At 35.6% G+C, this 57671-nt stretch carries 51 protein-coding genes and 1 pseudogene (1 of these 52 running past the window's edge); 28 read left to right on the top strand and 24 right to left on the bottom strand.

The genetic code is table 11. From position 1 onward, the window contains the following. Nucleotides 1-422, top strand: the 3' portion of a protein-coding gene (locus SCA31_RS15475; protein WP_410697859.1) for a hypothetical protein. 190 nt of this gene lie to the left of the window's left edge; the window shows 422 of its 612 coding nt (coding positions 191-612); its start codon lies beyond the left edge, outside the window; its stop codon occupies nt 420-422. Nucleotides 423-455: 33 nt separating this feature from the next. Here SCA31_RS15475 and SCA31_RS15470 read toward each other — a convergent pair whose 3' ends face one another. After that, nucleotides 456-1712 (bottom strand): NAD(P)/FAD-dependent oxidoreductase, encoded by a 1257-nt coding sequence (locus SCA31_RS15470; RefSeq protein WP_410697858.1) that lies wholly within the window; start codon nt 1710-1712, stop codon nt 456-458. Nucleotides 1713-1810: 98 nt separating this feature from the next. Here SCA31_RS15470 and hutH point away from each other — a divergent pair, with 98 nt between their 5' ends. The 8 genes from hutH (at nt 1811) to SCA31_RS15430 (ending at nt 12885) form a co-directional block, all read left to right on the top strand. Continuing rightward, a complete protein-coding gene (gene hutH, locus SCA31_RS15465) occupies nt 1811-3331 on the top strand; it encodes an HAL/PAL/TAL family ammonia-lyase (protein ID WP_410697857.1) in 1521 nt (506 codons plus the stop codon). 84 nt (nt 3332-3415) lie between these two features. Then, complete coding sequence (fabG, locus tag SCA31_RS15460) at nt 3416-4147, top strand: 3-oxoacyl-ACP reductase FabG (RefSeq protein ID WP_410697856.1); 732 nt, start codon at nt 3416-3418, stop codon at nt 4145-4147. Between the two features lie 107 nt (nt 4148-4254). Continuing rightward, nucleotides 4255-5475: a beta-ketoacyl-[acyl-carrier-protein] synthase family protein gene (locus SCA31_RS15455; RefSeq protein WP_410697855.1), complete on the top strand. Its 1221-nt coding sequence runs from the start codon at nt 4255-4257 to the stop codon at nt 5473-5475. Nucleotides 5476-5479: 4 nt separating this feature from the next. Continuing rightward, nucleotides 5480-5734, top strand: a complete 255-nt coding sequence (locus SCA31_RS15450) for an acyl carrier protein (protein ID WP_410697854.1) — start codon at nt 5480-5482, stop codon at nt 5732-5734. 104 nt (nt 5735-5838) lie between these two features. Further along, a complete protein-coding gene (locus SCA31_RS15445) occupies nt 5839-6723 on the top strand; it encodes a lipid A biosynthesis acyltransferase (RefSeq protein ID WP_410697853.1) in 885 nt (294 codons plus the stop codon). A gap of 166 nt (nt 6724-6889) precedes the next feature. Further along, nucleotides 6890-8407: a phytoene desaturase family protein gene (locus tag SCA31_RS15440; protein WP_410697852.1), complete on the top strand. Its 1518-nt coding sequence runs from the start codon at nt 6890-6892 to the stop codon at nt 8405-8407. Nucleotides 8408-8418: 11 nt separating this feature from the next. Beyond that, nucleotides 8419-10107, top strand: a complete 1689-nt coding sequence (locus SCA31_RS15435) for a C45 family autoproteolytic acyltransferase/hydolase (protein ID WP_410697851.1) — start codon at nt 8419-8421, stop codon at nt 10105-10107. A 132-nt stretch (nt 10108-10239) separates the two neighbouring features. Continuing rightward, nucleotides 10240-12885: a T9SS-dependent M36 family metallopeptidase gene (locus SCA31_RS15430; RefSeq protein ID WP_410697850.1), complete on the top strand. Its 2646-nt coding sequence runs from the start codon at nt 10240-10242 to the stop codon at nt 12883-12885. Between the two features lie 59 nt (nt 12886-12944). On the opposite strand, the gene SCA31_RS15425 is transcribed toward SCA31_RS15430, so the two are convergent. The 17 genes from SCA31_RS15425 to SCA31_RS15345 form a co-directional block, all read right to left on the bottom strand. Continuing rightward, the gene (locus SCA31_RS15425) at nt 12945-14117 is read right to left on the bottom strand and encodes a DUF2062 domain-containing protein (protein ID WP_410697849.1); all 1173 of its coding nucleotides are present in this window, start codon (nt 14115-14117) and stop codon (nt 12945-12947) included. A 4-nt stretch (nt 14118-14121) separates the two neighbouring features. Beyond that, entirely contained in the window at nt 14122-14598 is a 477-nt protein-coding gene (locus tag SCA31_RS15420) for a hypothetical protein (protein WP_410697848.1), read from the bottom strand. After that, entirely contained in the window at nt 14595-14975 is a 381-nt protein-coding gene (locus SCA31_RS15415; RefSeq protein ID WP_410697847.1) for a 3-hydroxyacyl-ACP dehydratase, read from the bottom strand. Before SCA31_RS15415 ends, SCA31_RS15420 begins: the two co-directional genes overlap by 4 nt. Nucleotides 14976-14977: 2 nt before the next feature. Further along, entirely contained in the window at nt 14978-15583 is a 606-nt protein-coding gene (locus SCA31_RS15410; protein ID WP_410697846.1) for a porin family protein, read from the bottom strand. A 7-nt stretch (nt 15584-15590) separates the two neighbouring features. Further along, nucleotides 15591-16226, bottom strand: a complete 636-nt coding sequence (locus SCA31_RS15405) for a hypothetical protein (RefSeq protein ID WP_410697845.1) — start codon at nt 16224-16226, stop codon at nt 15591-15593. Beyond that, the gene (locus tag SCA31_RS15400) at nt 16192-16818 is read right to left on the bottom strand and encodes a LolA family protein (RefSeq protein ID WP_410697844.1); all 627 of its coding nucleotides are present in this window, start codon (nt 16816-16818) and stop codon (nt 16192-16194) included. Before SCA31_RS15400 ends, SCA31_RS15405 begins: the two co-directional genes overlap by 35 nt. Further along, complete coding sequence (locus SCA31_RS15395) at nt 16815-17567, bottom strand: polysaccharide deacetylase family protein (RefSeq protein ID WP_410697843.1); 753 nt, start codon at nt 17565-17567, stop codon at nt 16815-16817. Before SCA31_RS15395 ends, SCA31_RS15400 begins: the two co-directional genes overlap by 4 nt. 78 nt (nt 17568-17645) lie before the next feature. After that, nucleotides 17646-18707: a beta-ketoacyl synthase N-terminal-like domain-containing protein gene (locus tag SCA31_RS15390; RefSeq protein ID WP_410697842.1), complete on the bottom strand. Its 1062-nt coding sequence runs from the start codon at nt 18705-18707 to the stop codon at nt 17646-17648. After that, on the bottom strand, nt 18704-19903 hold the full coding sequence (locus tag SCA31_RS15385) for a beta-ketoacyl-[acyl-carrier-protein] synthase family protein (protein ID WP_410697841.1): 1200 nt from the start codon (nt 19901-19903) through the stop codon (nt 18704-18706). Before SCA31_RS15385 ends, SCA31_RS15390 begins: the two co-directional genes overlap by 4 nt. Nucleotides 19904-19980: 77 nt before the next feature. Beyond that, nucleotides 19981-20238 carry a phosphopantetheine-binding protein gene (locus SCA31_RS15380; RefSeq protein WP_034692439.1) on the bottom strand — a complete coding sequence of 86 codons (258 nt, stop codon included), beginning with the start codon at nt 20236-20238 and terminating at the stop codon, nt 19981-19983. Nucleotides 20239-20332: 94 nt separating this feature from the next. After that, the gene (locus SCA31_RS15375; protein WP_410697840.1) at nt 20333-20872 is read right to left on the bottom strand and encodes a 3-oxoacyl-ACP synthase; all 540 of its coding nucleotides are present in this window, start codon (nt 20870-20872) and stop codon (nt 20333-20335) included. Between the two features lie 10 nt (nt 20873-20882). Next, nucleotides 20883-22016: a beta-ketoacyl synthase N-terminal-like domain-containing protein gene (locus SCA31_RS15370; RefSeq protein WP_410697839.1), complete on the bottom strand. Its 1134-nt coding sequence runs from the start codon at nt 22014-22016 to the stop codon at nt 20883-20885. Further along, complete coding sequence (locus SCA31_RS15365) at nt 22013-22456, bottom strand: acyl-CoA thioesterase (protein ID WP_410697838.1); 444 nt, start codon at nt 22454-22456, stop codon at nt 22013-22015. Before SCA31_RS15365 ends, SCA31_RS15370 begins: the two co-directional genes overlap by 4 nt. Then, nucleotides 22431-23699, bottom strand: a complete 1269-nt coding sequence (locus SCA31_RS15360) for an ABC transporter permease (RefSeq protein WP_410697837.1) — start codon at nt 23697-23699, stop codon at nt 22431-22433. Before SCA31_RS15360 ends, SCA31_RS15365 begins: the two co-directional genes overlap by 26 nt. Next, nucleotides 23686-24444, bottom strand: coding sequence for an ABC transporter ATP-binding protein (locus SCA31_RS15355; protein ID WP_410697836.1), 759 nt, complete (start codon nt 24442-24444; stop codon nt 23686-23688). The genes SCA31_RS15360 and SCA31_RS15355 overlap by 14 nt, the downstream gene beginning before the upstream one ends. 1 nt (nt 24445) lies before the next feature. After that, nucleotides 24446-25441 carry a BtrH N-terminal domain-containing protein gene (locus tag SCA31_RS15350; protein ID WP_410697835.1) on the bottom strand — a complete coding sequence of 332 codons (996 nt, stop codon included), beginning with the start codon at nt 25439-25441 and terminating at the stop codon, nt 24446-24448. A 50-nt stretch (nt 25442-25491) separates the two neighbouring features. Then, complete coding sequence (locus SCA31_RS15345) at nt 25492-25896, bottom strand: hypothetical protein (protein WP_410697834.1); 405 nt, start codon at nt 25894-25896, stop codon at nt 25492-25494. Nucleotides 25897-26325: 429 nt separating this feature from the next. Between SCA31_RS15345 and SCA31_RS15340 the strand changes: the two are divergent. Further along, a pseudogene (locus SCA31_RS15340) lies at nt 26326-26616 on the top strand (insulinase family protein); the annotation flags it as partial. A 65-nt stretch (nt 26617-26681) separates the two neighbouring features. Here SCA31_RS15340 and SCA31_RS15335 read toward each other — a convergent pair. Beyond that, a complete protein-coding gene (locus SCA31_RS15335; RefSeq protein WP_394343644.1) occupies nt 26682-26735 on the bottom strand; it encodes a hypothetical protein in 54 nt (17 codons plus the stop codon). Between the two features lie 286 nt (nt 26736-27021). On the opposite strand from SCA31_RS15335, the gene SCA31_RS15330 reads away from it, so the two are divergent. Then, nucleotides 27022-29238, top strand: a complete 2217-nt coding sequence (locus SCA31_RS15330; RefSeq protein ID WP_410698007.1) for a M16 family metallopeptidase — start codon at nt 27022-27024, stop codon at nt 29236-29238. Between the two features lie 391 nt (nt 29239-29629). Here SCA31_RS15330 and SCA31_RS15325 read toward each other — a convergent pair whose 3' ends face one another. From SCA31_RS15325 to SCA31_RS15305, 5 genes are read right to left on the bottom strand one after another with little or no spacing between them, the layout of a single operon-like run. Next, nucleotides 29630-30073, bottom strand: a complete 444-nt coding sequence (locus SCA31_RS15325) for an ABC transporter permease (RefSeq protein ID WP_410697833.1) — start codon at nt 30071-30073, stop codon at nt 29630-29632. Nucleotides 30074-30079: 6 nt separating this feature from the next. Further along, nucleotides 30080-30511 carry a hypothetical protein gene (locus SCA31_RS15320; protein WP_410697832.1) on the bottom strand — a complete coding sequence of 144 codons (432 nt, stop codon included), beginning with the start codon at nt 30509-30511 and terminating at the stop codon, nt 30080-30082. Then, nucleotides 30511-31650, bottom strand: coding sequence for a beta-ketoacyl-ACP synthase III (locus tag SCA31_RS15315; RefSeq protein WP_410697831.1), 1140 nt, complete (start codon nt 31648-31650; stop codon nt 30511-30513). Before SCA31_RS15315 ends, SCA31_RS15320 begins: the two co-directional genes overlap by 1 nt. Nucleotide 31651: 1 nt before the next feature. Beyond that, on the bottom strand, nt 31652-32566 hold the full coding sequence (locus SCA31_RS15310) for a dialkylrecorsinol condensing enzyme DarA (RefSeq protein ID WP_410697830.1): 915 nt from the start codon (nt 32564-32566) through the stop codon (nt 31652-31654). A 42-nt stretch (nt 32567-32608) separates the two neighbouring features. Next, nucleotides 32609-36265 (bottom strand): MMPL family transporter, encoded by a 3657-nt coding sequence (locus SCA31_RS15305; protein ID WP_410697829.1) that lies wholly within the window; start codon nt 36263-36265, stop codon nt 32609-32611. A gap of 193 nt (nt 36266-36458) precedes the next feature. Here SCA31_RS15305 and SCA31_RS15300 point away from each other — a divergent pair, with 193 nt between their 5' ends. The 17 genes from SCA31_RS15300 (at nt 36459) to SCA31_RS15220 (ending at nt 57305) form a co-directional block, all read left to right on the top strand. Next, a complete protein-coding gene (locus SCA31_RS15300) occupies nt 36459-37463 on the top strand; it encodes a hypothetical protein (RefSeq protein WP_410697828.1) in 1005 nt (334 codons plus the stop codon). Next, nucleotides 37460-38599 (top strand): EpsG family protein, encoded by a 1140-nt coding sequence (locus tag SCA31_RS15295; RefSeq protein WP_410697827.1) that lies wholly within the window; start codon nt 37460-37462, stop codon nt 38597-38599. Before SCA31_RS15300 ends, SCA31_RS15295 begins: the two co-directional genes overlap by 4 nt. Nucleotides 38600-38989: 390 nt before the next feature. Beyond that, nucleotides 38990-40138 (top strand): hypothetical protein, encoded by a 1149-nt coding sequence (locus SCA31_RS15290; protein ID WP_410697826.1) that lies wholly within the window; start codon nt 38990-38992, stop codon nt 40136-40138. Nucleotides 40139-40192: 54 nt separating this feature from the next. Then, on the top strand, nt 40193-42754 hold the full coding sequence (gene topA, locus SCA31_RS15285) for a type I DNA topoisomerase (RefSeq protein WP_410697825.1): 2562 nt from the start codon (nt 40193-40195) through the stop codon (nt 42752-42754). Nucleotides 42755-42903: 149 nt separating this feature from the next. Beyond that, nucleotides 42904-43974, top strand: a complete 1071-nt coding sequence (locus SCA31_RS15280; protein WP_410697824.1) for a formimidoylglutamase — start codon at nt 42904-42906, stop codon at nt 43972-43974. 3 nt (nt 43975-43977) lie between these two features. After that, complete coding sequence (locus tag SCA31_RS15275) at nt 43978-44979, top strand: glycosyltransferase family 2 protein (protein WP_410697823.1); 1002 nt, start codon at nt 43978-43980, stop codon at nt 44977-44979. A 107-nt stretch (nt 44980-45086) separates the two neighbouring features. Next, nucleotides 45087-46205 (top strand): glycosyltransferase family 4 protein, encoded by a 1119-nt coding sequence (locus tag SCA31_RS15270; RefSeq protein ID WP_410697822.1) that lies wholly within the window; start codon nt 45087-45089, stop codon nt 46203-46205. 35 nt (nt 46206-46240) lie between these two features. Then, complete coding sequence (locus tag SCA31_RS15265) at nt 46241-47107, top strand: polysaccharide biosynthesis/export family protein (protein WP_410697821.1); 867 nt, start codon at nt 46241-46243, stop codon at nt 47105-47107. A 5-nt stretch (nt 47108-47112) separates the two neighbouring features. Further along, on the top strand, nt 47113-49605 hold the full coding sequence (locus SCA31_RS15260; protein ID WP_410697820.1) for a polysaccharide biosynthesis tyrosine autokinase: 2493 nt from the start codon (nt 47113-47115) through the stop codon (nt 49603-49605). 213 nt (nt 49606-49818) lie between these two features. Continuing rightward, nucleotides 49819-50709, top strand: a complete 891-nt coding sequence (locus SCA31_RS15255) for a DUF6089 family protein (RefSeq protein WP_410697819.1) — start codon at nt 49819-49821, stop codon at nt 50707-50709. 1 nt (nt 50710) lies between these two features. Next, complete coding sequence (locus SCA31_RS15250) at nt 50711-51460, top strand: isoprenyl transferase (protein ID WP_410697818.1); 750 nt, start codon at nt 50711-50713, stop codon at nt 51458-51460. Nucleotides 51461-51488: 28 nt separating this feature from the next. Next, entirely contained in the window at nt 51489-54023 is a 2535-nt protein-coding gene (locus SCA31_RS15245; protein WP_410697817.1) for an outer membrane protein assembly factor, read from the top strand. Between the two features lie 8 nt (nt 54024-54031). Further along, complete coding sequence (locus SCA31_RS15240) at nt 54032-54586, top strand: OmpH family outer membrane protein (RefSeq protein WP_410697816.1); 555 nt, start codon at nt 54032-54034, stop codon at nt 54584-54586. Between the two features lie 66 nt (nt 54587-54652). Further along, nucleotides 54653-55156, top strand: coding sequence for an OmpH family outer membrane protein (locus SCA31_RS15235; RefSeq protein ID WP_410697815.1), 504 nt, complete (start codon nt 54653-54655; stop codon nt 55154-55156). Nucleotides 55157-55226: 70 nt separating this feature from the next. After that, nucleotides 55227-55712 carry an acyl-CoA thioesterase gene (locus tag SCA31_RS15230; RefSeq protein WP_106917913.1) on the top strand — a complete coding sequence of 162 codons (486 nt, stop codon included), beginning with the start codon at nt 55227-55229 and terminating at the stop codon, nt 55710-55712. 47 nt (nt 55713-55759) lie between these two features. Then, nucleotides 55760-56623, top strand: a complete 864-nt coding sequence (rfbD, locus tag SCA31_RS15225) for a dTDP-4-dehydrorhamnose reductase (protein ID WP_410697814.1) — start codon at nt 55760-55762, stop codon at nt 56621-56623. A 4-nt stretch (nt 56624-56627) separates the two neighbouring features. Continuing rightward, a complete protein-coding gene (locus tag SCA31_RS15220; RefSeq protein ID WP_410697813.1) occupies nt 56628-57305 on the top strand; it encodes a hypothetical protein in 678 nt (225 codons plus the stop codon). Nucleotides 57306-57671: the final 366 nt, after the last annotated feature.

Below are 57671 nucleotides of genomic sequence, written 5' to 3'. Positions count from 1 at the left end.
GAAAAAAACAAGTCCTGGATAATCCTAAAAGAGGAGAAGAAACATGGAAAATATGGATTGCAGAATGGGAAAAGTATAAAAATGAAGAGTATATCAGATATTTTTCAAAAGGATTAAATAAAACCTATAAAGAGAGTTTTTTTAAAAAGGATATTTCATCAAAATATACTTTGCTATTGGAGACAAAATGGATATTCCCGGGCTGGCATGCAGGATTAACAATGATGACAGCAGAAATAAGCGGTACAATAAAATTGGTTGAAACAAGCAATCATTCAGTAGTTTTAGCGGAAATAGAACTTAATAAGTTTGATAGATTTGTTAATAATGACGAGGCCGTAATGGAATATGGAAGGATTGCTGCGGCTTATGAATCTGCCGGTAGATATCTTGGAAAAAAAATAAAAAAATCTTTAAAATAAAATAAAAACGGTCTGAATTTTCAGACCGTTTTTTTATTGTTGATTTTGCTGTTCCTGTTTTTCCTGTTTGATGAGGTTTGCCAGATTTTTGATAACTGTATCATGTTTTCTCACAAAAGGATTGTCTTTATTCCAGACATATCCTGCTAAAACAGCACATATTTTTTTCTTTACATCAGGGTTTTCCGGTTGGTGAAAGAAAAGTTCCTGAAGGTTTCCGGTGTACCATTCCTTTACATACGTTGTAAAAACATCTACACCATACAGGATATAATCCGTGTACTCAGCCTGCCAGTTTATTTTTTCTCCGTTTAATTGTCTTAATGCCAGTTTTGCTGCAAGCATTCCTGATTCTGTGGCAAAGGCCATTCCCGATGAGAAAACTGGATCAAGGAACTCAGAGGCATTCCCTGTTAAAGCAAATCCATCTCCGAACAGGCTTTTTACAGAGCAGGAATAGTCTTTCAAATGTTTTGGTTCAAAAAGAAATTCTACATCACCAAAACGTTTTACATAATAGTCTGAAAGAGAAATTGCCTTTCTTAAAGCTTCAGCAGTGTCTCCGCTTTCAGATAATTTTTCAATATAATCAGTAGGTCCTACAATTCCTAAGCTGGTATTTCCGTTGGAAAAAGGAATTACCCAAAGCCAAACTTCAGTTTCAATAATATCAAAGGAAATCAAAGTGCCCTCTTCACCAGGTTCTCTGTTGGCGTCCTGTACATGAGAGAAAATAGCAGAGTGGGGAGATAGTTTTGATGGTTTTTCAAGATCTAATAAACGAGGTAATACTCTTCCGTAGCCACTTGAATCAATCACAAATTTGGCATGGATCTCTTTAGTTTTTCCATCCTTATCCCTTACCGTTGTGATAGAATCTGTTCCTTCAAACTTGATATCTATGACCTCAGATTCGAATTCAAGATCAACACCTTTATTGATCACTTCCTGAGCAAGTGTATTATCAAAATCAGCTCTTGGAACCTGCCAGGTCCAGTCCCAGCCTTCCCCGAATTTGTTGCTAAAATCAAAAATGCAAACTTCATCACCACGAAGAAAACGTGCTCCCAGCTTTTTTTCAAAGCCCATTTTGTCTAGTGCAGGGAAAAGTCCGGCCTCATCAAAGTGATCCATAACCCTTGGAATTAAGCTTTCTCCAACTACCAGTCTTGGGAATTTTGTCTTTTCAACAACTTTTACGCTGACGTTGTTCTTCTTTAAATATGAAGAAGACACGCATCCGGAAGGTCCAGCCCCGATTACAAGAACGTCAACAAATTCTTTGCTCATCTTTGATTTTTTATTTTAATAATAACTTTTATCTTTGCCGCAAAATTAGTGACAAATAATTAATATTTTACAAAATTATCAACTATTACTTTTAATTGATGAAAATAAATAACTTTTTAGAACTGAAAGACTTTCAAAAAATTATCATTGAAAATGAAAAAATAGAACTGGATGAATCACTTTTGTCAAGAGTGAATAAAAGTTTTCAGTTTTTAAGGGAGTTTTCAAAAAATAAAGTAATATACGGTGTGAATACCGGTTTTGGGCCAATGGCTCAATTCAAGATCAGTGATGAAGATACTCATCAGCTTCAGTATAACCTGATTAGAAGCCATTCTTCAGGGATTGGAAACCCTCTGCCTGCTCAGGAAGTGAAAGCTTGTATGCTGGCAAGATTGAATACTTTATCACTAGGAAACTCAGGGGTACATGAATCTGTGATTTATCTTCTTCAGGAGCTGATCAACAGAGATATTACTCCATTGATTTTTGAACATGGAGGAGTAGGAGCAAGTGGTGACCTTGTTCAGCTGGCTCACCTTGCTTTAGTATTAATTGGAGAAGGAGAAGTATTTTACAAAGGAGAAAGAAAATCTACAAAAGAGGTTTTTGAAATCGAAGGATTGGAGCCAATTCAAGTTGAAATCCGTGAAGGGCTTGCCTTGATGAACGGAACTTCCGTGATGTCAGGAATCGGAATTGTAAATGCATATAAAGCAAACCAGTTAACCGATATTTCTCTTAGACTTTCTTGTGCAATCAATGAGATTGTACAGGCTTATGATGATCATTTATCAGAAGCATTGAACGGAACAAAAAAACATTACGGTCAGCAAAAAGTGGCAGAAAGAATGCGTGCGCACTTGGCAGACAGTAAACTGATCAGAAAGAGAGAAGATCACTTATATACCCATTTTGAAGAACAGGAAAAAGTATTTAAGGAAAAAGTACAGGAATATTATTCCCTAAGATGCGTTCCACAGATTCTTGGTCCTGTGCTAGATACATTGGAGTACACCGAAAAAGTTCTTGAAAATGAGATCAATTCTGCAAACGATAATCCAATTATCAATGTAGAAGATCAACATGTTTACCATGGAGGGAATTTCCATGGTGATTATATTTCCTTGGAAATGGATAAACTAAAAATTGTAGTTACTAAACTTACCATGCTTGCAGAAAGACAGCTAAACTATCTTTTGAATGCTAAAATCAACGAAATCTTGCCACCTTTTGTAAATTTAGGTAAATTAGGGTTCAATTTTGGGATGCAGGGGGTACAGTTTACAGCAACTTCCACTACGGCAGAAAGCCAGATGCTGTCTAACCCTATGTATGTTCATAGTATTCCGAATAATAATGATAATCAGGATATCGTTAGCATGGGAACCAATGCTGCGGTAATCTGCAGAAAAGTAATTGAAAATGCTTTTGAAGTATTGGCTATTGAAGCGATTACAATCATTCAGGCTGTTGAATATCTTGGTTTTCAGGATAAAGTATCATCCTCTACCAAAGAATTATATGATGAGATCAGAAAGATTATTCCTGCATTCTCTAATGATATGGTGATGTATCCATATCTGGAGGAAGTAAAGAAATATTTAAAGACAATGTAATTGTTGACAAGGATGAATTGTCTAATAGAAAAGTAAGGAATAAGCAAACTTAAAAAAAACTAAAAACGAAATAAACACTAACGCATGAAATGTGCAATTGTAACAGGAGGCTCCAGAGGAATCGGGAGGGCAATCTGTATAAAACTGGCTGAAGAGAAAAACTATCATATCCTTATCAACTACACTTCAAATGAAGCTGCAGCAAAAGAAACTTTGGCTAAAGTAGAAGAACTTGGTGCTACAGGAGAAATCCTTAAGTTTGATGTAGGAAATGCTGAAGAAGTACAAAATACTTTAACGGCCTGGCAGGAGAAAAACTCTGATGCTTTGGTAGAAGTTATCGTTAATAATGCCGGAATTACAAGAGACGGACTGTTTATGTGGATGCAAAAGGAAGACTGGAATAGTGTAATCAATACCAGTTTAGACGGATTCTTCAATGTAACCAACTTCTTTATTCAGAAATTACTTCGTAACAAATACGGACGAATCATCAATATGGTTTCCGTTTCTGGAGTAAAAGGAACAGCCGGACAGACCAATTATTCTGCTGCTAAAGGAGCTTTGGTAGGAGCAACAAAAGCTCTTGCTCAGGAAGTAGCGAAAAGAAATGTTACAGTAAATGCTGTGGCTCCGGGATTTATCAGAACAGATATGACTCAGGAGTTCAATGAAGAAGAACTGAAAGCAATGATTCCTGCCAACAGATTTGGAGAAGCAGAAGAAGTCGCTGATCTAGTGGCATTTTTAGCCTCTAGAAAATCTTCATACATTACAGGAGAAGTGATTAATATTAATGGCGGAATTTACTCATAAATAATCTAACAATATACCAATGTACCAGTGTACAAATGTGGAGTGAACCTTAATGAAAATATTGTTACTTGGCTAGACTGATACATTGTTAAATTCAATATAAACAAATGGAAAATAGGGTTGTGATTACCGGAATGGGGATTTATTCCTGCATTGGGACGTCTTTAGAAGAGGTCAGGGAATCCCTATACCAAGGAAAATCCGGTATTATTTTAGATCAGGAAAGAAAAGAATTCGGATTCAGATCAGGCCTTACGGGCGTTGTTCCAAAGCCGGATTTAAAGAATCTTCTGAACAGACGTCAGCGTGTAAGCATGGGAGAAGAAAGCGAATATGCTTATCTTGCTACCATTGATGCCTTGAAGCAGGCGGGTCTTGATGAATCCTTTTTAGATACCCATGAAGTGGGGATTTTATACGGAAATGACAGTGTTTCTCAGGCAGTGGTAGAATCTATCGACATTGCAAGGGAAAAGAAGGATACTACATTGATGGGATCAGGAGCGATCTTCAAATCAATGAATTCAACAGTGACCATGAACCTTTCTACGATCTTTAAGCTGAAAGGAATCAACCTTACCATCAGTGCAGCCTGCGCAAGTGGATCACATTCCTTGGGGCTTGCCTATATGATGATCAAGAACGGTTTTCAGGATATGATTATCTGTGGCGGAGCGCAGGAGACCAATAAATATTCTATGGCAAGTTTTGATGGGCTGGGCGTTTTTTCGGCCAGAGAAGATGAGCCTACAAAAGCATCAAGACCTTTCGATGCGGAAAGAGATGGTTTAATCCCGAGTGGAGGAGCGGCTAGCTTAATTGTTGAAAGCCTGGAGTCTGCACAAAGAAGAGGAGCTTCTATTCTTGCTGAAATTATAGGCTATGGCTTTTCATCAAACGGAGGACATATTTCAACCCCAAATGTTGATGGCCCGGCTTTGGCAATGGACAGAGCCCTCGAGCAGTCCGGATTAAAAGCTTCAGATATCGATTACATTAATGCTCACGCGACTTCCACACCCATTGGTGATGCCAACGAGGCAAAAGCAATATATGAGATTTTTGGAAGTGAAGTTCCGGTAAGTTCTACCAAATCCATGACCGGGCATGAATGCTGGATGGCAGGTGCAAGTGAAGTTATCTACTCAATTCTGATGATGCAGAATGATTTTGTTGCTCCTAATATAAATCTGGAAAATCCTGATAATGAGGCGGCAAAGATAAATTTAGTCTCCAAAACAAAAAATCAAAAAATTGATGTATTTTTGTCGAATTCTTTTGGGTTTGGGGGAACCAATTCTGCACTAATAGTAAAAAAATTTGATTAAAAACATGGAAAGGGAAAAAATTGTTGCCATTGTTAATGATTTTCTTGTAAACGAATTCGAAGTTGATGGAGAAGAAATCAGTAATGATGCCAACCTTAAAAATACACTAGGCTTAGACAGCCTGGACTATATCGATATGGTAGTCGTAATTGAATCTAATTTCGGAGTGAAATTAGGAGAAGCCGACTTCAAGAAGATGGTGACATTTGATGATTTCTATACAACCATTGAAAATAAGATTGCTGAAAAAAACGCATAGTTATTAAGTAAATCTATTCTTTAAAATGTACCAATGTAATGATATAAGAGCCTACCCACAGATATTGTTACATTGGTATACTGTTATATTGGTAAACTCTATTTATGAACAAGTGGAAAGGTAAATCTAAAGGAACGGTACTGGGATACAGAATATTCGTTTGGTGTATTAGAAATATCGGGATCAGAAGTTCATATTTTATACTGTACTTTGTAGCTTCCTATTACGTTCTGTTTCAGAAGAATAGCAACAGATACATTCGTTATTATTTTCAGAAAAGACTAAACTACGGTTATTGGAAAGCCAAGCGCTCCATTTTTAACAGCTATTTTACATTCGGAAAAGTTCTGATTGACAAAACAGCCATCTCCGCGGGATTGAGAGGAAAATATACCTATGAGTTCGATGGTATTGAAAATCTCAGAAATCTTTTGGCGGCTAAAAAAGGAGGCGTTCTTATCAGTGCCCATATCGGGAACTTTGAAATTGCAGAACATTTCTTTGCAGACATCGATTTTGACTGTCAAATTAACCTAGTGACTACTGATCAGGAAATTACAGTGATTAAGGAATACCTGGAAAGTGTCGCCGTAAAAGAAAGCAATATCAAATTCATCTATGTAAAAGAAGATATGTCGCATATCTTTGAGATCAATCAAGCCTTGTCAAATAATGAGCTGATCTGCTTTACCGGAGATCGCTATTTCGAGGGATCTAAATACCTTGAGGCAGACCTGCTGGGGAAAAGTGCAAAATTTCCGGCAGGGCCGTTTCTTATTGCTTCTCGATTGGGGGTTCCCGTGGTTTACGTTTATGTGATGAAAGAGAATAATCTTCACTATCACTTATATGCAAGAGTAGCACAGAATATCAAAAACCGTGATTCGCAGGGGCTTTTACAATCCTATGTTCAAAATCTTGAAACCATGATCAAGAAATATCCCCTTCAATGGTTCAATTATTTTGATTTTTGGGATGATGTTGATTAATTTTTCTATTTTTACCCTCTAAAAACTAATAAAAAACTCAAAATCATTAAGATTATTAAGAATTAAAATAATACAGTGTCAATAGTTTTCTTCGTATATTGATCACAAAGTAATCTATGATTCCTTAATTCTGAACACTCTTAATTTTTTAAAAACACATTCTCCTTTGAAGAAAGACTATGACATACTTGTAATCGGCAGTGGATTGGGAGGTCTTGTTTCGGCTCTTATTTTAGCAAAAGAGGGTCTGAAAGTTTGTGTGCTGGAGAAAAACAACCAGTATGGAGGAAATCTACAAACCTTTTCAAGGGATAAACTTATTTTTGATACTGGTGTTCACTACCTGGGAGGTCTTTCAAAGGGTCAGAATTTAAACTGTTTTTTCTCCTATCTGGAAATCATGGATGAACTGGAACTTCAAAAGATGGATGAAGACGGATATGACAGAATTTCTTTTGGAAATAACACAATCGAATATCCTCACGCTCAAGGGTATCAGAACTTTGTAGAACAGTTATCTGTACATTTTCCGGAAGAAAAGGAAAATCTGGAGAACTATTGTGAGGAAATTCAATATGTCTGTAGCCAGTTTCCAAGGTATAATGTGGTGGGAAAAGATAACTATAATGAAGAAATCCTGCATCTCAATACCAAAAGATTTATAGAATCCGTTACACAGAATAAAACACTTCAGTCAGTTCTGCTAGGCTCTAATTTCCTGTATGCCGGAGATTCTGAAAATGTTCCTTTCTATGTTCATGCTTTAACGGTAAATTCTTACATTCAGAGTGCCTATAAATGTGTGAAAGGCGGAAGCCAGATTTCGAAGCTGCTTATTAGAAAACTACGTCAATATGGAGCTGATGTCCACAAGCATTCCGAGGTTTCTGAATGTGTTTTTAATGAAAATAATATCGTAACGTCGGTAAAAACAGTTTCAGGAAAAGAATATACTGCCAAGCGCTTTATTTCAAATATTGAGATTCGTTCCACGATTAAGCTCATTGGAGGAGAAAGGCTGAAGAAGTCTTTTCTGAACAGGGTTTTGAGCTGGAAGCCGGTTTCATCATGCTTTAGCGTTTATATTATCTTAAAGCCTCAATGCTTTCCGAACTTTAATTATAATATTTATCATTATTCATCAGAAGAACAGGTTTGGAACGCATCCCGTTACCAAAAGAATACATGGCCGGAAACCTATATGCTTTCATCTACACCCTCAAAACATCATCCGGAATTTGCTGAAAGTCTGACTGCAATTTCCTATATGGACTTTGATGAGGTGAAAAAGTGGGAAAGTACATTCAATACAGTGGCTGAGGAGCATGAAAGAGGAGAGCAGTATGAAAGATTTAAGCTTGAAAAGACTGAAAAAATGATTGAGGCTCTGGAAAAGAAAATCCCTAACCTTAGGCATGCCATTAAAAGAATATATACCTCTTCACCTTTGTCTTATAGGGACTATATCGGCAGCTTTGATGGAAATATGTACGGATACATGAAAAATTCAGATAACCCGCTTAAAACAATGGTTTCTCCCCGTACAAAAATTGATAACCTGTTTCTGACTGGTCAATCCGTGAATATGCATGGGATTTTGGGTGTTACCATAGGGGCATTCAATACCTGCGCTGAAATCCTGGGGAAAGAAATTATTGACAACCGTCTGCAGCAAATGATTTAATAAAAACCACTGTGAAAAAAACGATTACGAATTACTTTTCTTATAAAAGGTTCATCATCTATTCCTTTTTTTTATTGATCCTGATTTCATGCGGGGTTTCAAAGTCTGTTCATCATCTTCCGGAGGTAAAGCAATATTCATTGGAAATTCCGAAAGTGACTAAAATCAATGATACAACATTCAGCTATAAACAAAATTTTCTGACCAAGAATAAGCAACAGCTTTGGGAACTTTATATTAAAGGGAACCCTTTACAGCTAGGATATAATAACGGGGCATTAACTCAGGATTTAATGCAGAAACAGGAAGAAATCTTCTTTTCTAAAGTAGAAGGATTTGTTCCGTCAAAATTTAAACAGAAACTTTTGAATGTTTTCTTAAAATGGTACAACCGAAAAATGTATCTCAATGTAAGAGAAGACTATCAGGCAGAATTATATGGTTTGTCGCAATATTCATCCGTCCAATATGACTTTATTGCTTCCAAGTATCTGAGGAATCTCTATTTGCACGGTGCCCATGATATTGGACACGCCATGCAGGATCTGGCAATGGTGGGGTGTACTTCTCTGGCGGTATGGAATGAAAATACAGAAGATGGAGATTTATTGATTGGAAGAAACTTCGATTTTTATGTAGGAGATGACTTTTCCAAAAATAAACTGGTCGAATTTGTAGAGCCGGAAGATGGAATACCCTACATGTCTGTAAGCTGGCCGGGGATGATTGGCGTAGTTTCAGGGATGAATAAAGAAGGAATTACGGTAACCATTAATGCCGGAAAATCAAAGATTCCTTTAACTGCGAAAACTCCTATTTCTCTGGTAACAAGAGAAATTCTACAATATGCAAAAAATATTGAGGATGCCATTGCTATTGCAAAAAAAAGAAACGTTTTCGTCTCAGAATCAATTCTGGTAGGAAGCGCTCATGATAAAAATGCCGTCATTATTGAAGTTTCACCGAAAAGTTTCGGAGTGTACAAAGTAGAGAATACAAGCAGGGTATTTTGCACCAATCATTTTCAGTCTGATGTCTATAAAAATGATGTAAGAAATCAGAAACAGATTAAGGAAAGCCATTCTGCTTACCGCTATGAAAAATTACAGGAGCTTTTACAGGAAGAAAAAAAACTGAATCCGGAGAAAATGGCTTCTATTCTAAGGAACAGGTCTGGTTTAAAGAATGAGAGCATAGGAAACGGAAATGAAAAGGCCCTGAACCAGCTTTTGGCCCATCATGCGGTGATATTCTCGCCTCAGAAAAAGTTAGTATGGGTATCTTCCAATCCTTATCAACTGGGAGAATTTGTATGCTATGACCTTAATGATATATTTTCAGAGCGGGGATTGAAGCCTAATAATTTTTCAAAATCACAACTTAATATTATAAAAGATCCTTTTGCAGATTCTCAGGAATTCAAAAACTATGAGGAATACAGGCAAATAAGCTTTGAAATTAATGATGCCATCCATAATAAGGAAATACTTTCGGATAACTTTATTGCTCATTATCAATCCTTAAATCCAGATTTCTGGAAAGGATATTTTATGGCAGGTAAATATTATTTTCATAAAAAAGAGTATTCAAAGGCAAAAACTGAATTTGAGAAAGCGCTCACCAAGGAAGTAACAACAGTTCCGGATCAGAAAACAGTGGAAAAGTATTTGAATAAGGCTATTAAAAGGATACACAATTAATTGTTAGATCCCTTCATTGTTGTTTTATTGCGAATTTCTTTGTTTTTAAAATACATCATTATTAATAATGTAACATTTGGTGTTTTTTGACACTAACTGGATAATTACATTTATTAATTTTAAGTATTACACATGAAAAAAATTCGATTTAGTGTTAAATTCCTGCTTCTTTCTTCTCTTTTAAGTACAGGAATTATTTTTGCTCAAAATCAGGAGCAGGTCATAAAAGACTATATGAGCTCTTCCAAAGGGCCGTTTCAAAGAATGGATTCTGACCTGAAAACTTTTAAAATTGTTAATATTGACCATTCGGAAAGTTTAAAAGGAGATGTTGTAGGAATTCAGCAGACGATTAATGGTATCCCGATATTCGGTAGTTCTGCAAATGTTCTGATAAGGGAAGACAAAGTATTAAGCTTTGCAGATACTTTCATAAAAATTTTGCCAACTTCTATTAAAGGAAAAGAAGGAGGCAATAAGGAGGCTCTTGTGACTGCCGCTGCTAAAAAATTAAATGGAAATACTACTGCGAAAAACAAGGAGGGTAAAGACGAATTCCTTAAGACTACCACAGTTTATTTTGTGAAAAATGGGAACCTGATCCTAGGATATGAATTTGATATTGAAGAAAAAGGAACTGATAATAGCTGGATGGTTATTATCAGCGCTGAAGACGGTTCATTACTATACAAAGAAAATCTGACATTGTCCTGTAGTTTCCATTCAGGCGCTTATGGACATTCTCATGCAGAACATGCTATGCCAAGTTTGTTTCCACAATTTCAACATACAATACCTCAGGGTTCAAGCTTTGTTTTAGCTCCTGATAATGCTTCCTATAATGTATTTCCTTTGCCTGTTGAAGCACCTACCTTTGGAAACAGAGCATTAATTACCAACCCATGGGACCTTATAGCATCGCCTGAAGGATGGCACTCTGATGGAACAAATCATTATACGAATACAAGAGGAAATAATGTTTATACCTATACTGATGAAAATGCAACCAATACTCCCCAGTTTTCCCCGGATGGAGGAGCGGGCAGAGTTTTTGATTTTCCATTGGATATAACATTGCCACCACAAAATTATACCTCTGCATCTGTGACCAATTTATTTTATCTGAATAATAAAATTCATGATATATTTTATAAGTTCGGATTTACTGAATCTTCCAAGAATTTTCAAACCAATAATTTTGGAAACGGAGGTTCTGGTAATGATGCTGTTCTTGCAGAAGCCAGAGATGGAAAAGGTTATAATAATGCTAATTTTAGTACACGAAATGATGGCTTTGCCCCTAGAATGCAGATGTATTTATATGAACCTAAAAATATGCAAAACCTATTTTATAATTCACCTGCTCCATTTACATCACGCACTCCTAATTCTAAAACAGCAGTTTTTGGTCCAAAGCTTACAGCAACAGGTATTACAGGAGACATAGCAGTCACTACACCCATTGATGGCTGTACTGCTATTTCCGAAAATCTTACGGGGAAGCTGGCTCTAATACAACGAGGTGGCGCCAATTGTGGTTTTGCACTCAAAGTTAAAAATGCTCAGTTAAAAGGTGCTGTAGGAGTTATTGTTTATAACGCTCCAACTTCTGTACCACTTGCAGGCCAGATGGGAGGATCCGATGCTACCATTACGATCCCTTCTGTACTTGTAGATAATGCTGAAGGAGTTGCTATTATAAATCAATTAGCCTCTACCGCTGTAAATGGAACATTAAAATATGATACACCGAACTATATTTATAAAGATGGCAGCTTAGATAATGGGATCGTGACTCATGAGTATGGGCATGGGATTTCTACCCGTCTTACAGGAACCAGTGTGAGTTGCTTAAATTATACAGTCGATAATGAACAGATGGGAGAAGGTTGGTCTGATTTTTTTGCATTAATGCTGACCAATAAAGCGGGAGATAACGCGTCTGTGCCGAGAGGGATAGGAACTTTTGCTGAAGGAGATCCTATAGACGCTCTTGGAATAAGACCGGCTAAATATTCTCCTAATTTTACCATTAATGATTATACATATGGTAAAACGAACGGGATGAAATATAATGCTGTAGAAGATGACGGAACGGCAATTACCCGTGTAAATTCTCATAGTGTAGGATTTGTATGGGCAACAATGCTTTGGGATCTTCATTGGAATTATGTAGAGAAATATGGTTATAGCAGTAATGTTTTGGATAATCCTGACAGTGGAAGTGCCAGAGTATTACAGCTTGTGGTAGACGCTCTTAAATTGCAACCTTGTTCTCCTACTTTCGTAACAGGAAGAAATGCTATTCTGGCTGCCGATCAGGCAAAAACAAACGGAGCTGATAAATGCATGATCTGGAAAACATTTGCAAAACGAGGATTGGGAGTAAATGCTGCATCGGGAGGATTGACTGGGCGATGGGTAGGTTCTGATCAGCCAGCACCGGATCTGAACGATCAGGTGGAAGATTTTACCATTCCTACTGAATGTGGATCACTGGCCGTAAACGAAGTTTCTAAAAATTCAAAAGGAATTTCCATTTATCCAAACCCTGTAAAAAATGAATTCACCATCAAAACTCCTTCAGGAATGAATGTGTCAGGAATTACAACAGTTTCCATCTATGACTTTACAGGAAAGCTTGTTTCTCAGGAAAATATCAATCTTAACCGACAAACAACTGTTAATGCTGGTAATCTGATCAATGGAGCTTATATTGTAAAAATTAAAAACAATTCTTCAATTGACTATAGTCAGAAGATTATCGTTTCAAAATAGTAAAATAAATAATTAGAATGTAAAGCCTCGGAATATTCTTTCGGGGCTTTGCTTTTAGTTTAATTATTTTCCGGATTCAGTTTATTCAGAAAAAGAAAAGTACTTATTCCTGCCAAAGCAGACAATGTAGTACTTAAGATGAAACTTCCAATAACATACTGAAGCAGGTTATTCTTGATTAGCTCGAAATTAACATCCTGACTTAGAATATTACTGTCTCCATGAACAAATGGAGAACCAAGAAACAATGAAGCCGCAATGATAAACGGAATAAAAGGAGGAAGACTCACATTGGAGGCTACAAATGCAAGAACTTTATTCAGTTTGAAAAGAACAGATAAACTGATGACCAATAGCGTTTGAAATCCCCAAAATGGTGATAAGCCTATGAACACTCCAAGGGCAATGGAAAAAGCTTTTATACGATTGCTTCCGTCACTTTCCAGCACATCTTCTTTTATAAATTTTTTAAAGCTTTTTTTTTTGAAGTTATTCACGAAGTTTCTCGGAATAATGTAAAAAAGAGTGATCGTTACTAAAATCGTATTCAAGATACTGATCCTAGTAAAATCTTTGAATGGTCTGAAATGCGAAACACGCTCTTTAGGATCGTACAATACCTTAATGGGAACGTTCTTTACGGGAATATGTCTCCATGCAGTCCTTACAATGATCTCAATTTCAAACTCAAATTTCGGTGTAAAATATTTCTTGGGAATTTTATGTAAAGGATAAAGCCTGTAACCGGATTGGGTGTCTTCAAGCTTAATTCCTGTTTCGAACCAAAACCAAAAATTAGAAAATCTGTTTCCGAAGCTGCTTTTCTTTGGAATACCATCTTGGGACATATTTCTGTTCCCAATTAATAGTACCTCTTCATTTTCCTGAAGCAGAGCATCCACAAACACAGGAATATCATTGGGATAATGTTGTCCGTCAGAATCAATGGTTATGGCATAATCGTAGTTCAGTTCCTTAGCTTTTCTAAAACCTATTTTCAATCCGTTTCCTTTCCCTTTGTTCTCAGGTAGGGTGATGGTTGTAATATGGGGGTATTGAGCCAGAATTTGAAGAGTAGAATCGGTAGAACCGTCATTAACCACAATAATACTTTCGGTATAGTTCAAAACACCGTCTATTACCCTTTTCAGGGTTTTTTCATTATTGTAGGTAGGTATTAAAACGCAGATCTTCTTTTCAGAAATTGCATTTTGTACTTCAGCAAGGGACATTATATTATTTTAAAGTGGCTTTTTCGGCCTCGGTAATGGTTTTAGACTGCAATGCAAACCTTTTGATATAGTTTTTCAAGGCAGCATTTTGTTTGCTGTAATTGTTCAGTAGGAAAGCTTTGTCATCCTTTAAACTGCCTCTGTAACCCACAATTTTAGGAATGTTTTCCTGAACACTTAATCTGATCAAGCGTAATTCTGCGTTATTAGGATTACTTTTGATGATCGCTTCAAGACTTGTAGCTCCTGTTTTCACCAGGGTCTTTCTATTTCCCTTGGAGACTTTTGCCTCCATAATCTTTGCCGCTGCTTTATAGCCTAAGGTTACTGCATCAGAACCCGATTGCTTTTCTGCAATTCCTATAAAGTTTTCAGTATTGGCTGCAGAGTCATTGGCCTTGGCATAGCTGTTTCTCAAGGATTCTAAATCAGACTGAAAGAAAAAAATAAATGCTGCTACGAATGATAAGATAAGTTTCATGCCGTTAATTTTTTATAGCTTACAGACAACTTTAATGCAATAGTCTCGCCAAAGGAAGTTATATTTTTTACTTTAACATCTTCCTCATTTTCAGTAATATCCAATTGAAGTTTCAGATCAGGAGTCTCAAAAGGATTGATAATGGCCATGAATTTTACATTCGATGCCGTTTTTAAGAATAATTTTGAACCTGTAAATTCTTCTGTCAGTTCTTTAATAATCTGCATCATACACACACCAGGTGTCACCGGATTTCCCGGAAAATGGCCCTTGAAAATATCATGACCTTTATTTAAGTTGATATGCGCAATAAAACTTCCGTTTTCTGCTTTTTCGTATGATGTTAACGTATAAAAGTCTGTAAGAATGGTCTGCATAATTATTTTTTCATGTTAAATGTATAGTAAATACCTGCCTGAAAAGTAACATTAGAATGATCTTCATAGAAGCTGTAAACAGGAATGAATCCTTTTTTCACCCTTGCTTCTATACCAAAATTCTTAGTGATATCATATCCTACTCCGGCAGTAATTCCTAGATCAATTTCGTTATCAGGATTAATATTTTTCTTTTCTACAACAAAATCAAGAGTAGGTCCTGCATGAACATTGAATTTGTTGAAATAAAACTTGTTAACCAATTGAATTCCAAGATAAGAAACTGTAATGTTTTGTTCCCCCATATTATTAACATTGGATTCTACTTTGGTTCCCTGTCTTGAATAATTAATTTCCGGTTGCAGGGCATAAAATTTTGCAAAACGGATATTTCCCAAAAATCCAAGGTAAAAATCAGTTCTTGTTTTGAAATTAAGATTCATTTGGGATTGCGGATAATATACATCTCCAGGATAGAAGAACGTTTGATTTTCATCATTGGTGAAATGAGAAAAATTGGCTCCGGCTCTGATTCCTGGCGTAAATGTTACTTGGGCAAAAGAGAGTCCTGATATCAGTACAAATAAGAATGGAAATATTTTTTTCATGGTAAAGTTATTCAGTTTCGGTTATTTGAAATAGTTTTATATTGATCTTAAAATCCTTGTGTTGCAAATTTAAGCTGTCCGCGAAGATATGCTTTTTTGCATCAAATGTAAAATCGATTTTTTCCTTGTTATTTTTGGTGTAAATGATTTGTTTCAGTAAGTTATTGTCCTTATTAAAGAATAAATAATAGCTCTTGTTGTCCATCTTGGAAAGATAGATTTTAGAGTTTTCATTTTCAAAGCTCTCACTTACCGGATATTGCTTTTTCAATAGCTGCTGAAAATCATTTTTCAGAAAATTAATAACAATTTTTTTATCCAGATCCGTCAATACGTAATTCAGTTTAAAATGATTGTCCGAAATTTCAAAATCTATCAGCTTATTGCCAAAGTCAGAAGTTAAAGCGACACGGTGTGTTGTTTCATTCAATTTTTTGATGATAAGGATTCCGCTTACATGATTTTTATAAATATCCATCTGACATTTATAAACATAATCTTCAGTAGATGAAAAATAAAGATTTTCAACTGTTTTTTCAGTCGTGGAAACGGTCTTTACATCAGTTAGCTGATACGTTTTGCAGGAAACTACCAGTAATAGAATCAGGCTATAACGTAAATTCTGACGCAGGAATTGAAGCATTGATCTTTGTGTTTTTGAAAACAATATTCGTTGTATCGCCTGAAGCTTCTGTCATATTAACCTGAGAAACCGTAGACTGGCTCTTTGGAAAATAAAGTTCAATCTGTTTGATGTATTTCAGCAGTTGTGAAGTCTTCGGAATAAACTTAGCAACATTATAATTTCCATTCTTGAAGTACGTTACTGTAAATTCAGGATCATTAAACATGGTTCCGTTTGAACTACCAACAATTAGTTTATTGATCTTTTCAAAGGTTTTGCTTTTAGCATCCACAGAAGATTTCTTCCCTTGATCATTGATGAAGATTTTATTGCTTTTAAAAACAATACTGTACTGATATGGTTTGGTGTATTTCCAGCTTAGCATATTAGGAGTCTGTAATGACATTTTTCCGTAGGTGACAATGCTTTTATCCAGAAAATCCATTTTTTTGGTCTGGGTAAAGTCACTCTGCAATGTTTTAATTTCCTTGGTATCTGTGGAGACCTTGGATATAAATGCTTTGGCCTCGGCACCCGACATTGCGGTATTTTGCGCAAAAAAGAAACCTGATACCAGTAAAAATGCTCCTAGGGCAATATTTTTAATCATTTTTTCCTTGAATTTGTAATTGAATCAACGGTAAATGTTGAGTACTTTTTATCTTTCAAAAATACTAATAAATCTACCAGTACATGATATGTTTTTTCTGAGGTATCATGGAGGAGAATAATACTTCCTTTTCTTAGATCTTTAGTAATTCTCTTATAGATTTTCCTTTCATCGTCAATGATGGTGTCCAGAGAACGGACATTCCAGCCGATGTTTATTTTATGAGTTTGCTTAATGGCTTTTGCAATATTCGGATTGGTAACCCCGAAAGGAGGTCTGTATAAGTTTGTTTGTATATTTCCAACATTCTTCATCACCTTATCACAGTTTTTAATCTCTGCAATCATTTTGGAGGTAGATAGGAAACCTGTTGAATGAGAGTGGGTTAATGTGTGGTTTCCGATGGTGTGACCTTCAGCAATGATTCTCTGAAATGTTTCCGGATATTTTTCAATCTGCTTTCCGATACAGAAAAAAGTAGCTTTTATCTGATGTTCATTGAGTAAATCTAAAAACTTCGGTGTAAATTCTGTAGGCCCGTCGTCAAAAGTCAAAGCAATTTCTTTGATTTTCGTTCGCTTATGGGTAATACTGTTGACAAAATATCCCAGTTCAATAGCGAATGATCCCCAAACAACTACAGCAGAAAAAGCAAGAAAACAAGCTATATACACCCATAAACTTCCCTGAAACGCATAGATGAAAACGTTACAGAAGAGATAAAATAAGATGAATGAATAGTGCTTCATCGCCCGTTGTTTTTGAATAACAAAAGTAATCTATTATCTGATAGTCTTTTTAGAAATTTTCTTTAGGTTTTTGCCTTATCAAACTTTCTCCAATAATACCAAGCTGTGATCGGAACCCGCCAGATGGTTATAAAGAAGCACATTTTTCACTTCCTCTTTTTTTGTTTCATTAATCATCATTACTTCAGGAATCTGCTGCTCCTTAAGAATATGACAAGCCATGAAAGTAGAGAAGCCGCTTGCGGTATTAAATTCCCCACTCAAATGCTTATAATATAATAAAGCTGAATCTGAAAATAGATCCATTGCTTTTGTATAGTAAACATCCGAGCCTGTGTCACTGCTAAATCCTAAAATTACTGCATCAATATCATGGGTAGAAAGATTGTTTTTCGTTAAAAACTCTTGAATAAAGCTTCGTGTTTCATTCAATTCTAATCTGTTACTGATTTTAATGTCTGTCAGTTTTGCGTAGGAATTTTCTGTCTTATCTTTTCCAACAACAAAAAAGCTTGCTCCTTCTCCCCAAATAACTCCTTTTGTACCGGAATTCAGATGGTCTGCAGGAAGTTCGGCTTCCTGTTTAATGGTATTATTTAGGCAGTAAAGCTCCATGGTTCTGTCGGCCTGCTCATCGGTAGACCCAACAAGGATATTTTCTGCTTCACCATCAGAAATCTGAAGTTTTGCATCCAAAAATGAAAACTCCAGTGAAGAGGAGGTGTTTACATACGTAAAGTTGTACGCATGACATTGTAAACCAAGTGCAATTTGGCCTGCAACCGTGTTATGAGTAGATTGAATAAAAAATGTAGGCGTTAAAAACTCTTCATGATTATCAATCACGTTTTTTAAAAACTTTTCAGAATCCTGAGAACATCCCATTCCGGTCCCTACAATAATAGCGTCCGGCTGCTCAATTCCTGCTTCCTTTAAAGCGTAATGTGAGGCTACAGAACTCATTTTTACAGTCTTAGACATTCTCCTGATCATTGCAGGAGGAATGAATTCCTTGTAATTAGGTTCTATGGCCTTTATCATCCTTACCGAATTTTCCGGTTTAAGATGTTGAATGAAATTTTCATTTAAAGTGTCCTGAACAGAGATACAGGATGTACTGTTGATGTATACTGCACTCATGATTTTGAGAAAATTAAGGTTGAACAGTTTCCGCCAAACCCAAAGGAATTGGACAAAACATGATTTATGGTCTTTTCCTTTAATTGAGTAACCGGAGTTAAATCAAACTCTTCCATTTTGGTCTTAAAATTCAGGTTAGGAAAAATAAGGCTGTGCTGCATGGCCAAAATTGAAAATACAGATTCAATTCCCGCTGCTGCGGCTAATGTATGTCCTGTAAATGCTTTTGTGGAGCTGAATTCAGGAACCTGATTCTCCCCGAAAATTCTGATCATGGCAATTCCTTCTGACAAATCGTTGTTGGGTGTTGCGGTACCATGAACGTTGATATAATCTATGTCCTGCTTTTTCAATCCTGAAATTTTCAAAGCCTGTTGCATGGCCAGAAATGCGCCTTGTCCATTTTCGGAAGAAGCTGTTTGGTGGTGAGCATCATTAGCGTTTCCATAACCGGAAAGATAGGCTAATACCTGTTTATTTTCTTTTTTTACAACCTCTTCAGATTCAAGAACCAGAAAGGCTGCTGCTTCTCCAAGATTCAACCCTTTTCTGTCGTTGTCAAAAGGTGTATTGTAAGAGTCCGTAAGAATCATCAGGGTGTTGAATCCGTTCAGTGTAAATTTTGAAAGCGAATCTGTTCCCCCTACAATCACACGGTCTAATACTCCGTTTTTAATTAGCTTGGCTCCCATCATAATGGCGTTTGCTGCAGATGAGCAAGCCGTACTGATGGTAGAAACCATGCCTTTTAATCCCAAATGATCAGCAATAACCAATGAGGAATTTCCGGCATCATGAGCGTCAATGTATTTTTGCTTTTCAGGAAAGTCTTCGTAGGAGTAGAAATATTTTTCAGTAATATCCATTCCTCCCACACTGGTAGAAGAGATAAGCCCCGTTCTGTATTCATTAATGTCTGAAATTCCGGCACTTTCTACAGCTTCCTTTGCAGCAACCATCCCTAATAAGGAAGTTCTTGTTACATTATTATCTTCATCAAGGTGAAGCTTTTGCACAAGTTCCTCATTGGATAATTTTATTTCACCCGTTTTAATTGTTCCTGCATGGCGGGTTTCAAACATCTGAATATCTGAAATACCATGTTTCCCGGATTGTAATGAAATAAAATTTTCCTCCACATTGTTTCCAATGGAAGAAATGATGCCCATCCCTGTTATGGCAATTTTTTGGCTCATGGTGTTAAATAATATAAACAACGCATCAATCTAACAATAACTGCTACACTGCTACACTGTTAGATTGTTATATTAATTTATTTCGTTCTGTTGTCTTCAATGAATTTAGCCATTGTATCAATAGATTGGAAAATTTCTTTTCCTTTTTTAGGATCGGCTAACTTGATTCCGTAGTCTTTATCAAGAAGAACGATAAGCTCTAGGGCATCAATAGAGTCAAGACCTAATCCACCACCGAATAATGGATCTGTATCTTTGATTTCCTCTACAGAAACATCTTCAAGGTTAAGAACTTCAATAATTTTGTGTTTCAATTCTGTTTTTAAGTTTTCCATAATTTAGTTAATTTACCAATATAGTAATGTTTCAATTTGCTCGTTTTAAGGAGGCTTTGTTGTTACATTGTTACAAGGTTATAGTGTTGTATTTTTATAAGGTCAGCAAATATACAAAAGCTTTATAATTTTCCTGATATAATTCAACCCAGCCACATAATACTTTATCTGCTTTCCCAGACCGGAGGATTTGTTCAGAATAATCGTTTAAAAATTCTTCATCAAACTCATCCAATACAAAAAAAGCATTCTCTGTCTGCATTTTGTGTTTAATGCTGATTTCCCCTACACAAATGTTGGGTAATGTGTACACAAATACAGCAGGACTTGGAAAGTAATTTTCCTTAGAATTGATACTTTCCTGATATTTAAAATCAGTATCCAAACTGGATGATTTGTTGGCAAAAACCAATGCCGTTCTGCTATGATCTTCGTCCTTTAAAAGGATTTCGGCAGAGAGAAAAGCGAGTTTGCTTAAACTGTCCATTTTGTGAAATTTAGGATAACTAAGGTCCATGCTTTTGTAAGCTTCCTTTGCAAATTCCTGAAAAGTTTCGTTATGGCTTTCAAAAATGATCTCTTCGTTAATGCTTATTTTTGAATGTTCTATAGTACAGGTATTTATCTTTTTCATCAGCTTCATTTTAACATTTTTCCAATACAATTGCTGCATTACACCCCCCAAAACCTGATGCTGTCTTCAAAATATATCTGATTGCTGCAGTTTGATTTTCCTTAATGATATTCAACGGCTGGGATACTCCCATCTCCTTAAAGTTTTTAGAGGGAATCAGTGTGTTATGAATGGCGCTTTCCATAGAGATGATGCTTTCCAGAAGTCCGGAAGCTCCAAGGCAGTGTCCATAGAAGCCTTTCATACTGTTCAAAGGTATATTTTGCAGTTCCATTCTGTTGAATGCAATAGCTTCCATTTCGTCATTATACAAAGTTGCTGTTCCGTGGGCTGAAATAAAGTCAATTTGTTCTGCCGAAACCTGGGCTTCCGTCATGGCATTCTTGATGCTTCCGTATAAACCGTCTCCTGTTCTTGACGGGCCGGAAATATGGTTAGCATCATTGATAGCCGAGTCACCCAATACCTTGAATCTGAACTTTTCTTTTTCAGAAGCCTCAGAAGTGATATATACTGCGGCTGCGGCTTCTCCGATATTGATCCCGTTTCTGTCTTTATCATAGGGCTTGCAGGCTTCAGTACCGATGGCCTGAAATGAATTGAACCCTGAAATTACAAATTCTGAGATTTCATCACCGGCAACCACAAAGGCATCTTTATATTTCCCGGCCTGAATCATGTTCTTGGCAACAGCAACAGCCATAACCCCAGAAACACAGGCATTTGAAACCACGATAGGCTTTGTTTTAAATCCAAAAAAACCAGCAATTTTCTGTGCTAATCTAGCAAGATAGACGCCTTCGGGTAATTCAGACTCATTTTTCAATAGGCTGATGTTTCCTTTTGTAGTTGATAAGATAAAAGCGGTGTCTTCAGTTATCCTATGTTTTTCAATCAATGGTTTTAGGCTTAGAAGAAGCATTTTTTCCAGTCTTGTGAATTCCTGACTCTCAAAATTTTTACTGAATTCTTCATTCAGCTCTTCATTATTGATCATAGATGCATAAAAAGCATCTTGATTTTCTATGACTTTATGTAAAGCAACTCCTGATTTTCCAGCTAAAAGTGCTGTCCAGTTAGAATCTGTATTAAAGCCCAGAGGCGTTACACAGTTATAATCTGTGATGTAAATTTCCTTCTTCATGATAATCCCATTTTATCTTTCCAGGTTTGAAAAAATTCCGGATTGTATAAACATAAACTTCCATTGCTGTCCAAAAACACCTGAATGGTTTCTCCACTACAGACTAATTGATCCTCCTGATTGAAAATCTCATACCTGTAGATAAGTTTAGCTGACACAGAATTGATGAAAGTGGTGACAATGTTAAACGTTTCCCCATATTTTAAGGGAAGAAAATGTTCACATTTACTTTTTACAATAGGGGTTACAAATCCTGCATTCTGAATGTCCAGATAAGTTAAGCCGTGTTGACGTCCGAAAGCTTCTCTACCGTCTTCAAAATAGACGATATAATGGCCATGCCAGACAATTCCCAGCGGGTCTGTTTCATTGAATCGTACTCTTACTTCTTCGGTACAGGTTAATATGTTTTCGTTAGACTGCATTTTGTTTTCTTTCATAAAAAATAGAAATGGCTACTGTTGCAAGGTAAAATAGAAATAAGAAAGCTAATTCCTTAGCAATACCTCCAATTCCGCTGTTTCTTAAAATAATATCGTAATAAGCATTTAATCCCCAGTTCATAGGAGAGAATTTGGCTACGGTCTGCATAAATTCAGGCATTAAGAATACCGGAACCCATATTCCACCAATTGCTGCCAGTACGACGACTGATGTTGCTCCAAAAGGTGCAGATTGTTCTTGTGTATCTGCAATGGTTCCCAATAATACTCCAAATCCAATGGCAGCAAGCCCAGCGAACAATGTTACCGTAATAAGCTGGAACATTTTTCCTGATACATCAAATGCCGGAAGATCCATATAAGGGAAAAGGAAAACACCTACTGCGACCATCAGTAAAAACTGAATGATACAGATGATAAGATAAGTGAATGTTTTTCCTAAAATATGAACAAAATAAGGAGTAGGGCTTATTCTTGCTCTTACACTTGTTCCCTGGCTTTTTTCCTTTACCAGATTAATGGATAAAGGAACAACGATAAAGAAGATGGCAAAGAGCGTCCATGCAGGAACGTTATGCTGAACAGAATTCGGCATGATGTCCATTTCTCCTTTTTTCGGGGTAATTTCTTTGAAGCTGATCAGGTTTTTATTTTCGTCAAGGTTTTCTGTGGTGCCTAGCTGATCCTGAAAAGCTTTGTAAATTTTTTTATTTTCGATTTCAAAAACCATTTTATTGACAGAATTCATCACAGAATTTTTGAATCCTGCATTGGTGGCCGGATCAAAGTATAAGTGAATTTCCTTTGCTCTGGGAGCTTCTATTTTAGTTTTTGCAGAATCTCCTTCCAAACCAAATGAACTGACGATAGCCTGAACCTTGGAATCAATATTGGAATTTAAATCTTGTGTTAGGTTTTCAGGGATAACGATAGCCATCTGATAATCCCCAGCAAATACAGCATCCTGCGCTGATTTCTCGTTGAAATTGGTCAGTAATTGGAATGTTTTGCTGTTTTCCAGTTCTCCTTTTATATTTTTTGAAACTTCAGACTTATCGTTATCAATAAAAATGATAGGGATTTTTGATCCTTCAAGGTTTTTAAAGGTGGAATCCTGAATCAGGGTAATGGTTACAATCAAAAGCAACGGCATTACAAAAATGATGACAATTCCTCCGATATCTCTTTTCAGAAGAAGAATTTCCTTAATAAAGCTTCTCCACAATTTATACAACAACATCTCTTAATTCTTTTCCGGTTAATGAAATGAAAACATCTTCAAGATTTTCTGCATGGGCAATCTGTGAAACAAGTTCCTCAGGAGTTCCCACAGCATGAATTCTTCCTCTGTCTATGATGGCAATCTTGGTACAAAATTCCTCTGCCTCAGAAAGGTGGTGAGAGGTATAAATAATACACGTCCCATTTTTATTTAATTCCAAAAGGAAATCTATAATTACTTTTTTGGACTGAACATCTACTCCTACGGTGGGTTCATCCAAAAACAGAACCTTTGGATTATGAAGTGTTCCTGCAATAAGGTTACAACGGCGTTTCATCCCTCCGGAAAACTGACCCACCTGTTTATTGGCAAATTTTGAGAGACCCATGATTTCTAAGGATTCATCAATAGCCTTGGTAAGCTGTTTATGTTTTAACCCATACAGACTTCCGAAGAACATTAGATTTTCTCTGGCAGTAAGAGTAGGGTAGAGTGCATATTCCTGCGGAACAATTCCAATGATCTGTCTAATTTTGAAACCCTCTTTTTGTGGAGACATGCCATTGATGGTAAATTGTCCTGAAGTAGGTTTAATTAAGCCTGAAAGCATGGAAATCAAGGTTGTTTTCCCTGCTCCGTTAGGTCCAAGAATTCCATAAATTTCGTTTTTGTTGATGCTCAGGGAGATATCATTTACCGAAAAGTCGTCGGAATTTTTGTATTTTTTATATAGATTTTTGATCTCAATCATATTCTCTGCCATATCAGATCGCTTTTCTCAGTTTTTTATAAAAAGCTTCTTCTAAATCCGCAATATGAAGCATTGTCTTTGATAGTTCATTGTAGATATTGCTCTTAGAATTTCTGTTTTTGTATACTCTTGCAATGTCTACTGCAAAGTCTCTCCAAAGGTCTCCGATGGAGGTGATTTCCTTTGATAGCTCTTTTAATTCGTCATTTTTAAGAATTAAAGCTGCTTCCTGAAGAAATGCTCCGTAAATAAATCTGAAACCACCGCCGCCGGTTCCGATTTCCTCCTGCATTCTGATTAATTGTCCCAGATAGTGGTTCGTCACTTTTGTGCCTTTCTTTTCTGCCCATTTTGGAATACTTCTGGCGACCCATCTCATGGCTTTTACACCAATAAGTGGTACGGGGGCCAGCATGTTTTTACAGGTATCCTTAATTCCTTTTTTAATGGCTTCTTCCAGATTTACATTTTCCGGGATATAAACAGGATAGTACATATGTCCCTTTGGAGGAAGGGCTCCTTTGGCATATCTTACCTTTTCCAGTTCTGCTTCTGAAAGAGAAGTGGTGTAATCCATTACCGGATCACTGATCAGGAATTTTCCGTCTTCTTTACCATATACCACAAGATTGTGAGCATTGAAGTGGAATTTATATTCTTCAGGAAAGTAAGTAAGGTTAAAAACCCCTACCTGAAGTCCAGTTGGGATATTTTGCTCAAGATTTCTTTCAAGAGCCTTTTGGGCATCCTGGGGCTTTGAGAATTTCTCTCTTTTAATTTTTATTCCTAATCTTTTGGCTGCTTTACTGAAGATGGCACCTGGCATCGGACGATAGCTAAAGCCCGGAGCAAAGTTCACTTTCAAAAAAGGGAGATAGACAAAAAATAATCCTGAACCAATTCCAAAGATCATGGGTTCACTTAGTTTCAGTCCTTTATTAAGCAGTAGATTAGAAGCAACACCGTTTTCGCAATGCGCAGTCTGATGGTGTTCAAAGTTTAATTTCATTTGCAGCTTATATCTTTTTCATTGGTTAAATAGAATAATATACATTCCATTTATTTTCCATCGAAGTTTTTTAATTCATTTACTGAAATTCCGAATGCATCGGCATATTTTTTCAGTGCAGTTTCGCTTAGTGTTTTAAATACCTTGGGTTTAAAGTGTCTTTTTACCCTCCATTGCCATAGTCCTACATAAGAGGCAAGTACCCCCAGATCCATTTTATTGAGTTCCATAAAATAAACGATGGGACTTACGATATTATGGGCAACGTTTTGTTTTGCCTCTTCAATTCTTTCATGAATAAGCTCCATGGATTCATCCAAAGCGGCTTTCTTTGCATCCCAGCCTGTACTGTTAGCGGTAGTATAGTTGTCATTCTCATCCATCACATACAATACTTCTGTCATGTTGGCGGATTTCAAATTGCTTTCGTCTTGGGGTAGGTCTTGTTTTTTCATCTAAATAATGTTTAATTTTTTTAGATTCCAGATGAAAAATGGTTCACCTGTTTTGATTCTTTTAATCAGGTGGCTAAAATAGTGAAAATACATTATATGTAAATTATACTGAATCTTATGAAGGTATTACCGTGAAACAAAGGTTTTATAAAGGCTTAGGTTCAGTTTTTAATGAAAGAAACGATAATTATTTTTTCTCCTTTTAATGAACTTGATAATTGATTTTCTCTTTAATGATACAGAATAGAAGATTTTTACTTAGTGCAATTTTTGAACGGGATGTTTAACTAATTAGGGGTAATGAAATCTTAAAAAGTACCATTATTATTTATTATTCATATTTGTAAGGCATCCGCTGTAACAACTGTGTTCTATAATAAGACTAATGGGTAGAAATTTGGATAGAAAAATAATTATTAAATAACAACTATGAAGAAGTTTTTTATTTCTGTTTCGCTTTTCTGTATGCTAAGCGCAATGGCACAGAAATTCGATACACAAAAGCTTACAGATGCTCAGGGGTATACTTATGAAACAGTAAAGAATGACCTGGCTGGTGTAAGGGTATATACCTTGAAAAACGGGTTGAAAGTTTATCTTGCAAAAAATGAAGATGCACCAAGAATCCAGACTTATATTCCTGTAAGAACAGGATCTAATAATGACCCAAGTGATAATACGGGACTAGCTCACTATTTAGAGCACATGGTTTTCAAGGGGACTTCTCATTTGGGAACTCAGGATTGGGCAAAGGAAAAAGCGATCTTACAGCAGATTTCTGATCTTTATGAGCAGCATAAGGCAGAAAAGGATCCTGCGAAGAAGAGAGAACTATACAAAAAGATAGATGAGGTATCTCAGGAAGCTTCAAAGTACGCAATCGCGAATGAGTATGACAAGGCTATTTCTTCACTAGGAGCCACAGGAACAAATGCTCACACGTGGTTAGATGAAACGGTGTACAAAAATAATATTCCTGCCAATGAATTGGAGAAATGGCTAAAGGTAGAAAAAGAACGTTTTTCAGAATTGGTATTGCGTCTTTTCCATACAGAATTGGAGGCGGTGTATGAAGAATATAACAGAGCACAGGATAATGACGGTCGTCTTGTGAATTATACTTTGATGGAAGCTCTTTTCCCAAAACATCCAAACGGACAACAAACTACGATTGGTACGTCTGAACATCTGAAGAGCCCGTCAATGGTAGCTATCCATAAGTATTTTGATACTTATTATGTGCCTAATAACATGGCTGTTGTATTGGTGGGAGATATAGATTATGATAAAACTATAAAATTAGTTGATCAATATTTCGGATCTTTCAAATACAAGGAACTTCCCATGAAAAAGATGGTATCTGAAGAACCAATGACTCAAATTGTTTCCAGAACAGTAAAGAGCCCATCTACCCAGAGAATGACAATGGCATGGAGAACGGATTCTTATGGTAGTCAGGAAGCCAGATTGGCAGATGTTGTAGGTGAGATCTTAAGTAACAGAGGTGATGCAGGATTGATTGATCTTAATATTAATCAGAAGCAAAAGACATTGGGTGCAGGTGCCTATGAATCTCCATTCAAGATGTATGGGATGTTTGCTTTGGTAGTAACGCCTAAAGAGGGACAAAGCTTTGATGAGGCTAAAAAATTACTATTGGATCAACTTGATCTTGTTAAAAAGGGACAATTTCCGGATTGGATGCTGAAAGCCATCGTAAATGATAAAAAGGTTCAGCGTATGAAAGGTTGGGAAACGGCTGATGGTTTGGCAACTGAACTTTATGATTCTTATATCAAGGGAAGAACCTGGGAACAGGAATTGGATGAAATCAACCAGTATGAAAAAATTACCAAGGCTGATATTGTAAAGTTTGCCAATGATTTCTATAAAGATAACTATGTTGTGGTGTACAAGGAAAAAGGGGTAAATGATAAGTTAGTTCGTGTAGAAAATCCCGGAATTACTCCTATTAAGCTTAACAGAGAGGCGCAATCTCCTTTCCTTAAGGATATTTTGAGCACTAAGGTTGCTGAAATTAAGCCAGAATTCATTGATTATAAAACAGCTATTCAGACTTCACAGGTAAAAGACAAAACGGTAAGCTTTGTGAAGAATAAGTATAACGAAATTGCTCAGGTAAGTTATGTTTTCCCATTCGGAACAGATAATGATAAGGAACTTGCCTTAGCAGGAACTGTTTTCGAATATCTGGGAACGGATAAATATACTCCAGAGCAATTGAAAGAGGAGTTCTATAAATTGGGGATTACTTATAATCTAAGAACATCCAATGACCAGACGGTGATTACTTTGGCCGGTCTTGAAAGCAATATGAAGAAAGGAGTAGAGCTGATGAATCACTGGATGACGAACGTGAAAGCAGATAAAGCGATTTACAGTCAGACGGTGAAAACAATTCTTGAAGCCAGAGAAGTAGGTAAGAAAGATAAGGTGAAAATTATGTCTGCTCTTTCAAACTATGCAAAGTATGGTAAGGATTCCAGAATGACGGATATTATTTCTAAGGCACGTCTGGAAAGTATTGACGTTGCGGAATTGATGAAAAAAGTAAAAACGCTGAACCAGTATCCTTATCAGGTGTTCCTTTATGGGCAGGATCAGACAGGTCTGGAGAAAGCAGTTAAGCCTTATATAGGAAATACAAGCTTTCAGCCGGCAAAAGCTAAAGAATATGCAGAACCGGCTACAACAGGGAAAGTGTATTTTACCAACTATGACATGGTACAAATGGAAATGTCTAAAGTGGCAAAGGGAAGTCCTTTAAATCTTAGCAATTTCGGAAAATCAAATGTTTTCAATGAATATTTTGGAAGAGGTTTATCTTCCATCGTTTTCCAGGAGATCAGAGAAAGTAAGTCTTTGGCGTATTCAGCCTATGTTGCTTATGCTAATGCTTCAGAAAAAGGACATGCTAACTACATCACGAATTATATTGGAACACAATCTAACAAACTTCCTCTAGCGGTGAATGCTATGAGTGAGCTAATGGTTGAGTTGCCACAGATCCCAACGCAGTTTGAGAATGCAAGAGGTTCTGCATTAAAGCAGATTGCTTCCAACAGAATCAACAGAACGAATATTTTCTTTAGCCAGTTAGCCCTTAAAAAATTAGGTGTTGATTATGACCTTAGAAAAGATACCTATGCTGAAATTCAGGGATTGACATTGCCTCAACTGACGGGGTTCTATAATACTGAAGTGAAGCCTGTAAAATACAATACAGCGATTATCGGTAAGAAAGAAAACCTGAATATGGAATCTATCAATAAAATGGGTGAATTCCAGGAAGTATCTCTTGAAGAGATTTTCGGATACTAATCTTTTTCTTCAAAAATAAAACCAAAAGCGGAGCAGAAATGTTCCGCTTTTTTGTTGCTTAAAACTGTTTCTCCCTGATCATCAGGGTTTCAAGGATTTTTCCAATGTTTCACGTGAAATAATTTATTACAGGATGTTGTTTTATTATTGTATTTATTTGGTTATCAGTTGTGTAGTGTCTGTTTCTATTATTGTGAAAATTAATGAAATTGAATGTTTTTATTGTAAGGTTTTTGTTATCAGATCAATAGGAGCGGGTTCTGGCCAAAACTTAATGGTGTACACAAAGATCACAAAGGGATTACACAAATTTTACGAATAATTATACAGTGGCTAACAACGAAAAAAGCTGTACAAAACGTACAGCTTTCACTATTTTTTGAATGTATTCTTACGATTCTATCTCCTGAATAAATAGGTTAATCTCTGCTCTTATCAGTAATTCATCATTACTGAAAGTCTCGCAGAAGATATGGCAGATATTCTCAAACTGGGAAATCAGTGATGCTTTTGAAATGATCTTGTCATTCACTTTCGGGAGTCCGAAAATTTCAATTTTCTTGATATTGGTGATAAAGCCTATCACTTTGGTATCAGCTTCCGGATTTTCGAAGAAGCTTTGTCCAAGAATGGATGAGCAGGTTTGTGCCAGATTTTCGATTAAGCCGGCTTCTACAAATTCATTGTTGTGAACAAATATGTTGTCTTCTTTTATTTCAAAGGAAGTCACTACTTTTTCTTTGGTCAGTTCCAGAATGTAGTCTGCCATAAGCATCGGTTCGCGATGTGGTAAAAAGTTGTGTATATTGATGATGTTTTCTTCCCTGATTTCCATTGAAAATTATTTTACAGCAGTTTTCATTTGAGATTTTGCAATCACTTCACCATTTAATTTTGTAATAATATCTACCAGGGTCACTCCCATTACCTCATTAAGGATGGTTACCTCTGATTTCAGCTGATCACCTATTTTAGGCAGTACTTCTGCCTCAAAGGATTTAATGGCTCCGATATATCCAGTAGGAGCATCTTTTCCAAGCAGATAATACTTGTAACCTGTATGCAGGGCTACACTTTGTGCCTGGTGCTCAATAAGTCCGGAAGCCTGAAAAGAACCATCCTGAATAAACAGGTTGTCTTCCTTTACTTCAAATCCCGAGATGAGGTGGTTTTCAGAATATTCTAATAACTCATTTACCATTACAAAAGGAGCACGTTGTGGAATAAGGTTTTCCACAAAATCTTTATCGGATGTTGGCAGTCTGTTTTCCATTAGCAAACCGTTAATAGAGCACAAGAATAGGCAAATCTTCCACTTTCAGGAACGCAAAGAAGTACTTTTTCTCCTTTTTGTAATTTTCCTGAGTTCATCAATTCCTCTAGTGCTACAAAGATAGATCCGGCTCCAATATTTCCGATATCAGAAAGGTTATAGAACCATTTTTCTGCAGGGAAATCCATTCCTTTTTTAGCGAACTCATCTTTCAGTCCATCCTTAAAGTAACCTGAAGAGATATGAGCCAATACGTGGTCAATTTTTTCAGGATCTAAATTATGCTTGTCAAAAGAAGCCCTTAAGCTTTCAGCACCTTTTACCAGAATATATTTATCCAGGATCTTAGTGTCTTGCTTAATAGCGAAGATTGATTGCTTCAACCATGCATCAGATGGATAATCTGCCCAGGATTTTAAACTTCCGTCCTCCTGTTTGTCGCATCCGGCATACATACATGCCTCAATTTCGTGAGCATAAGAATAAAAATCAATAAATTCTATCCTTAAAGAGATACCATTTTCTCTTGGTTTATTTTCTAATAGGAAAGAACCCGCTCCGTCAGAAAGCATCCATCTCAGGAATTCTCTTTTGAAAGCAATAATAGGTCTTTCTTCTAATAATATTAAATTTTCAGCTTCATGGTTGAATTTATCTGCAGTCATCCATGCAGACATTCTCTCAGAACCTGCACATACTGCATTATCCTGTACACCAGCTCTTACAGAAAGGAATCCATAGTTAAGCGCGTTCATCCCTGAGTTGCAAAGACCGGTTGCCGTATTGATCTCAATAGATTTCCCAATGTTCAGTTCACCATGAACCATAGAGGCATGTGATGGCTGAATCTGGTCTGGAGAAGTAGTTCCTACGGATAATAACTTCATATCTTCCTTTTTGAAATTTTCATCAAAAAGACCTTCGATTGCTTTTGCTGTAAGCTGCGCATTGGAATGCGTAGGGTTTCCTTCCTTATCTAAAGCATAATATCTTGTTGTAATTTTATTATTTCTTAAAATAAGTGATTTTGCTTTAGAAGGCGCGTCATTGATAAGCCCAAGATACGTCTCCATTTCATCATTTGATACCGGTTCATTGGGTAAATATTTTGATGCCTTTGTTATAAATACGTCGTACATTCTATTTTAAATTAATTCCTTGTAAATATGTTTTTTGTTTTTGTCTTTTAAACCAAAATATAGGGGTTGTAAGCAGGTGTAAGACTAACACGACAGGTGAGATTACCCATATCGCAGTCATCAAATATACCTTAAAGAATTTTATCAGCAATGGACGTTTCTCTTTTTTCTTGATAATCAGATTAGACCATACTGTGAAAATCTTGTTTCCTACCTTTTCTACACGCACCAGAAACGGGCGGATTTCGATAGCTCCATTTTTTACAAGATCCGGTTGTAAATTGTCCAAATCATTGTTTTTAAGATGTCTTTCGATACTCTCACCGTATTTTACTGAACCTGCAATCTCTTCATCGGAAACACCTGCCGCAGGAAGAATTCCCGATTTCTCTTTTTGTCCTGTTGTCAGCCATCGTATAATGGTTAATACACTGGTATAGTTATCATGTCTGTCTACCAATGCTATATTTCCGACAAGTTTTGCTTTTAGATCTCTTAGATAAACCTTTAGTTTCTCCTGAGAAAGCATCCACATGTTTCTGGTACCAGAAATGGTAACTACGGGAGTGTCTTTAAGGATTCTTCCTGCATAACCACTTTTCAGGAAGGAAATGATCGGGATGGATGGGGTAAGATACCAAACCTGATATCCAAACAGGATGAGGTCATACTTCTTGTTCAGTATTTCTTCTGAAGGAGGTAAGATTTCTTTGGGAATTTGTAAATAAGATTCCGGAAAAGTATTGAAAAAGACATCACTCGGCCAAGGATAGGGGAAGTCCTCCTTTAGCTGAATATTATAATAAGTAATCTCATATTCTTCCTTTTGAGCTTCAAAAGGCTTGGCTATATTTCTCACAATATCCTCCAGCTGGCCGGTTTGTGAATAATATATTACAAGTATGTTTTTTTTCATGGGATCTTTTTAGCGCTTACAAAAATATGTTTTTCATATTTATTATTTAGTTTTAAATACTTTTAATGATTCAGAACTAAATTTTAATGCATAATTACTACTTTCAAATGAAGGGTTTTCTGTATTAATAAATATAATAGTTTCTGGAAGAGTCTGAACATCATTCATCATGAAGCTGTTATCTGAAACCAGAAGAACATCAATGTTTTTATTCACCTCTGAAAGGTTCTCTATATAATTTATTTTTCTTCTTTTAACCAAATAGCTGTGTGCTGAAATGGCTCGCTTTTCTTTGTTTTTAATGAATGAGAAAACTCTTCTCCCGGCTTGATATAAGGTAAGTAAGACATCTTTTTGACCATAATCATCAGCAATATGCAGGATATTGGCATCTTTAGGAATATGTTTGTTCAGTTCAAAGTAAACCGATTTATTGGTTTTGAAATCTTTCCTTACCGCTGTTACCACTTCGCTATCCTTATATAAATAGCTTAAGAATAATTTCTTTTTAAAATAATTTTCATCTTCAATCTCTTTTCTCAGCTTGGCAAACTCTTCACGGTAGTAAGCATTAATCTTTTTGGTTCGTTCAGAATAATCTTTACCAAAGCTTAGATCATCCTTACTGATCCTTTCACCCACTTTTACCGTAATGCTTCCATCATAGATAATAAAGTCGCCTTTCGGTAATACCTCAGAATTTCCATGGATATAGAGCGGAAGAATATCCAATCCGAATTGCTCTGCAAGATAGAATGCTCCTTTATGGAATCTTTTAACATCATTGGTATAAGAACGTTCTGCCTCAGGAAAAACCACGAGGGAATATCCTTGTGCAATCTTTTCCTTCAGCTTGTCCATTCCGTTTTCGATACCTTGTGAGACCGGATAAAATCCCAATGCTCTTACCAGTCTTCCGAAAACAGGGGACTGATATACCCAGTCATTAACCAGATAAATAATTTTATGAGTGGCCATAGCAATAGCCAGTGTATCCAGAAAAGAAGTGTGGTTGGCAATAATTACAGCCGGTTTGCTGAAATCTTCGGCAGGGTTTCTAATCACTTTTTTCTTTACAAGAGGGCTTGAATAAAGAACAGATGTTAAAAATTTAGCCAGAATTAATTTGATGATATCGAGTGTTTTACCCTTGGAGTTTTTAATAAAGATACTTCCAACTGCAGAAAATACCAATCCGCCAAGACCATAATATAAGAATGAAAATACAGCTCTTAAAAATAATCTGAATGTAATGGGAGAAAGTCCTTTTTTTGCTCTGTTGGTAATAAGTAATCTAAACCAAAATGGATAAAGGGTAGACGTAATAATAATCACAGAAAACATTCCGATCAAGGCTACTAAAGCCAATGAGTGTAAAGCCGGATGTTTCGCGAAAATAAGAGAACCAATTGAAAGAATGGTGGTGAATACCGCCAAAATAATAGACGTCCTGTATGTTGGAAGTTCATTTTTTCCTGTAGTATGTTCCTTTTGCATAGCCTGGGTAAGGAAAATACTAAAATCATCTCCCACCCCAAACACAAGGGTACAAACCACTGTACTGAAGATATTAAGCTCTAGCCCCAGAAAATAAAGGATTCCAGCCGTTACCACCCCTGTTAAAACAATAGGGAACATGGTAAGTATGGTTAATTCAAAGTTTCTGAAGAATACAATAATCGTTAAAACAATCGCCAAAAGAGAATAATTGATGAGGGTATTAAAGTCTCTTTTCAGTAAGCCTAAAAAGTTTTCATTCATCTGCTGGCGGTCAATGGCAAGAGCATCATGTTTCTTTTCAATATCTTTAATGAAGGCATCTCTTTTATTTTCGTCCACCTTTACGACATTGGAAACGGTGTAAAAACCATTTTCATTGCTCATAAACTCTGAAATCTGGAGAGCTTTCACTTTTTCATAGTCCCTGAGATTTAATGTGGAATAGTTTTTATTTAAAATTTCATTGAAATTATCAAAAGCAGCGCTGTTGAAGCCAAATTTATTTCCGTTGCTGACTAATTCTGAAACGGTTTGGTGCTTTTTGTGATCATTCCAGAAATTTTTCCATTTATCAATTTTCTTTTGCTGGTCCTTTTCAGATAATACAATGCTTCCAATAGAGTTGTAGCTAAGAATTTTGCCTTCTTTTTTCTCTTTTTCAAGGAAGGTACTCAGTTGAGAATTTCTGGCAAGAGCTTCCTCTTCAGAATTTCCGTAAGAAATTGTATAAATTGATTTTGAGGTAATGTCTGAAAGTTTCTGCAGCTTAGCTTCACTGATCTTCATTTCCTTTGGAATGTAGTTCAGGTCACCAATGTCTTCATTAAAGCCTACATGCCTGAATCCAAACAGACAAGCGAGAATGATAACGGAACATCCGATAATCAACGGCTTGTTTTTCTCATAAGGATAGGACCCTATTTTGTCAATGAAGTTGGTGCTGAGTTTTTCTTTTGTATGCTGTTTGGGCTTATAAAGCTGTGGAACAATGATTAATGCTGTAATGGAAGATAAAATAACCGTAATGGCTGCAAAAAGCCCCAGATCTTTCAACGCTTCAGACCTTACAAAAACCAGACACAAAAATGAAACAGCAGTGGTGGCACTACTTAATATAATAGGCTGTGTGATTTCTTTGTAAAGCTCCTCAATATTATTGTTGTGTTTATAATGGGTAAGAATATGCAGGGCATAATCTATTGTAATTCCGATAAGGATGGCTCCCACACTTAATGAGATCGCTGAAATTTTGTCCTTAATAAAATACAATACCAACAAAGCCAGTAAAACAGAAAATACAGTAGGTAGAAAGACAATGATGGGAGTAAAGAAATTTCTGAAATAGTAAATGAGGAGTACCAACAATACTGTCATGGAGATAACCACAGTATTCTGAATATCCTTTTTAATCTGTTTTGCATTGGCAACGGCAATAACCGGAGAACCGAAATAACTCATCTCCGTTTTACCCTTAAACTGTTTATTAATTCCGTCTTTTATGGTGTTAAGTTGATCAACAAAAGCTTCATTGGCCTTGGTGTCATTGCTCTTGTTTTTGGGATCAATAAAAAGTAAAAGATTTTTTCCGTCCTTGGTAACAATATAGCTGTCTTCTAATTTGAAATCCTTGCTGATATTTAAGGCATTTAGTTTTTTGATTCCTAAGAAAGTCAGTCCCAGAGGATCTTTTTTAATGAATTCCTTTGTGACAAGACTTGTAGGGGATACCAATGAAATGTAGTTGTTCTCTACCTGCTGGGCAATGCTGTCTTTTTGAAGCTTCCCTTCAATCTGTTTGTAATCGTTTTCATTAAGGAATAGAGGTAGGTTTTGACTCACGAAATCAAATGTCTCAGAAATCTCATTATCATTCACTTTTCCCTGAACTGAACCTATATATTTTTGTAAAGGATCAATTTTTTGTAAAAAAGTATCTGCCGTTTCAGAAAGCTGGAAGCTGTCTTCGTTGGATTTATTTTCTATAATAACAATGATCTTATCCGAAAAGTTAAGCTGTTTAAGCACTTTTGCCGTAAGATCTGATTTTTCATTTTTAGGAATAATCTGATTGATATCTTCCTCGAAGGTAATTTTTGAAGCAAAGAAAAGGCATAAAGCAGCAATTCCTAAGGCTGTAAAAACAGAGAGGATTTTGTTTTTGGAGATCAGATAATATAAAAATATAAAAAAACGATGCATTAGATGTAAATCAAGTCTGCAAATTTAAATTTTTAAGAATTAGTTCAAAATACTTATGCGATAAGTTTTGTCTGAAAATCAATAAAATATTCTAGGAAGAATGAAAAAATATTCTACTTTTGCAAAAGTTCCCCTTTAATAAAATGTATTTTAAACCACAATTATTATTAAAAAATAAGAATCTGTTTTAGATATGTTGAAAAAGAATGATGAAAAAATAAACGGATTCCTATTTATAATAGTACTCCCATTTCTGCTGTTTGCGATGTCTTACTACGGATTTGAATCTTCCTATGTAAGATTAAAATTCATGGAAAAGGCCCCCGATTTTATGTTCTCATCGGTATATGCCTACAGAGTGATTCCCAATTATCTCAGTGTACACGTTACAGAAGCTGTGACTTTTGTTGTGGATCATCATCTTCCATTTCTGAAAGCCTTTCTTTTGAAGCAGGGAACAATGTTTTACCACAGTATTTTTTTGATCAATAGTTTCTTTTTTGTACTGTCTTCAATAGTTTTAAATTTAATTTTTAAGCTTAAACCTGCCGGAGCTCTTTTAAATCTGAACATCAGACGACTGATTCATCTTCTGGCCATTTTTTTTATTGTTATTGTACAGTATGTTCCCACAAACTGTGACTCTATCGCCATTTTCTTTTATCTTTTAGGAGTTTTATTAACCTTAAAATATTTACAAAGCAGAAAGCCTGTAGATTTTATACTCCTATGTGCTGTTATTATGATTTCTACATTGGTAAGAGAAACATCATGCCTGAATATTTCATTTTTTGCTGCAATTTTTATCGATTTTGAGAAACTAAAAAAGAAAAATTTTTCTTTTATTAAGGAAACGCTGCTTTTAGTGATTGCATTTATTGTGCCTTACACAGGACTTCGAATGATGATTCCTCAGGATCTATCTTTTGTAGAAGGCATTTATTTCTTTGCTAACTTTAGCAGCCCTTTCAACATAAGCGGTCTTTTGTTTGGAATAATAAGTCTGTATTTCAGTTATGTCTTATGCAATGATGATGGTAAAATGCTGATTAAAAAATATCTGTTTTTTTCCACTCCCTATCTTATTATGATTGCTATGGTAGGGCTTTTTTGGGAAATAAGACTATTTATTCCCTTGATTCTTACAGGGTTTATATTTACTTCATATCAATTTAAAAATACCATATCCATCCAATGAGTTTATTACACCCATATTATATCATTGCCATGCTCTACATGCTTTTTTTCAGCATCCAGGAGGTTTTTGGCAACAAGGTAGAAAAGAAATGGTTTTGGTTTTTGGGGGTATATTTGATCATTATTGCTGGGCTTAGGGATGATGTAGGACCGGATTATGGAAGTTATCTGGGACTTTATATCTATTCTGACACAAAAAGCTACTACAGTATCTTTATGAAGATGCTTCACATGGAGGGCGCTGAACACCTGGATGTAGAATGGCTGTATACTTTGATTAATAAGATATTGCTGAATATTTTCGATGCACCATTCTATATGCTGACATTCGTTATTGCCATCTTTGCCATCTTTTTCAAGGTTGAATACACTGAAAATAATACTTTTTATCCATTTACATTCACCCTGTTTATGTTTATCCCTGGGTTTTTCATTGGGGAAAGTGGGCAGATCAGGCAAAACCTAGCTACCTTTATGGTTTATTATGCCATACGGTTTATTAAGGAACGAAAGTTGTGGCATTACTTGTTCTTTATCTTTTTAAGTTCAGGGATTCACAGTGTCTGTTATATGTTCCTGCCCATGTATTGGATAGCCAGAGTTCCATTGAATAAAACAATTATGCTAATCATGATCATTGGTTCTGTTTTCCTTTCTCCATTTGAAGTCTATAGGGGACTGGGAGAGTTTTTGGGAGGAATGGCAGAAGATAATATGCTCGTCGAAGGATTTAATGGATATGTGGGTAAAAGTGTAGAAAGATTGAACGGAGGATTCGGTATTCCAGAAGTAATGATGGCAATTCTGACCTTTTTCCTCTTTGTTTTCGATACCAAGATGAAGAAATTATATCCTTACTACGAATACCATAGAAACTATGCTGTTATTGGGGTCTGTCTTTATTTTATTTTTAGAAACAATCCGATATTCTCATCAAGACTTGCCGGGGCATTTATCGGATTCTCATATATTATCATTCCTAATGCAATGTATGTGGTCTCCAGTAGGGTAAAAGGGATGATCTATGCTTTTATAATGGCGCTTGTACTCTTTAATTTTATTGTATTCTCGGCCTTTAATAATATCAAGGCAGGACGATTTACAATCGATCAGTATTACAATCACCTTCTTCCATAAATAAGACTGAAAAAAATAAAAGCGGTATAAATTTTCAAAAATTAATTGAAAATTTATACCGCTTTTTATTGATGATTTTTTTGGGTAGTTTAAAGAAACTGTACTCTTCTTGTAGTCCCAATTCATACCTCTTAGCAGAAATTTCGGCCTCCAAAACGTCATTTCCTTATTATCCACACTCTCTGTTGTCTCAAACGATTTTTTGTTCGGTTTTGTATGTTATTAAATTCACATTGTATGAGCATTCAATGAATAAAAGGAAATTTAAAAGCATGATGAAAAGTGAAATAAAATAGTGGTAAAGTATTTGTAAATTCATATTTTTGGCTGTGCTAAAATATAAAGACATAAGAAAATCACTTTGTTTTAGCAGTTTATTTAAAACACACTATGGAGCTTAAAAAAATTGTACAATACTTTAACATTAAGATTTTTATCTATTGTATTATTGCAATAACGGCCGTTTATACCCTTGCATTTACATTAGCGTTTAACCTTAAAGATGATGGGTATATTCTGGCGGACTGGCTTATCAACTATGAGGATGGGGGGTTCAAAAGAAGAGGACTATCCGGAAGCTTTTTTTTTATTCTTCAGGACATAACGGGGCTTAGTCTTAATTATATTGTCTATTTTTTTCAGTTTATTGTTATTTCACTGTTCTTTTGGCTTTATGCAAAACTTATCAGGTATAAGATTACAGACCTTCTTTATCTATCCCTTCTTTTATCATCCATAGGCTTTGTAGGGCTTCTTAATACGGTAACCTACGTAGGAAAGAAAGAATTCATTGTTTTTCTTTTGTTTACTTACTTCGTCTATCTTTTAGATCATGACAGGCTTACAAAATATAAAGAATATATTTTTTGTATTCTGCTGTTCATAAGTACACTCCTTCATGAAGTAACCTTGTTTTATACCCCATACTTTGCCATAGCATTATATGTTAAGAGCGGAAAGATTGAAGTGAGAAGATATATCAAGTTTTTCCTTTCCGTATTTATCCCTGCCGCTGCCATTATTTTATTAGGAAAAAATGTAAATGAGGGAATGTCTCTGGAAATTTTAAGCAAGAGAGGAGTGCATCCTACCTACGGAATCTTCTATTGGGATATTGATGAAAGGCAATATATTAAGGAACATCTTAATGAGTATCTGCTGTACTTTATAAGCTTAGGAATAAGTATTTTACACATAGCCTATTATTTAAAATATCTAAATAGCCGAAAGATTTTATTTATTTTATTATCCGGAGCTTTTATATTCTCTTTGCCTTTATTTTATCTGGCAATAGATTGGGGGAGATGGATGTATATTCACATGATGTTATTGATTGTCCTTTTTGCTCTCTTACTGAAAAAAGGAGACTCCGTATATGTCTATGAACCAATAGTTATTGATAGGAAATTTTATATTACCATGGCCATCATAATCCTTTCATTAATTTATAGAGTAGAGATGTCTGGCAAGGGCTTTACATTTGAAGGAATCCTCTACAGACTGTTTGTTGCCCCTCTGGAATTATTAAATAAAATGTGATTTCAAAAAAGGATATAATAAAAAAGCTTTACTTTTGCAAAAAAATTTTTTAGAATGTCGAAAAATTTAGTAATCGTAGAGTCCCCGGCAAAAGCAAAAACTATTCAGAAATATCTAGGTAAGGATTTCGAAGTAAAATCCAGTTTCGGTCATATCCGAGATCTGCCTAAAAAGGGAATGGGAATAGACCTTGCCACCTTTAGTCCTGATTACGAAGTTTCAGCAGACAAGAAGAAATTAGTGACAGAATTAAAGGCTGCAGTAAAGAAAGCAGAAATGGTATGGCTGGCTTCCGATGAAGACCGTGAAGGAGAAGCTATTGCATGGCACTTAGCAGATGAATTGAAATTGAAGCCTGAAAATAGAAAGAGAATTGTTTTCCACGAGATTACTAAAAATGCCATTCTAAAAGCCATTGAAAATCCTAGGGATATCGACCAGAATTTGGTGAATGCTCAGCAGGCAAGAAGACTACTGGACAGAATTGTAGGTTTTGAAATGTCTCCGGTTTTATGGAAAAAAGTAAAACCAGGACTTTCTGCAGGAAGAGTGCAATCTGTAGCTGTAAGATTAATTGTTGAAAGAGAAAAAGAAATCCGTGAGTTTACTCCAAAAGCAAGCTTTAAGCTTGACGGAATTTTCTTAAACAATACTGAACAGGAAATTGCAGCAAAGCTTAAAAAAGACTTTGAGAAAGAGGAACAAGCAGAAAAATTCCTTGAGCAGGCAAAAACTACAGAATTTAAAGTTCTGAATGTTGAAACAAAACCAGGAACTCGTTCTGCATCTGCTCCCTTTACTACTTCTACACTACAGCAGGAAGCTTCATCAAGATTAGGTTATAATGTGACCAATACCATGCGTCTGGCACAGAGATTATATGAAGAAGGATTCATCACCTATATGAGAACAGACTCCGTAAACCTTTCTCAGGAAGCAATTGAAGGAGCAAAAAAACAAATTATTTCAGAATATGGAGCAGAATACTCTTCTCCAAGAAACTATACTACAAAATCTGCATCAGCACAAGAAGCTCACGAAGCAATTCGTCCTACAGACTTCGGTGTGAAAAGCATAGGAGATGCTCAGTTGAATAAACTGTACCAATTGATTTACAGAAGAACATTGGCATCCCAAATGTCTAATGCGAAAATTGAAAAAACAGTAATTGAGATCGGAAACGCATCATTACCACATCACTTCGAAGCACAAGGCGAAGTAATCATCTTTGATGGTTTCCTAAAGGCTTACGGTATTGTAAAAACCGAAGATGAAGATGAAGAGAACAACGAAAAACTATTGCCAAAAGTAAAAGTTGGAGAAATATTAAGCTATAAAACCATCACTGCTACTGAAAAATTCACAAGACCAAGTGCAAGATATACTGAAGCCGGATTGGTTAGGAAATTGGAAGAGCTAGGGATTGGTAGACCATCTACTTACGCACCAACCATTCAGACCATTCAGAACAGAGAATATGTTGACAAGCGTGAAATTGAACCACATACCCGTCAGGTAATCAAGATGTCTTTAGTAAAGGACAATATCAAAAAAGTGGTCCTTGATGAAAAGTTTGGAGGAGATAAAAACAAATTTATTCCTACAGATATAGGAGAGGTTGTGAATGACTTTCTTACCGATAACTTTAAGGAAATTCTGGACTACGGTTTTACTGCAAGGGTAGAAGAAGGGTTTGATGAGATTGCAAATGGAGATCAGAAGTGGAAAGAAATGATGACGGATTTCTACTCAAAATTCCACCCGAGAATTGAAGATGTAGAAGAAAATGCAGACCGTGCAACAGGAGACAGGCTTTTAGGAGTTGATCCAAAGACTGGTAAAAATGTTCACGCCAGAATCGGAAGATTTGGTGCGATGATCCAGATTGGAGAAACAGATGATGAAGAAAAGCCAATCTTTGCTTCATTGATGTCAGGTCAGAATATTGCTACCATCACTTTTGAAGAAGCAATAGAACTATTTAAGCTGCCTTTCGATTTAAATGAATTTGAAGGAAATGCTGTTTCTGTTGGGGTTGGAAGATTCGGACCTTATGTGAAATGGGGAGAAACTTTCATTAGTATTCCAAAAGGTGAAGATCCGCTTTCAATCAATCAAAATCGTGCAGAAGAAATCATTAACGAGAAGAAAAAGGCTGATGCACCCATTGCAACGTATAAAGGAGATCCTGTAACCAAGGGAACGGGGAGATTCGGGCCATTTATCAAATACAAGGATATTTTCATAAATGTTCCGAAGAAATATAACTTTGATAATCTTTCTCAGAGTGATATCAACGAACTGATTGATGCCAAGTTGGAAAAAGAAGCCAACAGATACATCCAGCAATGGGAAAAAGAAAAAATTTCTATTGAAAACGGAAGATGGGGACCTTTCATCAAGTTTGGAAAAGCAATGTTTAAAATTCCAAAGAAAAGTGACGACACCAAATATGATGGAGAAGAATTGAAAGATATTTCTCTTGATGAAGTTAAAAAGTGGATCACTGATCAAGATAAAAATGCCTTTGCGGAAAAGAAAAAACCAGCCGCAAAAAAAGCAACTACAGCAAAAAAGACTACAGCCGCAAAAAAGCCCGCTGCAAAAAAGAAGTAATATTAAAATAATTATACATAGCCGTTAACTAACAGTGTTAACGGCTTTTTTTATGAACAAAAAATACCACAGCCTAGTCAGTTGTGGTGTTTTTTTGTATGTTTGTTATATCAAGAAATTAATCAAATAGTACATTTTTAAATTAAAATATGGATTTTGAAGACTTTATCATTTCACCAAGAAATTTCAAAACAGAAAGCTGGCAGATTGGAAGTCGGATCACAAAAGATATAAAAGAAGACAGTATCGTTCTTTTATTTGTGTCAGATTACAGAGGAGCAGGCGGAGATGCCGAAGTACAGGATTTTACAGCAGTCAGAAAAGAATTTTACAAACTTGCACAGCTGGATTTTGAAATTCCGGTTGTAGACCTTGGCGATTTGGTTTCCGGAAAATCCGTTCAGGATACCCATTATATTTTGCAGGAAGTCTTATCTGCATGCCATTACAAAAGAGCACTTCCGGTAATTATTGGTGGTTCTAATGATTTTGCTTTCTCGTTGTTTTCGGCAATCAATTTCCATCAAAAAAGTCTCAATTATACCCAAGTCAGCAATATTATTTCTCTTAAACAGGGAGAAGATATTAACGAACATACTTTTTTAAGCAAGATTTTTGGCGCCAAGACTTTTTCTATTAAAAACTATCACCATTTAGGGTACCAGAAACATTTGAATGAGATGGATTCTGTAAAGCTGATTAAGGAAGTGGAATTTGATATCATCCGTTTGGCTGAAATGATGAATTCTACAGAAAAAACAGAGCCTTTCTTCAGAAAAGCAGATTTGGTTACGGTAAATTGTGATGCGATTGAAAGCTTCAGCGAGCCTTTTTCAGTAAATCCACAGGTTAACGGACTCAATAGGAGAGAAGTTTGTGCCTATATGAAAGAAATAGGGTTAAGCGAAAATCTAAAATCTGTGGGGATTTTTAATTATAATATTTACTCAGAGAATCAGCTGAATCATCAGCTACTAGCCCAAATGCTTTGGTATCTGATTGAGGGAATCAACATTCAGAGATCACACCCTAAGGAAAGGCAGTATGAATTGTTCTATGTTTTAATAGACGACAGGCAATTTGCTTTTAAGCGTGATACTTTCAGTAATTTGTGGTATTTTGGCGATGATGAAAATATAGAAAACTGCATTCCATGTTCAAGAAAAGATTTTGATGAAGCTAAGAAAGGCTGGCTGAATGCAAGACTGATGAAATTTTAATATATGACGAACGTTCTCTCAAGAGTCTCCATTATTGTTCCCGTTTATAATGTCGAAAACTATTTGACAAAATGCCTTGACTCCCTAGTGAATCAAAGTCACCAAAACATTGAGATTCTTGTAGTGGATGATGGAAGCAAAGATAAATCTGCGGAAATTATAAAGAGCTTTGCGCTTAAATATCCGGAGAAAATAAAGGCTTTTACCAAGGAAAACGGGGGATTGAGCGATGCGCGGAACTTTGGTATTGAGAGAGCAACGGGAGATTATATAGGCTTTGTAGATAGTGATGACTATATAACAGAAACAATGTTTGAAGAAATGCTGTTGTTGGCCGAAAAACATCATGCAAAAATGGTGGTCTGCAATATTCAGAAAGTGGATGAAAATGGGCAGGTAACCCAAAAGCTGACCCAGTTGCCCAATATGCAGGAAAAAATTAATCTTAAAGATGATTTTTCTGTTTTTTCGGATATCAGCTATTTTGCTTGTAATAAATTGTTTAGAAAAGAACTTTTTGAACATAAAAAATTCAAGAAAGGAGTTCATTTTGAGGATATTCAGCTCATTCCACAGCTTTTATTGGAATGTGAGACCATTGCACAGACTCAGAGATTTCATTATCAATACCTTGAGCGTACCGATTCTATTACAAAAACGCATACGGAAAAAGGTCTTGATATCTTGAAAGCAGTACAGGATGTAGAAAGTGTGTTCAATGGATCCAGATATTCCGATAAAAAAAAAGAATTGAAGAACTTTCAGATCTTTGAGGGAGTTTATTCTTTTCTGGCCTATTTGGCATTTGTGAAGGATGAGGATATATTTTACAAAATGTCTGATAAACTGACTGTTTTTATGAAAGAAAGACAAATAAAAATTCAAGATATATTGAGCTATAGTCGTTTTGGTAAGAATTATCTTTTATCTTTGCCGGTGAAAAAAAAGATTTTTTATCTGTTATTTTTTGCCGGACAGAAAAAATTGATAAGAAAATTGATATAAACACAAATGTAAGTACTATTGTTTCGGACAGTAGAACATGAGATAAAGCATATATCTGCATTATCAGTTCTAATTGAAGAAACAATGTGTACAGGATAAGAAAAAGAATGAAAAATTTTGAATTGTTCTTAAGCGGATCGGGGATACCTATTTTCTATGTAAAAGTAGGATTAGGTTTCGTGCTCTCCTTTTTAATTACTTTTTTCTCCATACCTACTATTGTAAAGATCTCCAGAAGAAAAAATCTTATGGATGAACCGGGAGTTAGAAGTTCACATCTCAGAAAAATTCCTAATCTGGGTGGTATTGCCATATTTTATTCAATTGGGATATGTGTCTCTATTTTTGCCTATGAGTTATTTGATCTCTATAAATTTCTGTTTGCATCGCTGATTATACTTCTGTATATAGGTGTAATGGATGATATCGTGGTCATGAGGGCCTATAAAAAACTTGTGGCACAAATCCTTGTGTCCTCGTTGGTGGTTATTGGCTCAGATATTAGAATCAGAAGCTTATTCGGAATCTTCGGGGTGTATGAACTTAGTTATTTTGTGAGTGTCCTCTTCAGTATTATTACTTTCATTATTCTGATTAATGCATTCAACCTTATTGACGGGATTGATGGGCTTGCGGGCGGCTATTCTGTGATTTGTAGTGCATTGTTTGGAATAAGCTATTACAGACTGGGAGAATATAACTATCCGTTGGTTGTTCTGTCTGTGGTTATTATTGGAACTGTTTTGGCATTCTTATATTACAATCTTTCGAATTATAGAACCAATAAGGTGTTCATGGGAGATACAGGTTCTATGTTACTGGGCTTTCTTCTAGCTTTTACTTCCATTTGCTTTATTGATATTTTCATAGATAAAAAGCTGATTGATGTGCCAAGGTACCACCTGCAGTCGGCTCCCGTAGTCGCTGTGGCTATTCTTATTCTGCCTATTGTAGATACATTGAATGTGATTTTTGTAAGACTTTACAATAAAAAATCTCCTTTTGATGCCGATAAGAATCATATCCATCATAAACTGCTAAAACTTGATCTTACTCACAGGAGATCTACATTCTATATTATCGTTTATTATTTAATGATTGTAGCGGTAGCCTATTATTTAAGACATATCAACGTGAATCTATTATTGCTGATTGTTGTTTCATTAGGTTTTATAGGTGCTTATTTGCCGGATTTGATATATCGATTAAGAAATAACAAAAATTAACAATTAAATATTACTTTTGTAAACAATATTCAAATATGATGAAGAACTTTAAGTATTTATTTTTAATATTATTACCTTTCCTGGTTACCTCATGCATCACTACAAAAGATGTAAGATATTTACAGCCAAGTGAAAGTCTTGTAATCAACGAAGAAGGTCTTGTTCCCTACAATATCCCTATCTACAGAATTACAAAAAATGACCTCCTTAATCTTAATATTGTTACCACTCCCAAAGGAGATGCTGCCCAGTTTTATTCTTCCCTGAATACTTCTGGAGGAACAGGTGGTGGAGCGGTGAGTAGTGCTGCTTTAGGAGGAGCTGGAGGTAGTTCAGGATCTAGTTCAGGAGGAAATGTGAATTTCTACTTTAATGGGCTAAAGGTGGATTCTAACGGAGATATTAATGTTTTTGGAATAGGATACATCAAGGCCGAGGGTAGAACACTTGATGATGTTACAAAAGAAATACAAAGCAAGGTTAACGAAAACTTCCAGGAAGGAAAAGCTGAAGTAAGATTAAATACAGACGGAATCACTTATTATATTCTTGGTGATGTAGAATCAACAGGTCTTTCAGGTGAAAAGGTAGCTCACAAAAATACCCTTACCATTACTGAGGCATTAGCCATTAACGGAGGTTTGAACAGAACCATTGACAAAAAGGATGTTGTTATTCACAGAAAGCTTCCGGAAGGGATCAAAATAGCTAAAATAGATCTTACCCGTGAAGATCTTATGAATTCTCCTTACTATTATATCCAGAACGGTGATGAAATCTATCTTAATACCAGAAAGAAAAGCTTGAACGGATTCGGAAAAGATCCAATTCAGACTTTACTTACCGGTGTAACGGCAATTACAACAGCATTAACCCTATATACAATCCTACAAAGACTTTAATCCCCATGATTCCAGGAAAAGAAACTCAAGTAGGAAATAGCGAAACCCCCAAAGAAAAGTACGGGAATTTTGCATTGTTTGATATTGAACATTTTTTAAGAAGAATACTTAAAAACTGGTATTGGTTTGTTTTTATGTTTCTTATTGGTTATGGTACTTCTTGGGTATACAGTAAATATTATGCTCAGAATGTATACTCCTCAGATTTATCATTGAGTATATCCAATAATACTTCAAGTTATTTTAGCCCAAACCAGTCGATTAACTTCATTTGGGGACAGGGAGGAAATCAGGATGGAGTATACCTAAAGAAAATGCTTTTCTCAAGATCTCATAATGAATTCTTGGTTAAAGAGTTAAACCTTTTTGTGAATTATTCTACCAAAGGGCTTATCAAATCTACATTTTTGGATAAAGATGACTCTCCGGTTTTCGTTGAAATTGACAAAAAACATCTTCAACAGGTTAACTATCCCTTTACGATAATACCAAAGGGAAATGGAACTTATGAAGTGGTTCTTCCAGAAGAGGGACAGTCTGTAAGCTTATACAGTTATGAAAATGAGGGGTTTCAGAATATTAAACCCTACAACAGACCAGAAAATAAAATCATTAGAGTTAACGAATGGTATAACTCTCCCAACCTAAGATTCAAGCTGATTCAAAACCCGGTTATTCCTAACATTAAGCAGGATAATATTATTATTAACCTAAGTACAATTAACCAAAGTGTTACCGATATTGTATCAACCATAGCTGTGAATTTCGACAGAGAGATCAATACCATTATGGTGATCACCAAGAAAGGATACAATCTTAACAGTACTGTAAATTTCCTTAATAAATCAGTAGCCGAACTTCAAAAAAAGAGGCTAGAGGACAAAAACACTGTTAATAAAAATACAACAGCCTATCTACAAGGTAATCTAAATGACATTCGTAAGAAATTAGACTCTGCTGCTCTTGTTCTAAACTATCTGAAAACATCGGAAAAACTATACAATATTAAAGACAGAGATGAAAAATCTCTGGAAAAAATAAAAGATCTTGAAGCGAAGAAAGCAGATCTTGTAAGTAAAATAAGTTCTCTGAATAATATTAAAAATACTCTTCAGTCGCAGAACTTTGATAAAATGATTGCTACAAACGCAGCAGGCTTTGAAGATGGAATGTTCTCTGCCTCTGTAAGTGAGCTTAAAGCTCTATATACAAAGAGAAGAGAGTTGGCATTGATCTACAAGACAACTTCTGAACCAATGAAAGAGGTGGACAGGCTTATTAATGAAGCAAGAACAGGGTCTTTCGGTAGCTTAAAAAACTACTACACTAAATATTATGATGAGATCAACAGGATTGATCGTGAAGTTTCTAGCGCAAATTCAGATTTGACAACTTATCCTGAAAAGGAAAGAAAATATCTGGATGCAGAAAGAGGTTATAATATGATTGAAGCTACATACAACAGTCTTTTAAATAGACAAAATGAAGCACAGCTGAATGTAGCAACAAATCAATCTGATATTAGTGTGATTGACCCGGCCAAGAACTTAGGACAGGGACCTGTTAGCCCAAATGTTAGAATAGCAAAGACTGGGATAATATTCGGAATGTTATTGCTTCCTGTATTATTTATCTTAATGGGAGAACTGCTTGATAATAAGATCAGAAACATCAAGGAACTGTTAAGTGCAACAAAAATTCCACTTCTTGGAGTGATCGGAAACAACAGTAATGAAAATATGCTGACGGTTTTGGAACAACCAAAGTCTTCCGTTTCAGAAGCATTTAGAGGAATAAGAGCGAGCGTCAGATTCCTAATGACGAATGAAGAGAAAAAAGGCAAGGTGATACTCATAACATCTTCCGTAGGGGGTGAAGGAAAAACCTATGTCTCCATCAACCTGGCGTCTGTATTAGGATTAAGTGACAAAAAAACAATCCTGTTAGGAATGGACCTTAGAAAGCCTAAAATTTTTGGTGACTTCAAAATTGATAATAAATATGGTATCTCCAACTACCTTACAGGAGAAGTCGATATTGACCAGATTGTGAATAAGACCAGGATTCCAAATCTTGATGTTGCCACTTCAGGGCCTATTCCGCCAAACCCGTCAGAGTTATTAATGAGCCAAAGAAATATTAAATTTATAGAAGAACTAAGAGAAAAATATGACTTTATTATTATAGACTCCCCGCCAGTTGGATTAGTGGCAGACTCTTATGAACTAATGAAATATTCCGATGCCAATATTTATGTTGTTCGCCACGAATATACAGAAAAGTATATGTTGAGAATGATCACGGAGAAATATCATAATAATGAAATTGAGCATTTAGGACTTATTTATAATGATTATACTACGAAACAGGGATATGGTTATGGGTATGGTTACGGATATGGTTATGGATATGGCTATTTTGATGAAGATAAAAATTATAAAGAACCCCTGTTAATCAGAATACGGAATAAGATGCAGAGAATGTTTAATAAAAAATAGAGCCTTAAACCCTCATTTGATGGGGGTTTTTTTATACTTTATTTATTTTCATTCTATGAAAAAAAGAATATTTTTGCCACTTTGCCGTTTACTTTATAACAAATTATGTTTTTTTGTTTATTTTTAACTAAACATTAAGATTATCATTAATATAAAAATGTTTTATATTTGCAAAAATTAAATTTTAAAATAACCATAAATCCATATTCTTTTATGAATAAAAAATTATTGTTTAGCTTCCTTGCCTTCCTTGGAGTGGTGAGTGTTAAAGCTCAAAGAAACGAATTGGGAGTTCGTCTAGGTATGAGTAACCTAGTGGGAGATGTAGGAAGAACAAATTATATTTTACAAAAGCCGTTGGATTTAAATAGAATGTCGGATTGGGGTATCCCATTTTATGGAGGAATATTATATAGATTTAATTTTAACCCGCATCAAACCATTAGATTGGATTTAGGATACAACCAAATTCAGTTTAGTGATAAAGCTGCAAAAGAAGAATATAGAAGAAATAGAAACTCATACGGTAAAAATAATGTGTATGAGGCAAGTTTAATGTTTGAATATAACTTTTTCCCTATAAATAATGAACAGATAAGTATGGTAAGCCCATACATTTTTGGAGGTATTGGTGCCTTAATGTTTGATGCACCTAAAGCCAATCTTGTGAATGATTTCAGAAGAGATGCAGATGGCGTGGCTTTAGCTCCAATCAATGAAATGGACTTTAAAACAACAACCGAATACTCGTTAGGAAAAAAAGTTACCATGCATATCCCTTTTGGGGTAGGATTAAAGTATAAATTTAACCATACTTGGGCTATATTTGCAGAAGCAACCTTTAGATATACATTAACAGATCAGCTTGATCACAGTAAGATCCTTTCCAGTGATGTGCAGAATTCGTTTAATGCCGATATCTTAGACCCAGCTACAGGGGGTTCCCTATTGCAGTCAGGTAATTATTATGCTGTTGCTAAAGAAAGAGAAGAAGAGTTTATTAAAAAGAGAAATATTGGAGATGACAGATCCAAAGACTGGATGAATACATTCAGTTTAGGACTGACTTTCTCGTTTGGAAGACCTCCATGCTATTGTGATTAATATGTCGTTGATTAAAAATAAAATAAATTCTGAGAATTTACCGAAACACGTGGCCATCATTATGGATGGCAATGGAAGATGGGCAAAATCTCGTGGCGAAGATAGAACCTTCGGTCACAAAAATGCCATTAATGCTGTAAGAAATGCTATTAATGCATGTAATGAGATCAATATCCCCTATTTAACACTTTACACGTTCTCTTCAGAAAACTGGAGTCGTCCGGCTGAAGAAGTGAGTACTCTTATGAATTTGCTTGTAGAAACTTTACTGCTGGAAGCAGAAGAGATCTTTAGCAAAGGATTAAGAATGCATGTAATAGGAAACCTGAATAAACTGCCTACTTTAGTAAGAGAGCAGTTGCAGCGTGTGGTAGATCTTACAAAAGAAAACACAAAAGGAAACCTTGTATTAGCGATAAGCTATGGCTCACAAAATGAAATCCTGGAAGCCGTTAAAAATATAAGTTCTGATGTAAAAGAAGGAAAGGTAGAAATAGAGAATATTGATGAAAAACTATTTGAAGATTATCTCTATACCAAGAATTTTCCTCCAGTAGATTTACTGATCAGAACAAGTGGCGAAATCAGGATAAGTAACTTCCTTCTTTGGCAGATTGCTTATGCTGAATTACAGTTTTTAAATGTTCTATGGCCGGATTTTACCAAAGATATTTTCTTCCAATGTATTGTAGATTATCAAAATAAGGAAAGAAGATACGGATTAACCGGAGAGCAGATACAAGGCCAATAAATTTAAAAGAAAAGAAAGACTCGATAAAATGAAGTTTAGACTATTACCCATCATTATGTTTGCTGCTTCTGCGCATTTTTATGGACAAGTAACTCCACAGGACAGCACCAAAGTAAGTAATGCTGTACACACAGAAAATGAGGTAGGCACTTATACACTTAAAGACATCGTTGTAGATGGGGTAAAAAAATATACACCAGCTCAGATCTTAAGGTTTACAGGCTTAGCTAAAGGAGAAAGCGTAGACATTCCAGGGCAGAAGATCAGTAATGCTGTTAAAAAGCTTTGGGATACCCAATCTTTTTCTGAAGTGGAAGTATACGTTCAAAGTATTGAAGGACAGACAGTCGTTCTTAAATTCTATCTTCAGGACCTGAAGGAACTTGGAGAAGTAAAATTCAAGGGGAAAGGAATAGGGAAATCTAAAAATGAAAAACTAGCTAAAGACAACAATCTGAAGCCAGGAACAAAGATTACTCAAAACCTCGTTTCAAGTCTTAAGACGAATATCCCAAAAGACTATATTAAAAAAGGTTTTGCTGATGCAAAAATCAGTATTGAGGATAAAATCAATGCCGGAGATCCATCTTTGGTAGATTGGACGATTAATGTAGACAAGGGAAGAAAGATCAAAATCGATCATATTGAATTTGAAGGTAATACAAGTGTAACCGATAGAAAGCTTAGAAATAAAGCTTTTAAAGAAACAAAGCAAAGACGTTTTGGAATCGGAGGGATCTTGAAGTCTTCAAAATTCATTGAAGAAAAATATCAGGAAGATAAGCAAAGCTTGGTCAATTATTATAACTCCTTAGGGTATAGAGACGCAAAAATAGTTTCAGACTCTGTATGGAGAAATAAAAGAAATAATTATGAGATCAATGTAAAGCTTAACGAAGGTAAAAAATACTATATCGGAGACATTACATTTACAGGTAATACGGTATACTCTACAGAATATCTACAGAGATTGCTGGGATACAAGAAAGGAGATATTTACGATGCAGTAGGATTCAACAAAAAAGTAGGAGAAGACGGTGGTAAGGAAGATGATTCCGATATCAAGTCTGTATACATGAATAATGGGTACCTTTTCTCTAACGTAACACCGGTTGAAAAATCAGTTTCAGGAGATGCTGTGAATCTTGAAGTTAGAATTAACGAAGGAGAGCAAGCTACCTGGAATAAAGTAACATGGCAAGGGAACACAACTACCCATGACCACGTAGTTCTTAGAGCCTTAAGAACAAAACCAGGTGAACTTTTCAAAAAAACAGAGATCAAAAGAACTTATTTTGATTTGGCAGGTATGTCATTCTTCGATCCACAACAGGTGGGACAGGATATTCAACCAAACCAACAGGATAATACCGTAGATATCAATTGGAAACTGGTAGAAAAAGGATCTTCTCAGGTTCAGCTTCAGGCAGGATATGGAGGAAACAGCTTCATCGGAACTTTGGGGTTAACATTTAATAACTTCTCATTAAGAAACTTCCTTAAATTTAAGGACTTTAAACCAGTACCACAGGGAGACGGGCAGACTTTCTCTATTCAAGTACAGGCAGGACAATATTTCCAGAATTATGGTGTGTCATTTACTGAGCCATGGTTGTTCGGTACAAGGCCAACTGCGCTTTCTGTAAGTTTGAATAACTCTAGAGTAAAATATAGTGACGGTTACGGAGGATCTCAGAAACTTAATATATTCTCGGCATCAGTAGGTTTAAACAGACTATTGAACTGGCCGGATGATTATTTCTCATTATATACAGGAGTACAATTCCAGAAGTATGACTTTAATAATTATCCATTCCAGTTTGGAGAGACTACAGAATACTATGGAAATGCAAATAACTTCAGTATCAATTTAGGTTTAAGTAGAAACTCTGCAGGGATAGATCCGATCTTCCCAACAATGGGTTCCAATATTGAACTTTCTGCGAAGTTAACGCCGCCATATTCATTGTTTAGCAATAAAGACTATTCTACAATGAAGCCTGTTGATAAATATAAGTGGATGGAATTCTACAAAATTAAGTTCAAGGCTGATGTATATAACGAAATCATTGGGAAATTGGTGTTAAGATCTTCTGCTGAAATGGGATTCATGGATGGTTATAACAAAAACCTTGGTGCACCGCCATTTGAAAGATTCTATGTAGGAGGTACAGGGTTATTCGGAGGTAGATATGATGGTAGAGAGCTAATTCCATTGAGAGGATATGAAAATGCAAGTACCTATGGTGGAGAAGGTACAGATATTACTCAAAAAGGAGGGGGTACAATCTATAACAGATTTACTTTAGAATTAAGATATCCGATTTCATTGAACCAAACAGCTAAAATCTATGCATTAACATTTGCAGAAGGAGGTAACGTTTGGAACTCTTGGGGTAATTATAATCCATTCCAGCTGAAAAGATCAGTAGGGGTCGGAGTAAGAGTTTATATGGGGGCATTCGGATTAATCGGATTTGACTTCGCTTATGGATTTGATAAAACTCTATCAGGAGATCCATCTGGATGGAGAAACCACTTCTTGATGAACCAATCGTTATAATTATTAATATGAAGAACTTTAAAATAACCATCACTTTTGTATTACTTTTGCTTTTTGGGTTTTCAAATGCTCAGAAAATAGGAGTAGTGGATACTAATGAAATTTTAAATAAATTACCTCAGTATAAAGAAGCCGAAGCGAGATTGAATTCTCAAATTGATACCTGGCAGTCTGAACTTCAAAACATGCAGTCAGAATATGAAAGGAAAAAAGCGGCATTCGAAAGTGAAAAAGTGTTATTGATAGGGGATCAATTAAAGCTTAGAGAAAAAGAGGTTGTAGATCTCGATAAAAATATCAAAACAACTACAAGCTTACGTTTTGGAGCCAATGGTGAAATTACAAAATTAAGAACAAACCTTGTTTTGCCATTCCAGGATCAGATCTGGGGAGCAATTAAAACAATGTCCGAAAAAAACGGCTTGGGCATAGTTCTTGATAAAAGCAATAACATTAGTGTTATTTTTCTTCAAGGAAAATATGATTATACAGAAAAAGTATTAACTATTTTATTGAAAGGAACAGATAAGAAAGATAAAGCTAGTACTAAAAGTAAAAAGTAACTTTTTAAATTAACTTTTACTTATATTTAAAATCTAAAAACAAATTAAATTATTTATTTACCAATTATGAAAAAATTAAGTGTATTATTTGCAGCAGTGATGATGTTTGTTTCTGTAGGTATGGCAAAGGCTCAAAAAATGGCTACTTTAGATGTATTGGGAGTTCTTAATGCAATGCCTGAAAAGAAAAAAGCAGATGCTGATCTTAAGACATTCTTTGATACTAAGCAAGCTGAGATTAAGAAAAAAGCAGATGCCGGACAAGCCAAATTAAAGCAGTATAGCGAAGAAGCTCCAAAGAAAACTGCAGACGAAAACAAAGCTAGAGAAGCAGAATTACAAAAAATGCAGGAAGAAATAGCTCAAATGAATGACAAAGCTCAAAAAGATCTACAAGCTAAACAAGAAGTAGCCTTCGGACCTATTGAGAAAAAATTAAATGATGCAGTTGAAAAAGTAGCAAAAGCTAACGGTTATGACTACATTATGGATGCAAATTCACCTGCATTCCTTTACAAAGCAGGAGCTGATGCGACTGCAGCTGTTAAAAAAGAATTAGGAATTCAATAATTTCAGCAAATTAACAAAGATTTATAAAACCAACCGTCTCTTTTAGAGGCGGTTTTTTTATTTTTGCGGAATGGAAAAAGAAGTATCAACTACGGTAAAGGTTAGGTTTAGTGATTGTGATCCCATCGGACACCTGAACAATGTGAAATATCTTGACTATATGTTCAATGCCAGAGAAGATCATGTAGAGACTTTTTACGGATTTACCTATGAAGAATATACCAAACAAACAGGCTGTACATGGATTGCCATTCAAAATGAAATTGCTTACCTGAAAGAAGTAAGATACAATACCCAGGTAGTTATCAGCAGCAAGACCATTGAGATTCAGGATAGAACAGCCAAGGTTGAAATTCTAATGAAAAGCTTAGACGAAAAGACGGTTCATGCCGTACTTTGGGTAACCGTTATTTACTTTAACCTGAAAACAAGAAAATCAGAAATACATCCGGAAGACATCAAAGAAACATTCCACAAATTTTATGTGGACCTGCCTCAAAAAGACTTCCAGTCAAGAGTAAAGTTTTTAAGATCTCAAAATGCGAGAAATTCTTAATGAGTATCTTTTAAAGAACTTTTTGACAATTTTAAAATTAATAATATATGAAAAAAATAGTAGTAATAGGCAGCAACGGTCAGTTAGGAAACTGCATCAGGAAAATAGCACCCGATTTTGAAAACCAATACGAGTTTTTATTTACAGATTCTACCACCCTAGATATTACAAACGAAGATCAGGTAAACGATTTTTTTTATGATAATAAACCAGACTACTGTATCAATGCTTCAGCATACACTGCCGTAGATTTGGCAGAAAAAGAAAGAGAAAAAGCATTTGCTGTAAATGCAGACGGAGTAGCCAATCTTGCTCAGGCTTGCACAGATTTTAAAGCGATCCTGATCCATGTCTCTACAGACTATGTTTTCGATGGAGATACAAACCTACCTTACTCAGAGGATGATTTTACTAACCCAATAGGTGCTTACGGAGAATCAAAGAGAAAAGGTGAGGAGCTAGCATTGGAAATTAACCCAAAGACTATTATTCTAAGAACCTCTTGGCTTTATTCAGAATTTAATAAGAATTTTGTTAAAACCATGCTGAACCTTTTCTCTCAAAAAGAAGAATTAGGAATTGTAGCTGATCAGTTCGGTCAACCTACCAATGCCAATGATCTCGCCGAGGCTATCATGAAGATTATCGAAACACCCAATAAAACCTTTGGAATATTTCATTTCTCAAACTATCCCGAAACAACATGGTTTGAATTCGCCAAAAAAATTGCTGAGTTTTCAAAATCTTCAATAAAATTAAACCCTTTGACTACAGAGCAGTATCCAACACCAGCCAAAAGACCTGTAAGAAGTACCATGTCCTTGGATAAAATAGAAGAAACCTATAAGATAGAAGCAAGACATTGGGAGCATAGTCTTGAAGAGTGTGTTGATGTTCTTTCACAACAATAATATTATGAAAAATATAGCCATCTTCTTTTCCGTATTGTGCATCCAGCTTTTGAGTGCACAAAATGTCTATTTGACTAAAGTTGAAAAGACAAATGATAATTCAGATAAATTTTTATATAAAAAAGATACCGCTGAGTCAGATGTAATCTATTTAGGTGAAGTAGAAGTTCAGGGGTTTTCAAAAGATGATGCAATGGTATTTTCATTGGTATATAAAAAAGCAAAGGAAATTGGTGCCAATACTTTTGCTATAAAACCTTTTGAAAATATTGATGGTTCACCCCAGGCATTCAATGCTTCCAATTATAAGATAGCCTTATATTACACCCCAAAAGAGAAATTGACTGGTCAGAATGGAGCAATGTATATATTTGCGTCTGCAGAGAAAGATCAGAAAATAAATGTTAATAGGAAAGACTATACCTTATCACCTCGATCTTTTTTAAAATTAAAAATTATTCCTGGAGAAGTGTATACAATCTCTACCAAGAAGCTTTTAGGTTCAACCATAAAAGTTCAGCCTAAGAGTGACGATGAAAATTTGTATTTTCAAATTTCGTCCTTGAAAATTAAGCCCGATACTTCCGGAGTAGGTGGTTTGAACCTTAAATCAGGAGATGTCATAGGTTTAGAGAAATCTTATGCAGAATTTTTAAGCGCTATTTATAAGGAACAACAATAATTAAGTATAATTATATAGTTTCACTTTTGAAGACTTAGGGAAAATATATATGTCTTGAAATGAAAATATAATCTCATTGATAAAAATTCCGTGGAAATTCTAAATGTTGATATTTCCACGGAATTTTTTTATTTACTGCCGAATGTAAGACATAGATTGAATATTCTTTCTATTCCTATTCAGTAGTGATGGGCTCTAGCCCATCTTAATATAAATCCCCAGCGAATTCGACCTTGGCCAAAACCTATAGAAAGTATCCGTTCCCTAAAAACGTCATCCTTATATACTATATATGTACATCCTCCATTGCCCATCCTATATATAATGACTGCAGGCACCCCGATGCCCCTTTTTCCCTTCATTCTG

Origin of the sequence: Chryseobacterium sp. SIMBA_028, from assembly GCF_046535285.1 — a bacterium.
Lineage (GTDB): Bacteria > Bacteroidota > Bacteroidia > Flavobacteriales > Weeksellaceae > Chryseobacterium.
This window is presented reverse-complemented; position numbering and strand designations above follow the sequence as displayed.

What these genes read in the sequence shown, in the direction of transcription:
- SCA31_RS15470 (WP_410697858.1), bottom strand. Translation starts at nt 1,712, where the DNA reads ATGAGCAAAGAATTTGTTGACGTTCTTGTAATCGGGGCTGGACCTTCC.
- hutH (WP_410697857.1), top strand. Translation starts at nt 1,811, where the DNA reads ATGAAAATAAATAACTTTTTAGAACTGAAAGACTTTCAAAAAATTATC.
- fabG (WP_410697856.1), top strand. Translation starts at nt 3,416, where the DNA reads ATGAAATGTGCAATTGTAACAGGAGGCTCCAGAGGAATCGGGAGGGCA.
- SCA31_RS15455 (WP_410697855.1), top strand. Translation starts at nt 4,255, where the DNA reads ATGGAAAATAGGGTTGTGATTACCGGAATGGGGATTTATTCCTGCATT.
- SCA31_RS15450 (WP_410697854.1), top strand. Translation starts at nt 5,480, where the DNA reads ATGGAAAGGGAAAAAATTGTTGCCATTGTTAATGATTTTCTTGTAAAC.
- SCA31_RS15445 (WP_410697853.1), top strand. Translation starts at nt 5,839, where the DNA reads ATGAACAAGTGGAAAGGTAAATCTAAAGGAACGGTACTGGGATACAGA.
- SCA31_RS15430 (WP_410697850.1), top strand. Translation starts at nt 10,240, where the DNA reads ATGAAAAAAATTCGATTTAGTGTTAAATTCCTGCTTCTTTCTTCTCTT.
- SCA31_RS15425 (WP_410697849.1), bottom strand. Translation starts at nt 14,117, where the DNA reads ATGTCCCTTGCTGAAGTACAAAATGCAATTTCTGAAAAGAAGATCTGC.
- SCA31_RS15420 (WP_410697848.1), bottom strand. Translation starts at nt 14,598, where the DNA reads ATGAAACTTATCTTATCATTCGTAGCAGCATTTATTTTTTTCTTTCAG.
- SCA31_RS15415 (WP_410697847.1), bottom strand. Translation starts at nt 14,975, where the DNA reads ATGCAGACCATTCTTACAGACTTTTATACGTTAACATCATACGAAAAA.
- SCA31_RS15410 (WP_410697846.1), bottom strand. Translation starts at nt 15,583, where the DNA reads ATGAAAAAAATATTTCCATTCTTATTTGTACTGATATCAGGACTCTCT.
- SCA31_RS15405 (WP_410697845.1), bottom strand. Translation starts at nt 16,226, where the DNA reads ATGCTTCAATTCCTGCGTCAGAATTTACGTTATAGCCTGATTCTATTA.
- SCA31_RS15400 (WP_410697844.1), bottom strand. Translation starts at nt 16,818, where the DNA reads ATGATTAAAAATATTGCCCTAGGAGCATTTTTACTGGTATCAGGTTTC.
- SCA31_RS15395 (WP_410697843.1), bottom strand. Translation starts at nt 17,567, where the DNA reads ATGAAGCACTATTCATTCATCTTATTTTATCTCTTCTGTAACGTTTTC.
- SCA31_RS15390 (WP_410697842.1), bottom strand. Translation starts at nt 18,707, where the DNA reads ATGAGTGCAGTATACATCAACAGTACATCCTGTATCTCTGTTCAGGAC.
- SCA31_RS15385 (WP_410697841.1), bottom strand. Translation starts at nt 19,903, where the DNA reads ATGAGCCAAAAAATTGCCATAACAGGGATGGGCATCATTTCTTCCATT.
- SCA31_RS15380 (WP_034692439.1), bottom strand. Translation starts at nt 20,238, where the DNA reads ATGGAAAACTTAAAAACAGAATTGAAACACAAAATTATTGAAGTTCTT.
- SCA31_RS15375 (WP_410697840.1), bottom strand. Translation starts at nt 20,872, where the DNA reads ATGAAAAAGATAAATACCTGTACTATAGAACATTCAAAAATAAGCATT.
- SCA31_RS15370 (WP_410697839.1), bottom strand. Translation starts at nt 22,016, where the DNA reads ATGAAGAAGGAAATTTACATCACAGATTATAACTGTGTAACGCCTCTG.
- SCA31_RS15365 (WP_410697838.1), bottom strand. Translation starts at nt 22,456, where the DNA reads ATGAAAGAAAACAAAATGCAGTCTAACGAAAACATATTAACCTGTACC.
- SCA31_RS15360 (WP_410697837.1), bottom strand. Translation starts at nt 23,699, where the DNA reads ATGTTGTTGTATAAATTGTGGAGAAGCTTTATTAAGGAAATTCTTCTT.
- SCA31_RS15355 (WP_410697836.1), bottom strand. Translation starts at nt 24,444, where the DNA reads ATGGCAGAGAATATGATTGAGATCAAAAATCTATATAAAAAATACAAA.
- SCA31_RS15350 (WP_410697835.1), bottom strand. Translation starts at nt 25,441, where the DNA reads ATGAAATTAAACTTTGAACACCATCAGACTGCGCATTGCGAAAACGGT.
- SCA31_RS15345 (WP_410697834.1), bottom strand. Translation starts at nt 25,896, where the DNA reads ATGAAAAAACAAGACCTACCCCAAGACGAAAGCAATTTGAAATCCGCC.
- SCA31_RS15330 (WP_410698007.1), top strand. Translation starts at nt 27,022, where the DNA reads ATGGAAGCTCTTTTCCCAAAACATCCAAACGGACAACAAACTACGATT.
- SCA31_RS15325 (WP_410697833.1), bottom strand. Translation starts at nt 30,073, where the DNA reads ATGGAAATCAGGGAAGAAAACATCATCAATATACACAACTTTTTACCA.
- SCA31_RS15320 (WP_410697832.1), bottom strand. Translation starts at nt 30,511, where the DNA reads ATGGAAAACAGACTGCCAACATCCGATAAAGATTTTGTGGAAAACCTT.
- SCA31_RS15315 (WP_410697831.1), bottom strand. Translation starts at nt 31,650, where the DNA reads ATGTACGACGTATTTATAACAAAGGCATCAAAATATTTACCCAATGAA.
- SCA31_RS15310 (WP_410697830.1), bottom strand. Translation starts at nt 32,566, where the DNA reads ATGAAAAAAAACATACTTGTAATATATTATTCACAAACCGGCCAGCTG.
- SCA31_RS15305 (WP_410697829.1), bottom strand. Translation starts at nt 36,265, where the DNA reads ATGCATCGTTTTTTTATATTTTTATATTATCTGATCTCCAAAAACAAA.
- SCA31_RS15300 (WP_410697828.1), top strand. Translation starts at nt 36,459, where the DNA reads ATGTTGAAAAAGAATGATGAAAAAATAAACGGATTCCTATTTATAATA.
- SCA31_RS15295 (WP_410697827.1), top strand. Translation starts at nt 37,460, where the DNA reads ATGAGTTTATTACACCCATATTATATCATTGCCATGCTCTACATGCTT.
- SCA31_RS15290 (WP_410697826.1), top strand. Translation starts at nt 38,990, where the DNA reads ATGGAGCTTAAAAAAATTGTACAATACTTTAACATTAAGATTTTTATC.
- topA (WP_410697825.1), top strand. Translation starts at nt 40,193, where the DNA reads ATGTCGAAAAATTTAGTAATCGTAGAGTCCCCGGCAAAAGCAAAAACT.
- SCA31_RS15280 (WP_410697824.1), top strand. Translation starts at nt 42,904, where the DNA reads ATGGATTTTGAAGACTTTATCATTTCACCAAGAAATTTCAAAACAGAA.
- SCA31_RS15275 (WP_410697823.1), top strand. Translation starts at nt 43,978, where the DNA reads ATGACGAACGTTCTCTCAAGAGTCTCCATTATTGTTCCCGTTTATAAT.
- SCA31_RS15270 (WP_410697822.1), top strand. Translation starts at nt 45,087, where the DNA reads ATGAAAAATTTTGAATTGTTCTTAAGCGGATCGGGGATACCTATTTTC.
- SCA31_RS15265 (WP_410697821.1), top strand. Translation starts at nt 46,241, where the DNA reads ATGATGAAGAACTTTAAGTATTTATTTTTAATATTATTACCTTTCCTG.
- SCA31_RS15260 (WP_410697820.1), top strand. Translation starts at nt 47,113, where the DNA reads ATGATTCCAGGAAAAGAAACTCAAGTAGGAAATAGCGAAACCCCCAAA.
- SCA31_RS15255 (WP_410697819.1), top strand. Translation starts at nt 49,819, where the DNA reads ATGAATAAAAAATTATTGTTTAGCTTCCTTGCCTTCCTTGGAGTGGTG.
- SCA31_RS15250 (WP_410697818.1), top strand. Translation starts at nt 50,711, where the DNA reads ATGTCGTTGATTAAAAATAAAATAAATTCTGAGAATTTACCGAAACAC.
- SCA31_RS15245 (WP_410697817.1), top strand. Translation starts at nt 51,489, where the DNA reads ATGAAGTTTAGACTATTACCCATCATTATGTTTGCTGCTTCTGCGCAT.
- SCA31_RS15240 (WP_410697816.1), top strand. Translation starts at nt 54,032, where the DNA reads ATGAAGAACTTTAAAATAACCATCACTTTTGTATTACTTTTGCTTTTT.
- SCA31_RS15235 (WP_410697815.1), top strand. Translation starts at nt 54,653, where the DNA reads ATGAAAAAATTAAGTGTATTATTTGCAGCAGTGATGATGTTTGTTTCT.
- SCA31_RS15230 (WP_106917913.1), top strand. Translation starts at nt 55,227, where the DNA reads ATGGAAAAAGAAGTATCAACTACGGTAAAGGTTAGGTTTAGTGATTGT.
- rfbD (WP_410697814.1), top strand. Translation starts at nt 55,760, where the DNA reads ATGAAAAAAATAGTAGTAATAGGCAGCAACGGTCAGTTAGGAAACTGC.
- SCA31_RS15220 (WP_410697813.1), top strand. Translation starts at nt 56,628, where the DNA reads ATGAAAAATATAGCCATCTTCTTTTCCGTATTGTGCATCCAGCTTTTG.